Annotated in this window: 51 protein-coding genes, 4 tRNA genes and 1 pseudogene (2 of these 56 only partly in view); 17 read left to right on the top strand and 39 right to left on the bottom strand. The window is 36.1% G+C overall.

All coding sequences use genetic code 11. The annotated features are described in order from the left end of the window. The 5 genes from CHSO_RS07325 to CHSO_RS07305 all read right to left on the bottom strand — a co-directional run. On the bottom strand, nt 1–5 hold the 5' end (the start) of the coding sequence (locus CHSO_RS07325) for a M13 family metallopeptidase (protein WP_045494254.1). The gene continues 2,092 nt to the left of window position 1, outside the view; 5 of the gene's 2,097 nt are visible here — the first part of the coding sequence; its start codon is at nt 3–5; its stop codon lies beyond the left edge, outside the window. Nucleotides 6–346: 341 nt separating this feature from the next. Continuing rightward, a complete protein-coding gene (locus CHSO_RS07320) occupies nt 347–2,398 on the bottom strand; it encodes a M13 family metallopeptidase (RefSeq protein WP_045494252.1) in 2,052 nt (683 codons plus the stop codon). A 186-nt stretch (nt 2,399–2,584) separates the two neighbouring features. Further along, entirely contained in the window at nt 2,585–4,642 is a 2,058-nt protein-coding gene (locus CHSO_RS07315) for a M13 family metallopeptidase (protein WP_045494249.1), read from the bottom strand. A gap of 195 nt (nt 4,643–4,837) precedes the next feature. Continuing rightward, the gene (locus CHSO_RS07310) at nt 4,838–8,236 is read right to left on the bottom strand and encodes a polysaccharide deacetylase family protein (protein ID WP_045494247.1); all 3,399 of its coding nucleotides are present in this window, start codon (nt 8,234–8,236) and stop codon (nt 4,838–4,840) included. A gap of 87 nt (nt 8,237–8,323) precedes the next feature. After that, nucleotides 8,324–9,574: a CinA family nicotinamide mononucleotide deamidase-related protein gene (locus tag CHSO_RS07305; protein ID WP_045494245.1), complete on the bottom strand. Its 1,251-nt coding sequence runs from the start codon at nt 9,572–9,574 to the stop codon at nt 8,324–8,326. Nucleotides 9,575–9,678: 104 nt separating this feature from the next. Between CHSO_RS07305 and CHSO_RS07300 the strand changes: the two genes are divergently transcribed. Continuing rightward, complete coding sequence (locus CHSO_RS07300; protein WP_045494243.1) at nt 9,679–10,152, top strand: hypothetical protein; 474 nt, start codon at nt 9,679–9,681, stop codon at nt 10,150–10,152. A 59-nt stretch (nt 10,153–10,211) separates the two neighbouring features. Here CHSO_RS07300 and CHSO_RS07295 read toward each other — a convergent pair whose 3' ends face one another. From CHSO_RS07295 to CHSO_RS07270, 6 genes are all read right to left on the bottom strand, one after another. Continuing rightward, nucleotides 10,212–10,754 (bottom strand): lipocalin family protein, encoded by a 543-nt coding sequence (locus tag CHSO_RS07295; RefSeq protein WP_045494233.1) that lies wholly within the window; start codon nt 10,752–10,754, stop codon nt 10,212–10,214. Between the two features lie 73 nt (nt 10,755–10,827). Then, nucleotides 10,828–11,562, bottom strand: a complete 735-nt coding sequence (locus tag CHSO_RS07290) for a LytR/AlgR family response regulator transcription factor (protein WP_045494230.1) — start codon at nt 11,560–11,562, stop codon at nt 10,828–10,830. 85 nt (nt 11,563–11,647) lie between these two features. Further along, on the bottom strand, nt 11,648–12,016 hold the full coding sequence (locus CHSO_RS07285; protein ID WP_262483774.1) for a DUF6326 family protein: 369 nt from the start codon (nt 12,014–12,016) through the stop codon (nt 11,648–11,650). 54 nt (nt 12,017–12,070) lie between these two features. Further along, nucleotides 12,071–12,778, bottom strand: coding sequence for a DUF4386 domain-containing protein (locus tag CHSO_RS07280; RefSeq protein ID WP_045494224.1), 708 nt, complete (start codon nt 12,776–12,778; stop codon nt 12,071–12,073). A gap of 127 nt (nt 12,779–12,905) precedes the next feature. Beyond that, complete coding sequence (locus CHSO_RS24925) at nt 12,906–13,631, bottom strand: hypothetical protein (RefSeq protein WP_052480519.1); 726 nt, start codon at nt 13,629–13,631, stop codon at nt 12,906–12,908. Nucleotides 13,632–13,641: 10 nt separating this feature from the next. Beyond that, complete coding sequence (locus CHSO_RS07270) at nt 13,642–15,423, bottom strand: histidine kinase (RefSeq protein WP_232509161.1); 1,782 nt, start codon at nt 15,421–15,423, stop codon at nt 13,642–13,644. Between the two features lie 993 nt (nt 15,424–16,416). Between CHSO_RS07270 and CHSO_RS07265 the strand changes: the two genes are divergently transcribed. The 3 genes from CHSO_RS07265 (at nt 16,417) to CHSO_RS07255 (ending at nt 20,112) form a co-directional block, all read left to right on the top strand. Beyond that, nucleotides 16,417–17,091: an SIMPL domain-containing protein gene (locus CHSO_RS07265; protein WP_045494217.1), complete on the top strand. Its 675-nt coding sequence runs from the start codon at nt 16,417–16,419 to the stop codon at nt 17,089–17,091. Between the two features lie 216 nt (nt 17,092–17,307). Further along, nucleotides 17,308–18,906 (top strand): DUF4139 domain-containing protein, encoded by a 1,599-nt coding sequence (locus CHSO_RS24920; RefSeq protein ID WP_052480518.1) that lies wholly within the window; start codon nt 17,308–17,310, stop codon nt 18,904–18,906. An 18-nt stretch (nt 18,907–18,924) separates the two neighbouring features. Continuing rightward, nucleotides 18,925–20,112: a VWA domain-containing protein gene (locus CHSO_RS07255; protein ID WP_045494214.1), complete on the top strand. Its 1,188-nt coding sequence runs from the start codon at nt 18,925–18,927 to the stop codon at nt 20,110–20,112. Nucleotides 20,113–20,257: 145 nt separating this feature from the next. On the opposite strand, the gene CHSO_RS07250 is transcribed toward CHSO_RS07255, so the two are convergent. Then, a complete protein-coding gene (locus CHSO_RS07250; protein ID WP_045494211.1) occupies nt 20,258–21,463 on the bottom strand; it encodes an NAD(P)/FAD-dependent oxidoreductase in 1,206 nt (401 codons plus the stop codon). Nucleotides 21,464–21,578: 115 nt separating this feature from the next. Between CHSO_RS07250 and CHSO_RS07245 the strand changes: the two genes are divergently transcribed. Both CHSO_RS07245 and CHSO_RS07240 read left to right on the top strand, forming a co-directional pair. Next, complete coding sequence (locus tag CHSO_RS07245) at nt 21,579–21,959, top strand: STAS/SEC14 domain-containing protein (RefSeq protein WP_045502089.1); 381 nt, start codon at nt 21,579–21,581, stop codon at nt 21,957–21,959. A gap of 176 nt (nt 21,960–22,135) precedes the next feature. After that, on the top strand, nt 22,136–22,480 hold the full coding sequence (locus CHSO_RS07240) for a mannan-binding lectin (RefSeq protein WP_045494208.1): 345 nt from the start codon (nt 22,136–22,138) through the stop codon (nt 22,478–22,480). Between the two features lie 146 nt (nt 22,481–22,626). Here the strand turns inward: CHSO_RS07240 and CHSO_RS07235 are convergent, their stop codons facing one another. After that, complete coding sequence (locus tag CHSO_RS07235; protein WP_171817616.1) at nt 22,627–23,829, bottom strand: MFS transporter; 1,203 nt, start codon at nt 23,827–23,829, stop codon at nt 22,627–22,629. Between the two features lie 177 nt (nt 23,830–24,006). Here CHSO_RS07235 and CHSO_RS07230 point away from each other — a divergent pair, with 177 nt between their 5' ends. After that, on the top strand, nt 24,007–24,912 hold the full coding sequence (locus CHSO_RS07230) for an AraC family transcriptional regulator (protein ID WP_045494205.1): 906 nt from the start codon (nt 24,007–24,009) through the stop codon (nt 24,910–24,912). Nucleotides 24,913–25,172: 260 nt separating this feature from the next. On the opposite strand, the gene lipA is transcribed toward CHSO_RS07230, so the two are convergent. Then, on the bottom strand, nt 25,173–26,039 hold the full coding sequence (gene lipA / locus CHSO_RS07225) for a lipoyl synthase (RefSeq protein ID WP_045494196.1): 867 nt from the start codon (nt 26,037–26,039) through the stop codon (nt 25,173–25,175). A 107-nt stretch (nt 26,040–26,146) separates the two neighbouring features. On the opposite strand from lipA, the gene CHSO_RS07220 reads away from it, so the two are divergent. After that, nucleotides 26,147–26,776, top strand: a complete 630-nt coding sequence (locus CHSO_RS07220) for a hypothetical protein (protein ID WP_045494193.1) — start codon at nt 26,147–26,149, stop codon at nt 26,774–26,776. A gap of 253 nt (nt 26,777–27,029) precedes the next feature. Here the strand turns inward: CHSO_RS07220 and CHSO_RS07215 are convergent, their stop codons facing one another. Next, nucleotides 27,030–27,590, bottom strand: coding sequence for an RNA polymerase sigma factor (locus CHSO_RS07215; protein WP_045494190.1), 561 nt, complete (start codon nt 27,588–27,590; stop codon nt 27,030–27,032). A 210-nt stretch (nt 27,591–27,800) separates the two neighbouring features. On the opposite strand from CHSO_RS07215, the gene tyrS reads away from it, so the two are divergent. Next, nucleotides 27,801–29,096: a tyrosine--tRNA ligase gene (tyrS, locus tag CHSO_RS07210; protein ID WP_045494187.1), complete on the top strand. Its 1,296-nt coding sequence runs from the start codon at nt 27,801–27,803 to the stop codon at nt 29,094–29,096. 75 nt (nt 29,097–29,171) lie between these two features. Here the strand turns inward: tyrS and CHSO_RS07205 are convergent, their stop codons facing one another. After that, the gene (locus CHSO_RS07205) at nt 29,172–29,594 is read right to left on the bottom strand and encodes a hypothetical protein (protein WP_045494184.1); all 423 of its coding nucleotides are present in this window, start codon (nt 29,592–29,594) and stop codon (nt 29,172–29,174) included. A 203-nt stretch (nt 29,595–29,797) separates the two neighbouring features. On the opposite strand from CHSO_RS07205, the gene CHSO_RS07200 reads away from it, so the two are divergent. Both CHSO_RS07200 and CHSO_RS07195 read left to right on the top strand, forming a co-directional pair. Beyond that, nucleotides 29,798–31,771 (top strand): histidine kinase, encoded by a 1,974-nt coding sequence (locus tag CHSO_RS07200; protein ID WP_045494181.1) that lies wholly within the window; start codon nt 29,798–29,800, stop codon nt 31,769–31,771. Next, complete coding sequence (locus tag CHSO_RS07195) at nt 31,761–32,399, top strand: response regulator (protein WP_045494178.1); 639 nt, start codon at nt 31,761–31,763, stop codon at nt 32,397–32,399. The genes CHSO_RS07200 and CHSO_RS07195 overlap by 11 nt, the downstream gene beginning before the upstream one ends. 45 nt (nt 32,400–32,444) lie before the next feature. Here CHSO_RS07195 and CHSO_RS07190 read toward each other — a convergent pair whose 3' ends face one another. Continuing rightward, entirely contained in the window at nt 32,445–32,879 is a 435-nt protein-coding gene (locus CHSO_RS07190; RefSeq protein WP_045494175.1) for a hypothetical protein, read from the bottom strand. A gap of 340 nt (nt 32,880–33,219) precedes the next feature. Between CHSO_RS07190 and CHSO_RS07185 the strand changes: the two genes are divergently transcribed. From CHSO_RS07185 to CHSO_RS07175, 3 genes are all read left to right on the top strand, one after another. Then, entirely contained in the window at nt 33,220–33,858 is a 639-nt protein-coding gene (locus CHSO_RS07185) for an alpha/beta hydrolase (protein WP_045494172.1), read from the top strand. Between the two features lie 121 nt (nt 33,859–33,979). Further along, nucleotides 33,980–35,320: a retropepsin-like aspartic protease gene (locus CHSO_RS07180; RefSeq protein WP_045494169.1), complete on the top strand. Its 1,341-nt coding sequence runs from the start codon at nt 33,980–33,982 to the stop codon at nt 35,318–35,320. A gap of 5 nt (nt 35,321–35,325) precedes the next feature. Next, nucleotides 35,326–35,853 (top strand): hypothetical protein, encoded by a 528-nt coding sequence (locus CHSO_RS07175; protein WP_045494166.1) that lies wholly within the window; start codon nt 35,326–35,328, stop codon nt 35,851–35,853. Here CHSO_RS07175 and CHSO_RS07170 read toward each other — a convergent pair. From CHSO_RS07170 to CHSO_RS07160, 3 genes are all read right to left on the bottom strand, one after another. Beyond that, nucleotides 35,846–36,889, bottom strand: a complete 1,044-nt coding sequence (locus CHSO_RS07170) for a L,D-transpeptidase (protein ID WP_084220943.1) — start codon at nt 36,887–36,889, stop codon at nt 35,846–35,848. The genes CHSO_RS07175 and CHSO_RS07170 overlap by 8 nt on opposite strands. Before the next feature lie 112 nt (nt 36,890–37,001). After that, nucleotides 37,002–37,760 carry a response regulator transcription factor gene (locus CHSO_RS07165; RefSeq protein WP_045494163.1) on the bottom strand — a complete coding sequence of 253 codons (759 nt, stop codon included), beginning with the start codon at nt 37,758–37,760 and terminating at the stop codon, nt 37,002–37,004. A 520-nt stretch (nt 37,761–38,280) separates the two neighbouring features. Next, entirely contained in the window at nt 38,281–38,625 is a 345-nt protein-coding gene (locus CHSO_RS07160) for a hypothetical protein (protein WP_171817615.1), read from the bottom strand. A 230-nt stretch (nt 38,626–38,855) separates the two neighbouring features. Here CHSO_RS07160 and CHSO_RS24915 point away from each other — a divergent pair, with 230 nt between their 5' ends. The 3 genes from CHSO_RS24915 (at nt 38,856) to CHSO_RS07145 (ending at nt 44,089) form a co-directional block, all read left to right on the top strand. After that, nucleotides 38,856–39,905: a helix-turn-helix transcriptional regulator gene (locus CHSO_RS24915; protein ID WP_052480517.1), complete on the top strand. Its 1,050-nt coding sequence runs from the start codon at nt 38,856–38,858 to the stop codon at nt 39,903–39,905. A 136-nt stretch (nt 39,906–40,041) separates the two neighbouring features. Then, a complete protein-coding gene (locus tag CHSO_RS07150) occupies nt 40,042–42,888 on the top strand; it encodes a TonB-dependent receptor (RefSeq protein ID WP_045494151.1) in 2,847 nt (948 codons plus the stop codon). Nucleotides 42,889–42,907: 19 nt separating this feature from the next. Next, nucleotides 42,908–44,089 (top strand): phosphatidylinositol-specific phospholipase C domain-containing protein, encoded by a 1,182-nt coding sequence (locus tag CHSO_RS07145; protein WP_052480516.1) that lies wholly within the window; start codon nt 42,908–42,910, stop codon nt 44,087–44,089. Nucleotides 44,090–44,147: 58 nt separating this feature from the next. Here the strand turns inward: CHSO_RS07145 and CHSO_RS07140 are convergent. The 19 genes and pseudogenes from CHSO_RS07140 to CHSO_RS07050 form a co-directional block, all read right to left on the bottom strand. After that, nucleotides 44,148–44,221: transfer RNA gene (locus CHSO_RS07140), tRNA-Asp, on the bottom strand. A 33-nt stretch (nt 44,222–44,254) separates the two neighbouring features. Continuing rightward, nucleotides 44,255–44,328: transfer RNA gene (locus CHSO_RS07135), tRNA-Asp, on the bottom strand. 33 nt (nt 44,329–44,361) lie between these two features. Beyond that, nucleotides 44,362–44,435: transfer RNA gene (locus CHSO_RS07130), tRNA-Asp, on the bottom strand. A 33-nt stretch (nt 44,436–44,468) separates the two neighbouring features. Beyond that, nucleotides 44,469–44,542, bottom strand: a tRNA-Asp gene (locus CHSO_RS07125). 131 nt (nt 44,543–44,673) lie between these two features. After that, a complete protein-coding gene (gene trxA, locus CHSO_RS07120; protein WP_027374941.1) occupies nt 44,674–44,991 on the bottom strand; it encodes a thioredoxin in 318 nt (105 codons plus the stop codon). Between the two features lie 87 nt (nt 44,992–45,078). After that, entirely contained in the window at nt 45,079–46,254 is a 1,176-nt protein-coding gene (locus CHSO_RS07115; protein WP_045494142.1) for a cysteine desulfurase family protein, read from the bottom strand. Between the two features lie 2 nt (nt 46,255–46,256). Further along, the gene (locus tag CHSO_RS07110) at nt 46,257–46,730 is read right to left on the bottom strand and encodes a hypothetical protein (RefSeq protein WP_045494140.1); all 474 of its coding nucleotides are present in this window, start codon (nt 46,728–46,730) and stop codon (nt 46,257–46,259) included. A 24-nt stretch (nt 46,731–46,754) separates the two neighbouring features. Then, complete coding sequence (locus tag CHSO_RS07105) at nt 46,755–47,342, bottom strand: HAD-IB family hydrolase (RefSeq protein ID WP_045494137.1); 588 nt, start codon at nt 47,340–47,342, stop codon at nt 46,755–46,757. Between the two features lie 4 nt (nt 47,343–47,346). Continuing rightward, nucleotides 47,347–48,073, bottom strand: a pseudogene (locus tag CHSO_RS07100) (SDR family NAD(P)-dependent oxidoreductase). After that, complete coding sequence (locus tag CHSO_RS07095; protein ID WP_045494134.1) at nt 48,073–49,395, bottom strand: FAD-binding oxidoreductase; 1,323 nt, start codon at nt 49,393–49,395, stop codon at nt 48,073–48,075. The pseudogene CHSO_RS07100 and the gene CHSO_RS07095 overlap by 1 nt, the downstream one beginning before the upstream one ends. After that, nucleotides 49,392–50,279: a decaprenyl-phosphate phosphoribosyltransferase gene (locus CHSO_RS07090; protein WP_045494132.1), complete on the bottom strand. Its 888-nt coding sequence runs from the start codon at nt 50,277–50,279 to the stop codon at nt 49,392–49,394. Before CHSO_RS07090 ends, CHSO_RS07095 begins: the two co-directional genes overlap by 4 nt. A gap of 108 nt (nt 50,280–50,387) precedes the next feature. Then, the gene (locus CHSO_RS07085) at nt 50,388–51,077 is read right to left on the bottom strand and encodes an OmpA family protein (protein WP_045494130.1); all 690 of its coding nucleotides are present in this window, start codon (nt 51,075–51,077) and stop codon (nt 50,388–50,390) included. Nucleotides 51,078–51,103: 26 nt separating this feature from the next. Further along, nucleotides 51,104–51,595, bottom strand: coding sequence for a lipocalin family protein (locus CHSO_RS07080; RefSeq protein WP_045494128.1), 492 nt, complete (start codon nt 51,593–51,595; stop codon nt 51,104–51,106). A 226-nt stretch (nt 51,596–51,821) separates the two neighbouring features. Further along, the gene (locus CHSO_RS07075; RefSeq protein WP_045494125.1) at nt 51,822–53,495 is read right to left on the bottom strand and encodes a S8 family serine peptidase; all 1,674 of its coding nucleotides are present in this window, start codon (nt 53,493–53,495) and stop codon (nt 51,822–51,824) included. A gap of 80 nt (nt 53,496–53,575) precedes the next feature. After that, a complete protein-coding gene (locus CHSO_RS07070; RefSeq protein ID WP_410493395.1) occupies nt 53,576–54,193 on the bottom strand; it encodes a WbqC family protein in 618 nt (205 codons plus the stop codon). Between the two features lie 56 nt (nt 54,194–54,249). Then, complete coding sequence (lepB, locus tag CHSO_RS07065; RefSeq protein ID WP_045494122.1) at nt 54,250–55,899, bottom strand: signal peptidase I; 1,650 nt, start codon at nt 55,897–55,899, stop codon at nt 54,250–54,252. Between the two features lie 132 nt (nt 55,900–56,031). Then, the gene (gene dapB, locus CHSO_RS07060; RefSeq protein ID WP_045502073.1) at nt 56,032–56,733 is read right to left on the bottom strand and encodes a 4-hydroxy-tetrahydrodipicolinate reductase; all 702 of its coding nucleotides are present in this window, start codon (nt 56,731–56,733) and stop codon (nt 56,032–56,034) included. A gap of 60 nt (nt 56,734–56,793) precedes the next feature. Beyond that, nucleotides 56,794–57,432 carry a DUF5683 domain-containing protein gene (locus CHSO_RS07055; protein WP_045494119.1) on the bottom strand — a complete coding sequence of 213 codons (639 nt, stop codon included), beginning with the start codon at nt 57,430–57,432 and terminating at the stop codon, nt 56,794–56,796. After that, nucleotides 57,433–57,671: the final stretch of a ParB/RepB/Spo0J family partition protein gene (locus tag CHSO_RS07050; RefSeq protein WP_045494106.1), read on the bottom strand. It continues 652 nt past the right edge of the window; the window shows 239 of its 891 coding nt (coding positions 653–891); its start codon lies off the right edge, out of view; the stop codon is at nt 57,433–57,435.

Below are 57,671 nucleotides of genomic sequence, written 5' to 3'. Positions count from 1 at the left end.
TTCATTAAAGATAATTTTTGATTGTACACAAACTTATCAAATATACGAACTTTAATGATAAGTGATGAAGGATAATCGATAATTGATGAGAATAATAGGAAGTTTTGAGGTTTAAATTTTATGGTTCATGGTTAAATCTTATTGGGAGATAAACCACCCCGTCAAAAATTCAAAGAATTTTTGCCACCCCTCCAGCGGAGGGGAATGATGAAAGCCGTTCCTTATGGGTTTTGGTTAAAGTAATCCATCAATGCCGCCCCTATTACCTATTACCTATTACCTATTACCTATTACCTTATCTCTAAAAAAATCAAAAAACCGCCCATTGCTGAGCGGTTTGTCTATTTTACCAGATTTTGATTCTGTCTTCTGGAGCTTTGTATAATTGATCTCCTTTTTTCACATCAAATGCATCATAGAATGCCTCGATATTGATTAACGGGGCAAAACTTCTTAGATACCCAGGAGAATGCTTATCAATCTTGATTTGAAGAAGAAGATATTTTTCCGGAGCTTTTGTTTTCCATACCGTAGCCCAGCTCATAAAAAACCGCTGGCTTGGAGTAAATCCATTGATTCTTCCAGGATTTCCTTTATCTTTTAAATACATCTGAAGGGCATCATAAGCGATATTCACCCCTCCAAGATCCGCAATATTTTCTCCGTTAGTATGAATTCCGTTGATGAAAGATCCTTTTACAGGTTCATACTTGTCATATTGGGCAGCAAGAGCTTTTGTGGCTTTCTCAAAATTAGCTTTATCTTCAGGCATCCACCAGTCTACCAAATTTCCGTCACCATCAAACTGAGCTCCTGAATCATCAAATCCATGGCTCATTTCATGACCGATAACTCCACCTATTCCCCCGAAGTTTACCGCTGCATCAGCTTTAGGATTAAAGAATGGCGGCTGCAGAATAGCTGCCGGAAATACAATTTCGTTGTTTACAGCTCGGTAATAAGCATTTACAGTCTGCGGAGTCATTCCCCATTCTGTTTTATCTACCGGTTTTCCGATTTTCTCCAGTTTTTTATTATAATTCCATGCCGCAATATTCTGAAGATTGTTATATAAAGAACTTCCCGAAATAATTTCTAATGTTGAATAATCTTTCCATTGATCCGGATACCCTACTTTAACGCTAAACTTATTAAGCTTATCCATGGCTCTTTCTTTGGTGGCTGCAGACATCCATGTTAAGTTTTTGATATGAACTGCAAAACTTTTCTTTAGATAATCAATAAGCTCCACCATCTGAGCTTTGGACTCTGCAGGAAAATATTTTTCAACATAAAGTTTACCAAATGCTTCACCTATATTTCTGTTAATCACTTCAAGGCCTCTTTTATCCCAGGCTCTCTGTTCTTTCTGCCCGAATAAATATTTGCCATAGAAGTTGAAATTGATAGTATCAAGCTTTTCACTTAAATAAGTTGCATTTCCGTTGATCAGATGAAATTTCATGTAGTCTTTAATCACCGGGAGATTTTTCTCATTGAGTAATTGATCCAGACTTTTATAATAATTCAACTCTCCAATAATCACTTTATCTGTGTTGACTCCTGCTTTTTTAAGAAATGCAGGAAGATCTATTCCTTTTACCAAACCTGAAAGGTCAGCCATCGTATGAGGATTGTATTGAAGGGTGTTATCGCGGCTCTGTTCATTCGTCAGATAAGTCTTTGCTATACTTTTTTCATACTCTACAACTCCTTTTGCTGCGTCATCGGCATTCATATATCCTAATTCTTTCAGCATCAATACTACATACTTCTGGTATTCGGCAAGAGTTTCCGTATTCTTATCGTTAACTTTCTGATAGTAATCTCTTCCCCAAAGCCCTAAAGCCGGAACTCCCAAGTAAACAGCATTCATCTTAGAATTTTTACGATCTGCACTCACGGACCATCCATAGAAATTATTTTCTCCGTCTTTTGTTGCAGAAATCAGGTAATTCTGAAGATCAGTCAGATTTTTGATGGCATCAATTTTATTCAGTTTTTCCTGAATTGGTTTAATTCCATCTGCATTTCTCTTCTGCATATTCATGTAAGAAGCATAGAGATCCTGAATCTTTTTACCTTCACTTCCTACAGCAAACTTATCCGTCAGAAGAGAGTTCAGAATCGTCATAGAACTGTTATCCGTATCTTCTGCAAGCTTATCAAAGCTTCCCCAGGCCGGTTTATCCGAAGGGATTTGAGCTGTTCTCATCCAGCTTCCATTCACATAATTATAGAAATCATCCTGTGGGCGTATTGAAGTATCCATTGCAGCAAGGTCTAAGCCTTTGTCTATAGCATTTACTGCTGTTTTAATCGTTTTAGACTGTGCCTCCACCAAATTCTGAGTGCAAATCCCTGTAAGTAAGGTTAGGGAAAATATCAGTTTTCTCATAGTATTAACTTTATACTACTATATGTATCTTCTGATTTACAATTTGTTACAAATTTCCAAGATCAATACCGTGTATTTTCTTCCTTTTTTGAAATTTTGAAGATTTATTTTCAACTATTCTGCTAATTTTTACAACTTACTCTCTAACAACAAAAAAACCGTTCATTGCTGAACGGTTTATCTATTTTACCAGATTTTGATTCTGTCTTCCGGAGCTTTATATAATTTGTCTCCTTTTTTCACATCGAATGCTTTGTAGAATGCATCAACGTTGATTAGCGGACCAAAACTTCTGAAGTAACCCGGAGAGTGCGGATCTGTCTTCACCTGGTTGATCATGTATTTTTCACTTGATAAAGTTCTCCAAACGGTTGCCCAGCTTAGGAAGAATCTCTGATCCTGAGTAAATCCACTGATTTTCCCTGGATTTCCTTTATCTTTTAAGTACATTTGAAGAGCATCATAAGCGATATTCACCCCTCCTAAGTCAGCGATATTCTCACCGTTTGTGAAGGTACCGTTTACGAATGTTCCTTTTACAGGCTCATATTTGTCATATTGAGCAGCAAGTGCTTTAGTTGCTTTTTCGAAATTCGCTTTATCTTCCGGAGTCCACCAGTCTACCAGGTTACCATCTGCATCAAACTGAGCTCCTGAATCATCGAATCCGTGGCTTATTTCGTGGCCGATAACAGCACCAATTCCTCCAAAGTTTACTGCTGCATCAGCCTGAGGATTAAAGAATGGCGGCTGAAGGATGGCTGCAGGGAATACAATTTCATTGTATACTGGGTTGTAATAAGCGTTTACCGTCTGTGGAGTCATTCCCCATTCTGTTTTATCAACCGGTTTTCCGATTTTTGCTAAATCTTTATTATACTGCCACTCCCCGATATTCTGAAGGTTTTTGTATAACGTTCCTCCTTTCGCTTCAGATGTGATCTCCAGTTTTGAATAGTCTTTCCATTTGTCTGGATAAGCAACTTTCACAGTGAATTTATTCAATTTCTGCATTGCTTTTTCCTTAGTGGTAGAAGACATCCAAGTCAGGTTATTGATATGAAGTGCAAAACTCTTCTTTAAGTAATCAATCAATTCAACCATTTGAGCCTTAGCCTCAGCCGGGAAATATTTCTCAACATATAGTTTACCGAAAGCTTCTCCTAAGTTTCTATTGATCAATTCAAAACCTCTTTTGTTCAGAGCTCTCTGCTCCTGCTGACCTCTTAAATATTTACCGAAGAAAGCAAACTTCATATCTCCAAGTTTTTCACTTAGATAAGATGCACTTCCATTGATCATGTGGAATTTCAGATAATCTTTGATGATCGGAAGGTTCTGAGCATTCACCAATTGATCGAAGTTCTTATAATATCCTAGTTCTCCGATAATTACTTTATCGGTATTTACCCCTACTTTTTTAAGGTAAGCCGGGAGATCCACCCCTTTTACCAACGCAGAAAGCTCAGCCATCGTTTTAGGGTTATACTGAAGGGTATTATCACGACTTTGCTCGTTTGTTAAAAGCGTCTTTGCAATGCTTTTTTCATAATTAACGATATTTTTTGCTGCTTCGTCAGCATTTTTATACCCTAATTCCTTCAGCATAGAAGCTACGTATTTCTGATATTCAGCAATAGCTTCTGTATTTTTTTCATTTACTTTCTGATAATAATCTCTTCCTAAACCAAGAGAAGCATCACCTAAGTAAACAGCATTCATATTAGAATTCTTTAGGTCAGCATATACTCCCCATCCGTAGAAAATATTTTCACCTTCTTTTGTTACAGAAGCCAGATAATTCTGAAGGTCATCCATATTTTTGATCGCATCAATTTTATTCAGATGTTCCTGAATAGGCTTAATTCCATCAGCATTTCTCTTCTGCATATTCATGTAAGAAGCGTATAAATCCTGAATCTTTTTCCCTTCACTTCCGTCAGTAAATTTATCTTTCAAAAGTGAATTCAGGATGGTCATGGAATTGTTATCCGTATCCTCTCCTAATTTGTTGAAGCTTCCCCAACTTGGTTTATCAGCCGGAATTTTGGCTGTTTTCATCCAGGTTCCGCTCACATAATTATAAAAATCATCTTGTGGACGCACCGAAGTATCCATTAAACTAAGGTCTAAACCTTTATCTGTGTTATTTACTGCTACTTTAGCAGTTTTAGCTTGTGCACTCACTGTATTTTGAGAGCAGATCCCTGCTATTAGAAACAAAGAAAGCGTTAGTTTTTTCATTATGATAACAATTTATACAATATGTATGATTTATTTCCTATTTGTTACTTTTTTGTGAAACAAATTTAAACAAATACCATCTGTGTATGATAAGAATTTATAATTCAGCCAGATTTGAAGCTGGAGGATGGAAGCTGGAAGTTATGATATCACCTAAAATAACTTCCAGCCTCGCTCTTCCAGCTTCCAGCCTTCTTAAGATGTTGCTATCTCTTTTACGTTTCCTGTACGTTTCAGGAAGCCCCAGGACTGCATTTCGCCTTTCAATGCTTTTCTTAAACTTTTAAATAATACGATATACATCAGCCATCGGTACCCGAATCTTTGCGGAATAATATAAAACAGATTCGTTAATTTTTCCCGCTGCATGATAAATGCGATAAAAGCCAGAGATGCATCCACCAAAAGGAAAATCAGATAGTAGCTGAATATTTTACTTCCGTTTCCTGATAAAATTCCAAAGAACATGATCACATCTGCCAATGGTGAAAAGAATGGAATAATGTATTGAAACAATAAAATATTCGGCATAGCCCAAAGTCCCAGCCCTTTATATTTGGGGTTAAGGAAAGTTGGTCTCTGTTTCCAGAACATCTGCATGATTCCGTAAGTCCAGCGGAAACGTTGCTTTAAGAACTGTTTTACACTTTCTGGAGCTTCTGTTACGGCAACGGCTCTGTTTTCATTGGCAACAGTATAACCTGCTTTTAAGATTTTCACCGTAATATCGCAATCTTCAGCCAAGGTATCTGACGAATACCCTCCTGCTTCCAGAACCACAGATCTCTTAAATGCTCCAATAGCTCCCGGAATTACTGTAATTGCATTAATATTGGCATATGCTAACCGGTCAAAATTCTGACTTGTCGTATATTCTATGGCTTGCCATTTAGTCAGCCAGTTTACGGTATTTCCTACTTTAACATTTCCGGCTACCGCGGCTATTTTTTCTTCAGAACCTGCATTCAGGAATCTTGCAATCAAATATTTGACAGCGTCCTGCTGAAGCTTAGTATCTGCATCTATACAGACTACATATTCAGCATCTGTTAATGAAATCCCGTAGTTTAAGGCGGTTGCTTTTCCACCATTCCTTTTGGTGAATATTTCTAACTTCGGATGATTTGGAAATGCTTCTTTCGCTTTTTCATAGGTTGAATCTTTACTTCCGTCATCTACCATGATGATGTTAAAATTCGGATAAGTTTGCTTCAACAGATTATGCAATGAAGATACAATATTCACTTCTTCATTATAAGCAGGTACAATAATGGAAACCTTTGGATAAGATTCAAGCGTTGGAAATTCCCCCAGTTTTTTTTCTTTTTTTCTTTCTTTAAAAGCCCAATAAGCCATTAACAATAGTCTTATCAATCCTAATACAATGAAAATAGTAAACAGTGCCACCAAAAAGTGGCTTACTCCATAAATTACAGTGGCCAGCACTAAATTAAGCTGCATGATATAATAAGATCTAGTCTTAGGGACTTCAGGCATCAACTCATTTCTGTTCTTATGCAGAAGATTGGTCAGGTTAGTAAAATGATAGCCCTGTTTCTGAAGTGTTGGAATCAAAATCTTCAGAGCTTTTACTGTTTCTTCTCTTGTGTCTCCTCCCGCATCGTGAAGCAGTATGATATTTCCTCTCTCCTTTTTGATTCCTGCCATCACGCGTTTTACGATTTCATCGGCTTTTATTCCCGGCTGCCAGTCTTCAGGGTCGATATTTTCACCAATATCCAGATAATTCTGCTGTCTTGCCAACGCCACAGGAATAATCTCTTCTGAAGTGGTAGGCTCAGAGTCTGCGTTATAAGGGGCACGGAAAAGAATTGTACTGTGCCCTGTTACACACTCTATCAGGAGTCTGGTTAGTTTCAACTCAAGCAAAGCTCTTTCAGGGCTTACTTTAGCAACGTTTTCATGGGTAAAGGTGTGGTTTCCAATTTCATGACCTTCCCGATAGATTCTTTTAACCAGAGGAAGGTTCTTTTCAGCATTCAAGCCTACCAAAAAGAAAGCTGCCGGAACATGATATTTTGATAATACATCGAGGACTTGAGGAGTATAAGTCTCATCCGGCCCATCATCAAATGTTAACACCAATTCCTTCTGCGGCGCACTTCCGTATTTTTTTACTTCATAAGAACTTGGATAGGTAATATAATTTTCGTCTGTGATGATTTTCTCTTTCGGATCTATTTCCAGTGCAATTTTCCCATCGTGAGGTGTATTCAGAACATCCAACACTTCTCCATCTCCGATATAATCCACCATGGTCTGCCCTTTTACATTCTCCAGTGTTTTCAAATTCAACTTGGAAAGTCCGGCAAATGTAAGATCCTTGTCATAGAAATTCCAGATTCTACTGTCTTCACTTCCTAATCTCCATAATGCTGTTCCTGCCAATGGATATTCGGAAGAGAAACGCATGGTATTGAAAATAGAAGCCGCATCATTAAAGAATACGGTGTGGGTATTATTTTTAGAATCTGTATAGGAATAGTTCAGGTTGAAGGTATTGTCATTAAAATCAATTACAGCCTTACTGGCACTGGCTTTGGTAATGGCCTGCATATAGGTTACTGAAGTATTGTCATCCTTATTGGAACTCCAGTCATAGCCATAAGCTCCCAATCCCAGAATAATCTTATGAGGAGAAGTTTGCTTAATCATTTTTCCTGTCTGCTCCTCGATCCATTTCTGTGAAGAAACAGGTCCGGCATCGCTGCCGGCAGAATATTCATCATACGCCATCAATACAAAGTAATCAACATACGGATCCAGTCTTGGGATGTTGTAATCATCATTATCTGTCATAATATCCATTGTTACCAGCAGTTGATTCTGTTTGAACGTTTCTGAAAGCTCTTTCATAAAAGCGATCAGATTTTCATCAGAATTCAGGTTCATATCTTCAAAGTCGATATTGATTCCTTTAAAGTGATATTTCAAGCATTGTTGGGTAAGTTTTTGGATAAGAGCAGTTCTTTTTTTGGAATCACTCAATACTTTCCCCAGTCCTTCGGCATGAAATTCCTGATTAGAGTTGTTACTTAGGATCGGCATGGCTGCTACTCCTGTTCTTTTGATGATTTTGTATCCTTCCGGATCGATATTGGTTTTCAAATTTCCTGATTTAGGATCAAGGAAAAACCATTCCGGAAAAACCAGATTAACATGTCTGATATTTCGTTTCAGAGACATCAGAGACTGAGGATCCCATGCTACATAGAATGCTGAACGGATTCCACCGGGAAACTGGGCCCAGTTTCTGTTTTGATTTTTAAGTCTTTCGGCTCTTGCTTTTTCGATCTTAGCAAGATTGGTATGCATAGTTTTTTCAGAAATAAAGCTTCTGAATCCTTTATATTCTTTAGAAATTTTATTCTCCTGAAGATAGGGCTTGTTGGCTGTAATTACAGCTTTATAATCTTCTTTAAAAGGAATTTTAGGACTTCTGTCCACGGCCATCATCAGCCCTAAAGCCAAAAACAGGAGTACCGCCATAAAAATAAAGAAACGGCTTCCCCATTGTACACTTTTCCAGCGTTTTTTGCTATTGGTCTGAAAAATCTGTTTGGAATTTTCCACAATTTAAAATTTTAATGAATGGTTCTCAAAAAGTGTGAAAAAGTACCTGAAAATTCATTAAAAAAAAATTAAAAAGAGTTATTTCGTCTACAGACTTATCAAAAGCCCTACAAGATCTTGAATGACCTTTTGAGAAACGAAGTTCATAAAATCCAATCTTTCCAGATGAGGCATATATAATTTTGAGGTTACTTCCTGATCTTTAATTCGAATGGTGTAGAAAACTGTTCCCACCTCTTTCCCATCCTCTCCTTTTTCAGGACCTGCCACACCGGTAGTAGAAAGGGAAATATCGGTATCAAATAATTCCTGACATCCTTTGGCCATTTCCTGGGCTACCTGCTCACTGACTACCGTAAACTGATCTACCGTTTCTCCGGAAACATTTAAAATTTTGATTTTTTTCTCCGTGGCATAGGCTACCATTCCACCAAGAAAGTATTTTGAACTTCCGGAAACTGAAGTAATCATTTTTGCCAGCTCTCCACCAGTGCAGCTTTCTGCCGTGGAGATCGTCAGTTTTCTTTCAGTAAGAATTTCAGCCAGAATATTTTCGATTTTATCTTCAGAAATAGCAATCACATTATCCTTGATAAGAGGAAGTAATTTTTGAATCTCGTCTTCTGTCTGTTGTTGTAAAGCTTCTTCATTGTCTCCTGATGCTGTTATCCTCAATTTTACTCTGGTTCCTACCGGAAGATAAGACAATGAAATATTTTCAGGAAGGCCAAGTTCCCAGTCTTCAATAGTATCTGCAAGAATACTCTCCGGAATTCCCACTACCGAAACAATTCTTGAATGAATATAATTAAGGTTAAATTTTTCCTGTAAATAAGGAATAATCTGATCTTTTATCAATGGTTTTACTTCATAAGGAACACCCGGTAAACTGTAGCACAGTTTTCCATCCAACTCCATCATCATACAGGGTGCAGTACCGAAATGGTTTTGAAAAACAATAGATTTTGTAGGAACGAAAGCCTGTTCTTTATTTCTTTCCAGAATGTCTGCTCTTCCGCGTCTTTCCATGTATCCTTTAAGGTGATTAAACGTAACCTCATCCAAAGCAATTTCGTCATTGAAAAATTCTGCAAGTGCCTTTTTGGTTTTATCATCCCTTGTTGGGCCTAACCCGCCAGTCGTAATAATAAGATCACCCAGTTCAAAAGCGGTCCTTAATGTAGTTTTAATGATATCTATTTCGTCTGAAATGGTAAAGATCTGTACAACCCTTATCCCGATGTTCTTCAATTCAGAGGCAATAAAATTGGAATTGGTATCTACTGTATTCCCTGAAAGGATTTCGTCACCAATAGTGATTAGGACTGCTTTTTCCATATATGAGATTCTTGAAAAAAATTCTCCTGCAAATGACGGAAAAATATGCGGCAGTGGCAATATAAATTGATTTTTTCTATTTTTGACGAAAATTAATTAAAATTATGTCTAAATATGATGATGCGTCATGGCATTATGGTGGTGATTTTCCTGAGGAGCTTCCTCAGAAAAACGGAGCAACGCATACCGGGATGTTCCTGAACTGGTGTATCCATAACCATCTTATCTCCGATGAATTGAAAGAAGATAATGAAGAGGAAATTGAAAAATTAAAGAGAAGAGAAATTACAGGGGCTGAATTTATCATGGATTCATGTGACGGTAAATTCTCTGAATATGACCTTAGTGACCTTGGAAACAGCTTTGCAAAGGATTATTACGCAGATGACACCGATTTTGGAAACAGATACAGTTCTTTTGCTGATGATTATGTGAACCTTTTTGATGGTAAAGCTGAAGATAATGATTACGAATATGAAACCTTCTACCATATTGAAGATACCTACGAAAACTACGATCTAATGAAACAGGTCATTGATTATCGTTTTGAGGAATGGAAAGAATATATTAAAGGGTAAAAAATAAAAGGGTAAAAGGCAAATTTGCCATGTGGTGATTTTGCCTTCCCGCCTGATTATTATTGATGATGTCTCACCCAGATCAGCTCACCTGTTTTATAACCGATTTTTCGAGCTTTTTCAATGAAACGCTGTCGGATGCTTTCTGGAATCGTTGTAGTTCGGGAGAGAATCCAGAGGTATTTTAAACTGCTTCCAGCGACTAAAGCATATTGATAGTCTTCATCAATATCAATGACATTATAACCTGCCCATATGGGTTTGAAAAAGGATATTTTCAGCCTTGCTTCAGTAGCATCTTTAACAAATTTAGCTTCTCCAATGGACTCATTCCATACTTTTTTGATATAATCGTAGCCTTTATTTCTAACCTGAATACTGCCATTGGGATTTTCCAAATATTCTGCAGTAATGTTATCCATATTTTTCTCGAATTTATAATCAAAACGGGCTATTTCATACCATCTTCCGAGATATTTTTTAATATCAAAATTCTTTATTGCCACAGCTCCTCTCGGAATTCCTACAGAATAGGAATGAAAGGCCATATAGGCTAAAGCACCCAATGAAACAGGAAGGATTATTTTGTGAAAGGTCTTCATAACAGAAAATTTTGTGTGGTTCTGATGGAAACGTCAAAAATAGTGCCTTTGGGCTGTTAAAGAACAATAAATTCTAGGAAAAAACTTTCAGAAAATTATCTTTAAAGCTTCCTGAAACCTCAATTTCAGTATTATCAGCAAGCATTACAGTTCCACTTTTATGATAAGATTTCACAAAGGATGTATTGATGATATGGGAACGGTGAACTCTCACAAAAGGAGTTTCTAAAAGATCATCAAAATGCTTTAGAAATCTGCATACCATTTTCTTTGAGCCATCCGTAAGATACACCTGTGTAAAATTTCCGTCTGCCTGAAGCCTTACAATATCTTCTGTTTTCACCACATCAAACCCCTGTAAGGTGGGAAGAATAATCTGTTGTTTTTCAGGTTTTAATTTTAAGTTCTCCAGCAAAACTTTATTCCGGTTGAGTTCTTCCTTTTTCTCTATACTTTCAACAACTTTGTTTACAGCCAGAATGAGTTCCTTAATATCAATTGGTTTTAAGATATAATAACTTGCAGATTTATTTAAAGCCTGTAAAGAATATTGTGAAAATGCAGTAATGAAGATGGTTTCGTAGGAAAACTCTCTGGTAGCTTCCAATACGTCAAAGGCATTTCCGAAAGGCATTTCTACATCTAAAAACACCAATTGAGGTTGCTTTTCAGCAATCAAAGGAACGGCTTCTTTGATATTTTCAGCTTCACCTAAAATTTCTACCTGTGGGCAATATTTGGTGAGATAGCTTCTCAATACTTCTCTTGCAATCAGTTCATCATCTACAATTACAGCTTTGATCTTCATTGGGTTTACATATTAGGATACAAGTACTACATTACAGATGCAAATTAGGAATATTTGATCAACTCTGCAATCTTTCCGATATCCATCATATTCTTTTCCATTTCCAGGCGTACACTACGACCAATATGGTTATCATGCATTCTACAGTGGCAAGGAAAACGTAGAACAGATACCATTCCGAGAAGGATAAAATCCCTATAAGCAGCATCACTACAGTAAAAAAGACTCCGAAAACAATATTGAGAATTCTGTTGATCGTCGGTTTCAGGATCAAGGAAAGAAATACCATAACGGCGGGTATGGCCAAAACAACTGCGGCCATTAATAAATTCAGTGGAGTGTTCAATAAATTGTGCCCATCCACAAGCCCTTGTGCTTTTCCCGGAGTATACAGCTCAAAATAATCACCATATAAATAACACAATGTAACGGAAGTCCAAAATCCGGCAAGTATAATTTTGACATTTACCCGGATGTCTTCAAATTGAGTAGAATTGTTTATGGTATATTAGTTTTGATGAATATTATTGATGGATTTACTCTTCCCTCCTACAATCAGCAGCCACAGACATATTCCTATTTCTCCTATTGAAGCAGGTAATGTTATATAGCTTGATATTGCATAACTAGAAAATTCAGGAATCACAATCCTTCCAAAGACATTAAGAACATATCCCAAACAACCCAGCATCAAAAATATTCCCAAAATTTTGGGTAGAAAGCCAGACTTGTAAACCAGATAACCAAAAGGATAAAGCCAAAGTCCCCAAAAAATCTGAACAATTAAAATTCCATTGTTATAATTTTTCAACAGCATCATCACTTGTGCCTGTAGCTCTTCTGCTTTATAAATCTTTAGATAATCGGCGCCTTCTATAATCGTAAGCACAGAGAGTTTATTTTGAAGATTGATAAAAGAAATGGGCACGCTGATAAGTGCCAGAATCACCATCAGCTTAGCATAGGTTCCGTTGACATTTTTCAACAGTTTATACAAAGCCAATGGAAGCAATGTAAAAGCTATGTAGCAAAGAATACTACTCGCAATACTCAGACTGAATAAAGATTTTGAAACAGAAATAGTATTGAAAGTCAGCTCAGGGTTTTTCCATTCAATCAGCTTTGAGGGCACATACATCAAACTGAAAAACCCGGTTATTACAACGACAAGATAAATGAATCCTGCCCATCGTGCAATTGTAGTATTAGATTCCATCTGATTAGTTTTTATTTAATAAGACGTTTCTATATAAATTTCGTTACAAATATTACAATTAAATAACAAAAACTTAAAATACCAATAAAAAAGCTAATACTTTGACATCTAAATTCATTAAATAAACTTAGTGATAATAACCATTTTTAAACTTCAGTATTTTATACGTTGTTTTCGAAGTTTCCTTTCCTTCGCATTCTCCTTTTATTTCTTCATTGATTGTGGTTACTGAAATGGTTTTTATTTTAAGATCTGTAAAATTGTTGGTATTGGATGAATCCATGATGATATAAGAATGGGTATTCTCAAATTCTCCGTTACATCGGGTATCCCATTCACCACTTGTAGAATCCAATTCAAACTGATCGAGAACTTTTTTAAGCGTCTTTCCTTCCGGATAATACATTGAAATTGTACCTGAAGCATAAGGATTGGGCTTACTGCTTCCTACAAAATCTGTCTTTACTCCAAATGCACGGATGTTTGTACTGATATTGTATAAACCAGTATCAATGGTAAAACTTCTCAGGTTAACAGCATCGGAGTTAAGCTCTGTAGGGTCAAGATATTTATTCTTTATAATTCCGTTGCTGTCTGTAATGAGTATATAGTTCTGAACGGTAAAAACATAATCTTCTTCTTCCTGACTCAGAACAACCGGAATAACCACAATATAAGAATCTTCCGCATTAGGCATTTTCTTTTCCACACAAAGTTCCTCCCTTATCTTGGTTTTGTCAAGCTTTAGACCTTTAAGAATATGAGTAAGTCTGATACTGTCAATGTCCTGAGCAGATAAAAATCCTGAAAATAGACTCATCATCAGGGTTAACAGAAATATAAGCTTTTTCATGATATTGTTTTTATAGCAGATTAATTTGAATAGTGACCAAAACACCACTGTTATTCTCTTTATCCTTTACAGAGCAGGTAATATTCTTTTTGTACAGATCATTCAGCAGCTGAATTCTTTCCAGAGTATTTTTCATGCCTCTTCCCTCGCGGGTTTTCTGATGTTGGGTTTTCTGTTTTTTACTTTCTTCAATTCCTATTCCGTTGTCTTCAATAATGATCTTTAATTGTTGTTCATTTTTCTCGAAGCTTAATTTTAACAACCCTTTTTCTGTTCTGTAACGCAGTCCGTGCCAGATAGCATTTTCAAGAAAAGGTTGTACAAGCATTCCTGGAACCTGCAAATTTTGAAGATTTAAACTTTCATCTACATCAATTTCGTAATCAAATTTATCCGCAAAACGTGTTTTTTCCAGAGCAAGATAATTCTGTAACAGATCCAATTCCTGTTGGAAAGGAATAAAGTCATCAGTAGAGTTTTCCATTACCCCTCGCATCAGTTTTGAAAACTTCGTCAGGTATTGATTGGCTTCCAGTTCATTATTTGTAGCAATAAAGTGATTAACACTATTTAGGCTGTTAAAAATAAAGTGGGGATTCATCTCCCGTCTGAGAGACTGAAGAGCTATTTTTTTATTTTTGATCTGAACTTTCTTCAAGGTTCTGAAAATGAAAATAACCAGACTGGTCAGCAGAATCAAAGCTCCAATTAAACCATAATTAAAGACATTTTTCTTACGGATAAGCTCGTCCTTTAGCTCTTTTTCCTTCTCCAGCTGAGAAATTCTCTGTTCCGTATCTTCCAGAATCTTATTATCTATCAGACTTCTGTCTTTGGAAACCAGATTCGGAAGTTTTCCCAGAAAGTCTCTGTACAACTGAACTGAAGCATCAACATTTCCTGAGATGGCATACAAACTATCCAGTTTTTTCACACTCTTCTGAGCTTCCAACGTATGGCCTTTATCCAAAGCAATCCCGTACGCATTCTTCAATAAATCTACAGCTTCTTTCGGATCATTCTTTTTAATATAAATATCTGCCAACTCCTGAATCTGATTCACTTTTTCCTGTGAATTTTCCTTGACAAAATTTTCCTTTAAAACTTTCTTTTTGGCTTCAATGGCTTTATCAAAGTTTTTATTTTCCACATAAAGATTGGCCAGCTTCTGATTAATTTCCAGAGCTTGCTGAGGAGCTTCTTTTTTAGAAATTTTATAAGCTGCATTGAGGTTTTCTGCAGCTTTGGCAACATCTTTCTGCTGAATATTGATATCTGCCAATTGACTATATCCTGCTGCAACATCAGCCTGCTCATTTTCCTTTTTGCTTATATTAATATTATTCTGAATGGCTTCTGCCTTCACTTCAGGTGCAGGAGAAGAAAGCCTTGCAGCATCATTTGAATTAACGGCCCTGCTTTTTGTACTATAAGACATCTCTGCCGCCATGCTATAATTACTGATGGCAGGTGTTATTTTATTTTGTTTTTCCTGTGATTGGGCTAGTTTTCGGGTAACAGATTCCAGATTTTTTTTATCGTTAAGTTTTTGATACAGAGCTTTTGCTTTCACAAGATACTCTTCACTTTTGGCATAATTTCCCTGATTGTAATAATCGGTGGCCATTCCCACATACGTATCAGCAACTCCTTTATCATCATTTTTATCTACGGCTTTCTTCAATTTTGCAGCAGATTTAACTGCTTGGGAAACCTTCGTAGTATCCTGTGCTGAGAAGTAATTTCCCACCATCAATATTGAAATAAACAGTATTTTAAAAACTAATTTCACGGATTTCAAATCTTTAATGCAAAGTAAGTAAAACTTTATTGATCAACTTCTATCCTTCACCAAGTGAAAATATAATTTCACCAAGTTGGTCATCATTAATTTTTTGAGTTGATAATATTTTGAATTATTTAAGCGCTGAGCTTCGCAAGGACATTATATATAATATTTTCCGTTCGCAGAGGCGCTAACGCTCAGCAAATGAAAACTGATTATGTACATTGCTGAATGAAATGCCCTTGCGAACGGAATATTTAGCATAACTATCATCTACCCTTTGCGATTCTTAGCGTTATTAAATTATTTATAGCAAATAGGAATATGTACCGTTCTTCAATTGATGATTTAACGCAAGGGCTCGCAAGGACATTATATATAATATTTTCCGTTCGCAGAGGCGCTAGCACTCAGCAAATGAAAACTAACAATATACATAGCTGAATGAAATGCCCTTGCGAACGGAAATATCCAGCACAGCTTTCATCCACCCTTTGCGATTCTTAGCGTTATTAAATTATTTATAGCAAATAGGAATAAGTACCATTCTTCAATTGATGATTTAACGCAAGGGCTCGCAAGGACATTTATTAGATATAATATTTTTACGTTCGCAGAGGTGCTAACGCTCAGCAAATGAAAACTGATTATGTACATTGCTGAATGAAATGCCCTTGCGAACGGAATATTTCGCATAACTATCATCTACTCTTTGCGATTCTTAGCGTTATTAAATTATTTATAGCAAATAGGAATATGTACCGTTCTTCAATTGATGATTTAACACAAGGGCTCGCAAGGACATTTATTAGATATAATATTTTTAGCGTTATTAAATAATTTGGATCGAAAACTTAAAGTTAAAATATCATTGATTAAATAAAAGTTCCATTTTATCCCATCTCACCAAGTGAAAGTTCCATTTCACCAAGTCTCCCGATTTTCAGCATCAGATCGAACTAATTTTACATCAGAATTTAAAAGTAAAAACAAGAAATTATGAAATTGAAACATTTTTTAGTAATCGGAATTTTAACGCTGGGAAGTTTTGTAAACGCTCAGGAAGTAAAGAAAAACGCAATTGAAGTAACAGGGGTTGCAGAAATGGAAGTAGAACCGGATGAAGTAACCTTCAGCATCGGAATAAAAGGTGATAACAAAAATGATCTGGCAGACAATGAAAAGAAGATGTTTGATATCTTAAAGAATGCAGGAGTAAAGAACGAAGATATCAAGTTTAAATCTTCATACCAGAACATTTACGCCAAAAACGGAAAGTTTTCTAAGAACTATGTATTTAAAGCCAGTGCAAAATCAAACCTTAACAAAATCTTTGAAGACCTGAACCAGAAATGGGTAAGCAACCTGAGCATCTCCGAAGTAAAGAACACCAAGATTGCAGATTTCAGAAAAGCAGTAAAGATCAATGCTTTAAAAGCGGCGAAAGAAAAGGCCGATTATCTGTTGGAAAGCATGGGCAAAAAAGTAGGGAATGTTCTGGAAATTGTTGAGATTGAAGATTACACCAGCGACACCGTGATGCCAGTTGCCTACAAAGGTAGAATGAGCAATGCACAGCTTGAAATGGCAGATGCTCCGGTAGACATGTCTTTTGACAACATCGAAAACATCAAGTTAAAATATAGTATCAAAACGAGATACGAAATCCTTTAAAATAACAGATTTAAGAGAGGCTGCCCTATTTTTGGCAGCCTTTTTTGTTTTTGTTGGGCCCCGGATGCCTCCAGATTTACAAAAGGCATTCGTGTCAAAAAAGAATAGAAAATAGGTGGTTAGCCATTCACCAAGTGAAAATCTCTCTTCACCAAGTATCCCCAATTTCAGGTTTAAATACGGGTAATTTTACTTTATAATTTAAAATAATAGACGATGAAACGCTATCTTTTAATCACAATATTTTCAGTAGTTTTCTTCAAGGCACAGGAAATAAAGAAGGAAATTGAAGTAAAGCAGGCTACGGTATTTCTTCAGGGAGCAAAAGTGTTCGGAAATACTAATATTACTCTTCAGAAGGGACGTAATATGGTAAGAATTATCAATCTTCCCAATAATCTGGATGAAAATACCTACAAAATCAATCTTGAAAAAAATACCACACTCCTTTCCATCACTCCTCAAAGTAATTTTTTGAAGGAAGATCAGCTTTCTGACAGTGAAATGAAACTGGATAATGAAAGAAAAAAGCTTCAGAGACAGGTAAGTCTGTTAAACATTCAGATTAAAAACCTTAGCGGAGAACAGAATATCATCAATGATAATTTAAAAGTTTCCACCAATGATAAATCTACTCCACAGGAACAGCTGATTAAGCTTACTGAGTTTTACAGAAAAAGAATGCTGGAAATCGACAACCAGGTATTTGTACTGAATGAACAGAAAGCAACACTGGATGAAAGTATTGCTAAACTTAATAAACAATCCGGTGAGGAACAGACTCATAAAAATACCAACAGAAAAGAGTTACTGCTTGAAATTTTGGCAGATAATGATACAAACCTAAGTCTGGGAGTTAGCTATATTGTTTCTGATGCGGGATGGATTCCATCTTACGATCTTCGTGCCGAATCTGCAAAGAAGCCTCTTGAAATGATTTATAAAGGCAAGATCTACCAAAAAACAGGACAGGATTGGAAAAATATAAAATTGTTTGTATCTACTTACAGACCGTCATATAATCAGGACAGACCTATTCTTTCCCCATTGTATGTTGCAGAATACACTGTTCATAATCCAATATTGGAAGTTGCCGATTACAGGTCTAAAAAAGAATCTGCACTGATGAATGTCTACCAGATGAGACAGGACATCGCTGCAAAACCAAGCCAGATTCCAATTGCTTCGGTTTCTGATAACCAGATGAATGTACTTTATGAACTGAATTACAATCAGACAATTCTAAGTCAGGAAAAAGAACAATACGTTATTCTGGATAAAAAACAGATTGATGCCACCTACAAATACCATACAGTTCCAAAACTTAACAATCAGGTATTCCTGATGGCTTTTGTAAAAAACTGGCAGAACCTCAACCTGATTAATGGCGAAGCGAACATCTATTTTGAAGATAATTATATCGGAAAAACCAATATTGCCAGCAATTATGTGAAGGATGAGTTTCCGATTTCTCTTGGAGTGGATGAAAGAATTACGGTAAAAAGAATCAAACTGGAAGATAAGGCCTCTCAGAAATCTATGAGTTCCAATAAATGGGAAACTGAAGCTTATCAGATCAGCATCAGAAACAATACCAAAGAAAGTATTGAACTGGAAGTGCTGGATCAACTTCCGATCAGTGAAAACTCCAAAATTGCAGTGAAAGCTATAGAAACTGGTGGTGGCAACCTTGATGAAAAAACCGGAAGTATTCTTTGGAACAAAAACATAGGCTCCGGTGGTTCTGAAAAGATCAATTTCTCTTATGAAGTCAAATATCCGAAAGAGATGCAGATTCAATATTACAGCAGATAACCTATAAAAAATAATAATATGACAACTTTGAAAATCTTAGCCATTGCAGCAGCTCTTTTAAACTCTGGTACAGCTCCGGCCATCCGCTGCTCAAAAAGTGAAACTGGAAACCCAAACATAACGGTACAAAGAGCTTCCGTATCCCGTGTAAATACAACATCAAAGGACAATAAAATCCAGGTGGCTCTTTTGCTTGATACTTCCAACAGTATGGATGGATTAATTGACCAGGCAAAATCAAGACTCTGGAACATCGTGAATACATTAACCACATTAAAGTATAATGGCCAGGCTCCACAAGTTGAAATTGCCCTTTATGAATATGGAAACGATGGGATCCGGGATGAAAACTATATCCGTCAGGTGACCCCTCTTACTCAGGACCTTGACCTTGTTTCTGAAAAGCTATTCGCCTTAAGAACTAATGGCGGAAGTGAATATTGTGGTGCAGTCATTCGTGATGCTTCTGCCAATCTGAACTGGGACGGCAATGAGAAAAGTATGAAACTGATTTATATTGCGGGTAATGAGCCTTTCAACCAAGGAAAAATTGATTACAAAGAGGTCATCTCAAAAGCAAAGAGTAAAAATATTTATACCAATACCATTTACTGTGGAAGCCGGGAAGAAGGAATTCAGGATTTCTGGCAGAAAGGCGCAACAACAGGTGGTGGAAAATACTTTAATATCGACAGTGATAAAAAGGTGATTTATATTGAAACACCATATGATATCAGGATTTCCGAATATAACACTAAACTGAATGACACCTATATTTACTATGGAAATCACGGTTCTGAATATAAGATGAAACAAATTACTCAGGATAAAAATGCAGAGGTACAATCGGTTTCCAATCTTGTAGAAAGAACGGTTTCCAAGTCTAAAAAGAATGCTTATAAAAACGAACATTGGGATCTGATAGACAAAGCTGAAAAAGATGACAGCTTTATTGCCAACATGAAAGCAAGTGAGCTTCCTGAGGAACTGAAAGGAAAAAGCAAGGAAGAGATAAAAAAAGCAGTGTCTATAAAATCAGCAGAGCGTGAAAAAATTCAAAGAGAAATTGAAGAACTCTCTAAAAAGCGCCAGACCTACATTGATAATGAAATAAAAAAAAGAGGAACTGATGATTCTGATGATCTTGGAAAAGCCATTGAAAGCTCTATACAGGAACTGGCGAAGAAAAATGGATATAGTTTGTAAAAATCCCAATTACAACAAGGCTTACCCTTTAAATATTCTTAAGCAGTAAACCTTATGAAAATAAATTACACTTAAGTTTTGAAAACCTTTGTTTTCAGCTTAAGTGTAATTATTTATTTGTATTTGTTCATGATTAAAGAACCTTCTATCGTCCAAATTTAAAATATTGAGACAATGGATGTTTTTTCCCCTTCATAAACAAAGAAGCCATCTCCATCCCGGTTACTGAAAAAGTAATTCCGTTTCCTCCAAAGCCCAATACAAAGTAAGAGTTCTTGAATTTTTGATGTTCCCCGATATAAGGAAGTCCGTCTTTTGTTTCTCCAAAAGTTCCAGCCCACACAAAATCTGGATAGAAATGATAATCAGGCTTTATCTTCTTTAAACTCTTTATAATTTCTTTTTCTTTTTTGTTGAGAATCGCATCCCTTTTCTCAGCACCATAAAAATCTTCATCTCCACCACCAATCAATAATCTGCCATCATCTGTAGTCCGCATATAGAGGTAAGGATCATCGGTATTCCAGACTAAAGTACTGGTGATATTTTTAAATTTATCATGATCTACTTCAGAAACCACAGCATAGGTACTTTTCAGATTAACGAAATTCTCTTTCAGCAGAGTTTTGCTTTCATAGCCTATACAATAAATTATTTTCTTCGCCCTGATTTGAAAACCATTATCAACTTTAGCAATATTGAAGCCTTTATGATACTCTACTTCTGTCATTTCAGTTTTATCAAAGATTTTCAATCCTTTTCTTACATTGTGTTTACACAGTTCATGAGCAAACTGAAAGGCATCAATACTGGCTCCCTGTTTTGATACAATACCACCATAAGTATTTTCAAATCCAAATGTCTCCAAAACCTGATCTGCATTCAGCCATTGAACTTTAAATCCGGCATTTTTTCTGGCTTCATATTCTTTCTTCAACCATTCAGCATCTTTCTTTTTCGAAGCAAAATACAGTGATTTTTTACGTTTGAATCCCGCTTTGGGACGTATTTTTCTTACAAGTGTTTCTAGAATATCAATGGCATCTGAACAAGCTTTATAACTTGCAACAGCTCCTTTCTTTCCTATTTTTTCTATTAATTCATAAAGTGGAACATCTATTTCGTACTGCAGCATTGAAGTGGTTGCAGAGGTACTTCCATTACAAAGCTCACGCTTATCAATGAGGATTGTTTCATAGCCATCCTTTACCATTTGGTGGGCAATAAGACTTCCTGTAATTCCGCCGCCTATGATTAAGACATCACAGCTTTCCTCTGATTTTAAAGAAGGATAAGTAGCCATCAGTCCGTTTTTTAAAAGCCAAAAAGGTTCATTTGATTTGAGATCCATATTGATATTTTATATTAAAAATAACAATTTTTATACCTGTTTTAACAATTTTTGATGAATGTATGGTTTAATTATTGTTGCTTTATTAAAATCCAACCCTCATAAAATATTCACTATGATAACAATTATTCCAGAAGCTCCGGAGAATGTTGCGGCATTCAGTGCAACGGGGGAAGTAACGAAAGAAGATTTTGAAAAACTGGTAATTCCGCGTGTGAAAGAGAAAGTAGACGAATTTGGTGAGCTGAATTACTTACTGTATTTGGATACCGATCTGGATAAGTTTACCATGGGAGCATGGCTTGAAGATCTCCTGCTAGGATTAAAAAATCTTGCAAAATGGAATCGGACCGCTATTGTTACAGATAAAAAAGCAGTACAGAACTTTACGGATATTTTCAGTGTTCTGATGCCGGGAGAATTTAAATCTTTCCCAAAAGAAAATTTATACAATGCACTTTACTGGTGCAAAAATGGCAATGAGGTGGAAGTTTAATCAACCTCATAAAACAACGAAAGGCTGTCTTAAAAGGCAGTCTTTTTTTGTTTTCTAAATTAATAAATATTAAATAGATAGGTAAAAACACCTAATTATAAATTTGGCACATTCTACTGTAATTATTTCTCTTTATCGTGAGTACATTTGTAATGTTAACCCATAAAACTTACACCATGTCAACATTTAAAACAAACATTATTGCAGGACCACTTTGGAGCAACGATGAAGCACAAAAATTAGGACCACGTATTGCTGCGGCACACTTAGGAAAATTTACAGGACAATGGACTACCATTGTAGAAGGACAAATGAGCGTTATAGAAGTTGAATTAAACGCTCAGCCAACAGGCAGCACAGAATATACTTTAGACGTTTTAGCCGGCCCAATCTGGAGCAACGAAGACGCTAAAGAGATCTGCCCTTCTATCTGTGCATCTTATGGAGGTAGGTGGAACGGACAATGGACAACAGTTGTAGAAGGCAAAATGAGCGTTTGCGGCTGTGTATTTAAATTCTAATCAGAATCAATCAATGTATTAATTTAAAAAGCTGTCTCAAAAGTCTATTTTTGACTTTGGGACAGCCTTTTTTATGCTTACCTATTTGTATTCTCACAGATGACAATTCTCTGTAATCTATGCTTAATTTTTATAACTATACGTTTCTATTTATCACACGAAACACATTCTACAGCCGCTTCATCTTTATTTGCCGTTTGTGAACCATACAGATACATATATCTTACACTAATTACAAATCCGATAAAGGTCATCCCTACTCCTACTAGCGATGGATAGTTGAACGGCAAGCCATATTCTAAAGGAATTCCACCAAAAAAAGCCCCCATTGCATTCGCAATATTAAATCCTGCCTGCATAAAAGCTGCGGCCATCATTTCACTTTTCGGAGCTGCTTTCATCATCATAATATTAATAGGGGCAGCAATTGACATGGATAAGGCTCCACACATAAATGTCAATAGGAAAGCAATATTCTGATGTTCTGAAAGTAAAAATACCCCTACCAGTGAGATCATCATTAAAAAGATCAGAAGTGCACAGGTTTTCTCAGGCCCTAATTTATCTGAAATAATCCCTCCCGCAAGGTTACCTACCACCATTCCGGCTCCGGCAAGGACCATTACATATGCCATTTGGCTGCTATCAACTCCGGAAATTCCGGTCATTAAAGGGGTGATATAGCTCAACCATGTGAAAAGACCTCCAAATCCAATCGCTGTAATTCCTAATACCAGCCATGATTGTTTCTTTTTCAAGAATTGTAATTCATCCATAAAATGGGTATTTTGATTAGCCTCAATTGATGGGAGCCATAATTTTAAAAATAATAGAGCAAAAACACCAATCAAAGCGACAATAGCAAAATATAGTCTCCAATGGAAGACATGTCCAATATAAGTTACCAAAGGAACCATCACCAGATTGGCTACGGTTAGCCCTGTGAACATCATGGATATATAAAAGGCTTCCTTCCCTTTTCCTGCCATTTTAGCAGCCACTACTGTTCCTACTCCAAAGAAAGCTCCGTGAGGAAGCCCAGACATGAATCTGATGATCAGCATTGTTCCATAGTTGGGAGCTATGGCAGAAAGGGCATTAAATAAAGTAAACAGAATCATAAAAGCAATCAACACTTTTTTAGGAGGATACTTTACTGAATATCCAATCAAAAGCGGTGCTCCGATTACCACTCCCATTGCATAAGCAGAAATCAGATGCCCTGCTTGCGGAATTGTAATTTCCAATGTTTTTGCGATGTCCGGCAACAACCCCATAACGGTAAACTCGGTAGTTCCTATTCCCAATCCGCCAATCGCCAGCGGTATTATTCTTTTATCAATCTTCATTGTCTGTTCTTTTCTGAATTAATATCTTGAAATTAAAAATGGTGAGCCATCTTTATTTTTGAAAGTGCAAAATTCGAAAGAAAGATTGGATTTCACACCTCTTTGAATGATAAAAATTTGCTCCATATTAACCTTTTTGTTTAATTTTAACTCTACAAACAATCAAAACAGAACAAAATGAAGATTCAGAAAGAAACGATAGCGTTTGAAAAGGGGAAATCTTTCAAGATATTTGCTCCCAGTCTGAAAAATTGTTTTTTCTGGCATTATCACCCTGAAATAGAACTGGTATATGTAGAAGCATCCAACGGAATCCGACATGTTGGAAAAAATATTTCAGGATTTACAGACAGTGAATTACTGCTTATCGGTGCCAATGTTCCTCATCTTAATTTTGATTATGGGATACAGACGGAATGTAAACAACTCGTATTGCAAATACGGGAAAATTTTCTTCAGGATATCATTATTCCTGTTCCTGAATTTGAGAATATTAAAAATCTTTTGGAACATTCTTACCTTGGATTATCTTTCTCCGGAGAAACCAAAAATATTGTTGTTGAAAAACTTCAGCTTCTTAAGGAAAAAAACTCTTTTGAATCATTAATGGGATTAATTGAAATCTTGCAAATTATGGCCAGTTCTAAAGAAGTACAAGAGCTTAATAAAGAAGATACGAGAATCAAATGGTTCCTGAATGATAAGATCAGAATGGGAACGATTTACGATTACATTCATGAAAATCACGATAAAAAACCTAATGTGAATGAGATTGCCCAGATTGTCAGTTTAAGTACTCCTGCTTTCTGTCGTTATTTTAAAAAGCAAACTAATATGACATTCACCGATTTTGTTAATAATTACAGAATCAATCAGGCTAAAATTTATCTGTTAAAAGATTCTTCTGTAACGGAGGTTTGTTTTCAGGTGGGGTTTGAAAGTCTTTCCTATTTTAACAAACTCTTCAAACAACATACAGGGGAAACGCCTTCAGAATTCAAGAAAAAGCATTTCAAACCTATTGAAATTAATGGGCGAATCGGGGTAATTAACAGGGAATCTTCTTGTAATAAATCGTTTTAATTGTCTCGCTGATTTTATGGGCTTAAAAGTTTATTATTCCCACTGATAGCACAGATTTTCACAGATGATTCCTGGTAATTTTTATATTGGAGCGTAAACCACCCCGTCAAAAATTCTAAGAATTTTTGCCACCCTCCGGAAGAGGGGAATGATGGAAGCCATTCCTTATTGATTTTGGTTAAAACAGTTCCTAAGCACCACCCTATTACCTATTACCTATCCTAAAAAAAATAACCGCCCATTGCTAAGCGGTTTGTATTTTAATGAATATGTTTTTCTGCGTGGTAAGAACTTCTTACTAGAGGTGAACTTTCAACATGTCTGAAACCTAAGCTTCTTGCAAAGTCTCCCAGTTCATCAAATTCTTCCGGAGTAATGAATCTCTTTACAGGAAGATGTTTTTTGGTTGGCTGCAGGTATTGTCCAAGAGTGATAACATCTACATTGGCATTTCGGATGTCTTCAATTGTCTGGAAAACCTCATCTTTAGTTTCCCCTAAACCAAGCATCACCCCTGTTTTGGTTCTTCTTTGTCCCGCTTCTTTTAAATATCTTAAAACCTCAAGGCTTCTTTCATATTTGGCCTGAATTCTCACTTCTCTGGTCAAACGTTTTACAGTCTCCATGTTGTGAGAGATTACTTCCGGAGCAACATCTACCAATCTGTCAATATGTTTGGTGATTCCCTGGAAATCCGGAATTAGGGTTTCCATCGTTGTTCCCGGAGAGATTCTTCTTACAGCATTTACAGTTTCTGCCCAAAGGATAGATCCCATATCTTTAATATCATCACGGTCTACAGAAGTAAGAACTGCATGTTTGATCTTCATTAATTTGATCGAACGCGCCACTTTTTCAGGTTCATCCCAGTTGACATCAAGCGGTTTTCCTGTTTTTACTCCACAGAATCCACAGCTTCTTGTACAGATATTTCCTAAAATCATGAACGTTGCCGTACCTTCTCCCCAGCACTCCCCCATATTCGGGCAGCTTCCGCTTTGGCAAATGGTGTTTAATTTATATTTATCAACCAAAGTCCTCAATTCTCTGTAGTTCTTTCCGGTAGGAAGTTTTACACGAATCCATTTTGGTTTTTGAACGGTAGTATCTTGAACTAAATTCTCCATTTATTTCTCAAATTGAGGTTCAAAGTTAGTGATTTTTTTATCGAAACAATCAAACACAGATATTGATGAAACATATAATTTTGTAATTTCAAAACTCAAAATATTTTATGAAGACCATATTCTGCATCTTATCACTTATTTCCAGCACCTTTTGTTGGGCTCAAAAAGAATTTCAGCCAAAAGGTTCCACCATCCTGCAAACTGTGGATGGAGATCTTGATGGAGATCAAATTCCTGAAAAAGTAATCGTTTACAATACAAAAGACCCAGGTGAACTGGGTGATCTCCGTGAAATTCAGATCCTGAAAAAAGTGAATGGTCAATGGACGATCCTTGAAAGATCTATGAATGCCATTCTTGATAGTGAATCCGGAGGTATTATGGGTGATCCTTATTCTGGAACCAGCATAGAGAAAGGAATTCTGATTATTAACCATTTCGGTGGCAGCAGCTGGAAATGGGCCTATACTGATAAGTACAGATATCAAAACGGGCATTTTGAATTGATAGGACATACTTCAAGCTCGGGAAGACCGGGAGATTATATCAAAAATGTAGATTTTAATCTTTCTACCGGACAGATTAATTTCAAGAATGATGTTGATGATACTAAAGAATATGGGCCTTCTCAAAAAGAAACATACATTAAAAAGGGAGTCAAGATCAATCTTCAGAACAGAAATGATAAAAGTGTGAAAATCATACTTCCTAAAACCAAACAGGAAATTTTCCTGTAACCAGCTACTAATAAGTATTCTGCTAATTAAACATTTTATTATCACCTATGTGCCCTTTAGTTTAAAGGCCAGATATTAGATATCTTATTCGTGCATTAAATATTCTATTTTAAAATGATTTTGAGGTTTCTAATGTCATCTGCATGATCTGCTAAATCAGCGAGAAATAAATAGTATTCAATTTTATCGGAGATAAAATCTTTGAGTCTTAGATATAGTATATTTAGCATCTTTGCGTTTTCCAACCACATTCTTAGTTATCTTCAAACTCATTATTCTTAAGCAATTCAGCAAGAACCTTTTTAGCACGCATCACACGAACTTTTGTGTTAGCAACAGAAATACCTAATTCTTCTGCAATTTCCTTGATGCTTTTTTCTTCAAAAAACCTCAGCTTAATGATGTCCTGATAATTGGCATCCAGAGATTCAATGGTTTTAATGATTTTCTTTTGCTCTTCTTTAGAGATTAAAAGTTCTTCAGGGGATTTTGCATATTGATTTTTAACCTCATCAAGATTTTCAACGGCGTCTTCATTTTCACGACTCTTTTTTCTCCAAAAATCGATAACAGTATTCTGAGCAATGGTTAGAATCCATGTTTTAAACTGAAAATGCGGATCGAACATATCCAATTTCGATAATACTTTGGAAAAAACATTCACAGTGATCTCATCGGCATCATTTTCATCTTTCACTTTTTTCATTACAAAAGAGAAAACATCCACCCAAAAAACATTAATGAGTTTAGTCTGGGCCTTCTGATCTTTATCTTTGGCCTTTTGAATGAGGAGAAATAGCTGTTCGTCGTTCATTAATAACAAATATAGAATATTTGGGTTGAAAATGCAAAGCTGAATCAGCTATCAATCGTGAATTTTGCCTCGTAAGTGAATAGCCAATCAGAGAAAGTTATTCATTTTATTTATAATTTCAATCCTTTTCCTATTTCCCTTCTTCTCCTTTTCACTTTATACTTTTGAATTTATTATCTTTGCAACTTAAAATTTTAAAGAAAAAAATCAATGAATTCCTTTATAGAAGAACTGAAATGGCGTGGTCTGTTTGCTGATATGATGCCTGGAACCGATGAACAACTAAATAAAGAGGTAACTACTGCATATATTGGTTTTGATCCAACGGCCGATTCTTTACATATCGGAAGTCTTATTCAGATAAAAATTTTAGCACACTTTCAACAGCATGGTCACAAACCCATTGCTTTGGTGGGTGGAGCTACAGGAATGATTGGTGATCCATCCGGAAAATCGGCAGAAAGAAACCTTTTGGATGAGGAAACGCTTTTACACTATGTAGATTGCTTGAAAAATCAGCTTTCAAGATTCCTTGATTTTGCAGGAAATGAGCCTAATAAAGCAGAACTGGTCAATAATTACGACTGGATGAAGAATATTTCTTTCCTTGATTTTGCTAAAAATGTCGGGAAGAACATCACCGTTAACTATATGATGGCTAAAGATTCTGTTAAGAAAAGATTTTCGGGAGAATCTGGGGCAGATGGAATGAGTTTTACAGAATTTACATATCAGTTGATTCAGGGATATGATTTCCTTCACTTATATCAAAACAATAATGTAAAGCTTCAGATGGGAGGTTCCGACCAGTGGGGAAATATCACTACAGGAACAGAATTAATCCGTAGAAAAGCTCAGGGTGAAGCATTTGCCTTAACCGTTCCTTTGATTACAAAAGCGGATGGTTCTAAATTCGGAAAATCTGAAAGCGGAGAAAACTATTGGTTAGACAAAAAGAAAACTTCTCCATATAAATTCTACCAATTCTGGCTGAATGCTACTGATGAAGATGCTGAAAGATTTATTAAATTCTATACATTCCTTGGAAAAGAAGAAATTGAAGCTTTAATTGAAGAGCATAAAACAGCAGCCCACGAGAGAAAACTTCAGAAAAGATTAGCTGAAGAAGTAACCGTTTGGGTACACGGAAGAGAAGAATATGAAAAAGCGCTTAAAGCTTCTGAAATTCTTTTCGGACGTTCTACGGCTGAAGATTTGGTGAGCCTTGACGAAGAAACTTTCCTAGAAGTTTTTGATGGGGTTCCACAAAAAGAAGTAGCAAAAGCTGATGTATTAGGCATCAACATTGTGGATCTTCTTTCAGAGAAATCAGGATTCCTGAAATCGAAGAGTGAAGCACAGAGAGAAATCAAAGGAAATTCAATCTCTGTTAACAAACAAAAAGTAAATGATACTTTTACAGCTAATGAGACGGATCTTATTGACAGCAAATTCTTATTGCTTCAAAAGGGTAAGAAGAGTTATTTCATCGTAAAAGTTATTTAATTTTAATACCACATAAAAACCGGCGCCGAGATAAATCTCGGCGCCGGTTTTTTATATTGAAAGTATTATTAGTTTTTAAAATACATAGCTTGCAGAAGCTGATAAATACTGACCACTGGAAGTTCCTTCTTTTTTCAGCTCTCCATCTACCCAGATCTGAACCTTTAAGGTAGAAGATGCATTCGTTCCTACAGCACTTACCGCTACATTCGCATTATAGGCACCTTTTTCTGAAGTAACCTCAGGGCTTGACCACGTTGTTCCGCTAAGGCTGGAAGCAGTAGTTGGGTTACCATCAATTCCATACACTGCTACATCTATATCACTTCCCGCAGAAGCTATCGCTTTAAAAACTACTTTATGACTTTTCCCTGCTCCATTTACGTTAGGAGTATCATCATCATCTTTACTACAAGAGGCTACAAATCCCATTACCATCGTTGCAAGAAGCACTACAAATGTACCTTTCAACAGCTGGTTTATTCTCGCTTTTTTCATAATCTTTTTGTTTAAATTTTAGTTACTTTATTTGATATTCTATGATTAGTGATTCCGTACCTGCAAAGCTATTGGAGTCCTGAAACTTAATCAATCCTGAAAATTGTGTAATTTTTTCTACCTAAATTCAGGTATTTTTTATACTGAAATTTTTAATTAAATTGACCGTTTATAAAAAATATATTCTACAGAACTGATACCTGATGAAGAGATTACTGATCCTGTTAACCCTATTCCTATCCTTTGGTGTACAATCACAACAACTTATTCCGCTGGATGAAAAGCCCTATTTAGACAGCTTACAAAGCCTTCTTATAAGCAATAGAACTACAAAAGTGAAAGCCAATGCCACTTTTCTTTTGTCAAACTATTATAGAAATATTGATTCCCTTTTAAGTAAAAAGTATCTGGAAAGTGGGAAAGCATTCATTAAAGGAGACGCCTTTCTTGCAGCTAAGTATAATTTCTACGAAGCACAATATAACCTGGACCGAAATAAAGCAAAAGCAGCGGTAGCATATCAAAAAGCAATTGAAGCATTATCAAAGTTCAGAAATGAGGAATCTGATCTCCTTCAGGCAGCTGCCTGGTATAGCTACGGAGTAACCCAAAAAGACAAGGAAGGCTATCCTTTTTTGGTTAAAACTATTCTGGAAAAAAGTATCCCCCTAGCCAAAAAATATGAAAATAGCAGGAATCTGGGATTTTTGTATACTCAGTTTGCCGTTATCCTTACTTACAATGCCGAACTTAAAAAGTCTGAGGAATATAATGCTAAAGCGTTACAAATTCTTGAAAAATACTATCCGAATTCTCCTGAACTATTTTTCACCTATCTAAATTATTCAAACAATTTTTGCTATCAGGCCAAAGGAGATGAAGCTAAAAAGTTTTTGGATAAAGCTGAAATGCTTATCAGCCCTTATCCAAATTCCTCTATTAATGCTTTTTACTATTATAGCAAAACACTTTATTTTATTACAAGACAAAAGAATTCTGAAGCGTTACCCGTTATTGAAAAAGGGCTTTCTTATGCTAAAAGATTCAATCAGAATCTATTGGCCCAAATGTTCTATTTCAATAAATATGATATTTTAAGGAAATTAAAGAAGTATAACGAGGCTAAGGGTGCTTTGGAAGATATTTTAACAGAGAAATCCCTTGCTCTTGATCTTAACAACAGAAAAACTATTTATAAGCAGCTTTCCTCTTTAAATGAAGAAATGGGGAATACTAAAGAAGCTTTGGTTTGGGAACAGAAATATTCTAAACTTAATGATAGTCTAAACACCGAAAATGTAAAGCTTGAGATCAATAAAATTGAGTCCAAATTCAATGCTGCAGAAAAGGAAAGAAAAATAGCCACATTAAATGCGGAAAAGAATCAAAAAGAGCTGGAAGTGAATAAGAAAAACTCCTATTTATGGGGATTAAGTCTTATTTTACTATTAGTTGTAAGCCTTCTGATCTTCCTTTATATTATCTTTAGAAAAAATAAAAAAATCTCTGAACAGAAGATTAATGATATCAGACAAAAGGAAGAACTTTCTTTAACGAAAGCCATTCTTGAAGGAGAAGAAAGGGAAAGAGAACGTATTGCAAGAGATCTTCATGATGGCCTAGGCGGAATGCTGGCCGGAGTGAAAATCAATTTTTCAACATGGTCTGCCAGTCATTTGGATCCTCAGAAAGATCAGGAGTTTTATAAAATCCTGGGACAGCTGGATAATTCTGTAGGTGAACTTCGGCATGTAGCAAGAAACCTTATGCCTGAATCATTGCTTAATTTCGGTTTGGAAACTGCCCTAAATGATCTTTGCGAATTTTACAACAGAAAGGATATCGAAATTGATTTCCAGGCGATCAATATCGAAAAGAATCTGCCTTTAAACATCCAGCTTAACATTTACAGGATTGCACAGGAATTATTGGCCAATGCGATCAAGCATTCTGAAGCTACCAATATCTTACTACAATGCTCCCAATCTAAAAAAGATTTTCTCATCACTATTGAAGACAATGGAAAAGGATTCGAAAGCAGCAAAGAACCCAAAAACAAAAGCATGGGGCTCCGCAACTTAAAGAACAGAGTTGATTATCTGAAAGGAAACATGGAGATCAGTTCAGACAGTCAAGGTACAACGATTAATATAGAACTCAACATAAATGGAGAATGAAAAAATAAATATTGTTATCGTAGACGATCACCCTATCGTCATCGAAGGACTGAAAATGATGCTGAAAAGCCAGCCTTCTTTTAATATTCCCGAAACGTTTATTTCCGGTTCGGAGATTATTAACTTTATCAGCAATAACAAGGTTGATATTATTCTTTTAGACATCGCCCTGCCTGATGCCAATGGTGCAGAACTTTGCAGGGAAATTAAAAAGATCTCTCCCGAAACTTCGGTAATTATGTTCAGTAACCGCTCTGAAAGAAGTATCATCATGCAGTGTATTCAAAATGGAGCCAGTGGCTATCTTCTCAAAAATACATCTATTGAAGAATTAGTCATTAGTATCAAAGGAGCATTATCCGGAGACATTGTTTTTTGTGATGAAACCAAGCAGATCATCTGCAGACCTTCTCAAAATGATTTCCCCATTCCCCGACTCACCAAAAGGGAAAAACAGATTTTGCATCTTGTAGCACAGGGCAAAACAAGCAATATGATCGCAGAAGAGCTCTTTTTAAGCCCTCTTACTGTAGATACTCACCGTAAAAATCTTCTTCAGAAATTTCAGGCTAAAAACTCTACCGAACTCGTAAACCAAGCTATAGAGTATAATCTGATTGAAAAATAAAAAAACCGCCCAAGAGCGGTTTTAATTTTATAGAGTAAAGTTTATTTATGGTTCAAGGAAACTGTAGGCAAACTTTACAACTTTGTTATCACCTTTTCCTGTAACTTTAGCAGTTCTAACAACTTCTCCGTCTATCGTAAGAGTAATTGTAAGTTCAGAATTTTCTTGTGGTAACATAGCATTAGCCGCAAAATTAAGCTGTGCCTGGCTGGAATTAACCCACATATCTCCACTATTCCAACCTTCTTTTAACTCTGCAGTAGGAGTGCTAAATATCGTATTCTGGGCAGTTCCTACCTGAGTAACCACAGAAATAAGTTGTGATCCTGTTGTAGCTTTCGCTGAAAATTGAACCACATGATCCTTAAATTCATCGTCGTCATCTTTTTTACACGAATTGACAACAGTAATCACTGAAAATAACAAAACGAATAAAGAAGAAAGTCTAAGTAAACTTTTTAAATTGTAAAATTGCTTCATTTCTCCAAATAGATTTTTTAATGTTCCAAATATAAGTTTTTTATTAATATAAAAATATCTTTAATAAAAATTTTACAACATTTTTTTACAAAAAATATCAAATCAATAAAAATAAAATCAAACCTAAAAAACCTAATAATACAACGTAATCCCCTAATTATTAAACATAAAACATCTTTATATTTAGAATTATTTTAATACTGATAAAAACCAATAGGATTATAGTGTTTTGTTCAAAAATTAACCCTCACTTTTTATCTTTTAAAATGATTTTTAAACTCCTTTAAACGAATCATAAAAGTTGGGATTTACAATGTAATTTATTAATTATATTTGCTGTATGAATTTAGATTACTTAGTAAGAGAGCCGGAAAATATTACCTCTTCTACTCCTATACTTTTTATGCTTCACGGCTACGGCAGCAATGAACAGGACCTTTTCAGCTTTAGAGAAACCCTTCCACAAGATTGGATTATCATCAGTTTCAGAGCCCCGAGAGATACTCAGTTTGAAGGATATTCATGGTATGATATTAATTTTAATGATCCAGAAAATTTCATTGATGTTCCTCAGGCTAAGGAATCTTTAAATGCTGTATTGGAAAGTATATTAAAAATAGTAAATAATTACGGTCTTACAGAAAGCAAAGTCCATTTATGCGGATTCAGCCAGGGAGGAATTTTATGTTATGCGTTGGCTCTAAAATATCCTGAGTTATTTACAAATATTGCCTGTTTAAGTGCTTATGCAGAAGAGAAGATCCTAGACGGAATTGTAAAAGATAAAAAGAAACTGGAAAAGCTAAGATTTTTTGTATCCCACGGTACAGATGATGCAGTAATCCCAATTGATTGGGGGAGAAAGGCTGCAGAACTGCTTTATGATCTTAACTGTTATTTTACATTCAGAGAATACATGAGCGGACATGGCGTTAACCAGAAGAATTATATGGATTTAATGGATTTCTTCTCAAAATAAGCCGTTTTTAATTTTCAAACAAATTCAACAAAAACAACAACTTCATTGTAGTTCATATAAACATTCCTGCGTTTGGAATGTTTTTTTATTACAATAAAGATAAATTCAGTAAATTCAGTAAATGAAACTAAAGCTACTTTTACTGGGTTTATTATTGGGTATTTTTATCCATGCCCAGAACTCTTTCCGGCTCATCAATACACCAAAAGCAGTAATCCCTTTTCAACTTATCAACAATCTGATTTTCATTCCCATCAACATTAATGGTGCAGACCTGACTTTTATGGTGGATACCGGAGTTGCAGAAACCATTCTATTCAGCTTAGAAAATAAAGAGCTTAAACTGGATAATGTTGAAAAAATAAAGTTTTCAGGGCTTGGGGGAAACTTAAGTATTGATGGATTAAAATCGGAGCGTAATTTAGCTAGAATTGGAGATGTAATGATTAATAACTCTATGTCTCTTTATGTAATCCTTAGTGAAGAATTCAATATTTCATCCCACGTAGGAATTCCAGTAAATGGAGTTATCGGTTATCATTTTTTCAAAGATCATCCTATTGCTATTGATTATATTTCTAAAAAAATAACAGTCTACGAAAATATAGATGTATTAAAAAGAAAAGTGAGAAAGTTTGATGAATTTCCGATCAGTATTGAAAAAGATAAACCTTATCTTAACGCTGATGTAGAAATGACCCGTGAAAAGAAAGCATCAAAACTTCTGATTGATCTTGGAAACAGTGATGCAATATGGCTCTTTCCAACTCTTATCAAAGATTTTGTTTATAACAGACCTAATATTGATGATTTTCTTGGCCGTGGATTCAATGGAGATATTTACGGGAAAAGAAGCAGAATTCATAATTTTTATCTTGGTGATTTCAAATTTGAAAAACCTCTTACCGCAATGCCTGATGAATACTCTATTCAGCATGTGAATCTGGTAAAAGACAGAAAAGGCTCTGTAGGCGGTGAAATCATGAGACGGTTTTCTCTCATTTTCGATTATCCTAACAATAAGCTATATTTGAAGAAGAACAGAAACTTTGATGATCCTTTCCACTTTAATATGAGCGGACTGGATTTCAGACAAGATGGAATGGAATGGCAACAGGACAGGGTTAAAATTGAAACTCAAACCATGGGCAGTACTGTAAATGGTACAGTAGGTAACAAGAATGAGGTATATAGAGAGTCTTTTCAGTACAACTTTATCCTCAAACCCATATTTGCGATTGCAGGAGTGAGAAAGGATTCGCCGGCCTATGAAGCAGGTTTAAAAAAGGATGACAAAGTGATCAGCATCAATGGAGATAAGACATCAGACATGACTCTTGAAAAAATCCTTGAAATTATGAAATCCTCCGAAGGACGAACTATCACCATGATTATTCAGAGACAAGAAGAAAAATTAACTTTCCGTTTTAACTTGGAAGACCCGATTCCGTATCAAGAATAAATAATATGACAACTGAAGAAACCACCTTAGACAGAATAAGAACCCGGCCGAGATTTAAGATGTTTACGCACCTTACCAAAGAAGAGTATGCCGAAAATCTGAAAAAGTATCTTGCCGAGCATAAAAATGAATTCTCCGGTAATATCAATAAAGAAGTTGCCACCATCTGGGTGGAAACAGAAGATGACAATTACTGGAAACCACGCCTAGCTTTACGTATTGAAATGGAAGACGAAGAAACAGTAATACGAGGCGTTTTTGGCCCCAGTTCTGCTGTGTGGACATTCTTTATGTTTCTTTATTTTTCTTTTTCAATTTTTTGGATGACTTTCTTTACCATGTATTACGTGGAAAAACAAATAAAAAGCGCTGAATACCCTTGGGCACTGAGCGCTTCTTTTGTTATGTTATTTTTTATTCTTCTCACCTATCTCGCTGCCAGGTTCGGGCAACATAAAGGGAAAGAGGAAATGCTTAAGTTAAGACAGTTTGCTGAAGAATCTACTTTACAGTTTGAGAAGAAGATTATTTAGACAAGGTATCTGTAGTCCTTTCATTCTGAATTGGGGTTGTCATTGCCTTAGCGGTTTTAATAGAATCGGCCACTTTTTCTCTGTTGGCCTGTTCTTTCAGCATTTTAGGAACATCCGGTTCTAATAATTTCGTTAACTCTTCTACAGATATATTATTGGCATTAGGATCATCCAGAAGCTTTTTCCACGGTCTTCTCCCACCCCAGTTATAGTCACCAAATACCATTACTGCTGTACCTCTTGCTTTTGTAGTAGCACCACCTGGATTCAGAATCCAGGTATCGGCATAAGAATACAGCCATTGGGCGTCTTTTCTCAATAATCTTAAGCACGAATGTGATGCCGGATATCCGGGAAGCGTATACTCATGCCATCCGATACCGCCAATATTATGGATATTAAAGTTATAAGGAAGTTTCCATTCACTGCTTACCGTGGAAATAGACAATTTCTTTTTCCAATTGGCAAAAGTAAGTCCTCTTGTTGTTTGTGCTGTCTTTTTACCCATACTCGTTGGTCCCCATTTCACCAGGCCTCCGTTGGAATATACCGCATAGGCCTGAATAGGATATGAGAAGATCACAAATTTTTTCACCCCGCTTAATACATCAAGCTGCATAGGGAACGGTGAATATGCCATCAAAGTGGTATCTATTTTAGCCGGAACTACTAAGGTATCAGCATTCCATTTACTTTTAGAATCCAGCCTGTTTAACGCTAAAATAGCAGTACGTTCCTTCTCATCATACTTTTTACTGAATTCTGCATATACAGAATCCCGCATCTTTTTATCTTTTGGAAGGACAAACGCATTATAGAAACCATTCTCCTGCATCATAGGCGGAGCTGATTCTTTTTTCACCACAGGTACTGAATCTTTCTTTATAGAGTCATTTTCTGTTTCCGGGGTTTCGGAAGCAGAAACTGTATCTTTAAAAGTATCGCTGATCTTTTCTATTTCTTTCTTACAGGAAACAAGAAATAATGCGCATAAAAAGGCGTATAGAAATGATTTTTTCACAGATATGTTCTTCATAAATAAAATAGGTCATTTAGTTTGGCTACCCAGTACAAATATCAGACCTAAAATTGAATCCTAAAAGACATTCTGAAAAATACCGTAAAAAAACGGTAATTCAATTTTTTTTCTAAAGCAGTTTATTGATTTTTGCATAAGATAAAGCCTCTGCAATATTGCTGACTCCAATTTTTTCGAAAAGTTTTTTGCGGTGAAATTTTACGGTATCTGATGTAATAAAAAGTTTTTCAGCAATTTCACTGATAGTCAATCCACTGGCATACAGGCTCAGTATTTCGTGCTCTCTGGAAGATAACTTTATTCTTTCATCTTTTTCCCATTTATCTGCTGTAAGATCATATCTCCAGATCTCATCGGAGCCTTCTTTACTGAGCACCACATTTCCGGAAGAGGTATTATTGGATAATGAAACGGCACACAAAGCCTTCCATACCTGCCCATTTTCTGTAAGGAACATAGGAGCAAGCTTATGATTCACTAGGATCATATTCTTTTTACTATTGATAAGATAGAAATCATAGGAAATGGAATATAGCTTTCTATCTTCTATCGGAATTTTATCGTAAAATTTAAATCCTGCTTCATTAATTTTAATCAGCATTTCAATATCCTCCGGCTTCACATTCTGAAAATAGAATGCATATCCAAGATCTTTTACTTCAGCCGAGGTTTTTCCACACAAAAAAAGTGGGTTATCTGATACATATTCAAATCCTTTAGTTTGATAATTGATCACGTACAAACTCTGATAAGTAGTTCTGGCAAGTGCTTTTATAGCCTCAAGATAATCTCCACCCTGGCTTAAATCAATATCAGCATCTTTACTGACCTCATTTTTTTCGTTAAAAAATCTTTTAATCTGTTCCATAGTTTTTAAAAGCGTCATTCATCACTACACTAAAGTATAGTTTTTAGCTTTCATACCGCAAATCTACACAAAAGTGTAGCAATTCTCAAAATGCTGTGATATAGATTTGCAAATGATTTGCATGGTTGTTCCTTTTTTCAGAAATACCCTCATTAGGATGAGTCTGTAAGATGTAGCACACAAGCAAATTAGAACAACAATGTCATCAATAACCATGATATAGAAGTTGCCAAAGATTCGGTCCAAACAAAGTTGATTCGTCAAGTTTTTATCGTAAAATAACTCAGACAATGACACCTAATTCAGACTAAATATTAAATAATTGACCGAATTAAAAGCAACATCACCGATCAGCCCTTTTTAAACAGTATAAATCTCTGCTTACAAACTGATCACCCACCATATCACTGATTTTTACTATTACTGTCCTACCAGACAGTAATTTTTTTTAACCCTATCTTCATCAAATCATTCTTTAACTTCACAAAAAACAATCAGCTGCCGACTGAAGCCACTATTATTAGTTATCAATCTGTTTAAAGTAAAGCCTGTTAAATTTAGAATAATGAAATATCCAAAGGGCAAACCATGGAAAGTTCGCTATCAGAAAAAACAGAATATCTTCTCCACTTATTTTTTGCCCTTCCGTAATCATAAAGAAATAATAGATGATGAAAATAATCGGAAACAAGAACCAGCAAAGAGCTTTTTTTATTTTGCTCTGAAACGATTTTAAAAGTGAAAGCAAACTACTGAATGAAGCAATACCTAAAAACAAAATCCAAATAATTACAAGACCATAAGCCAAACCACTCATATCGCAATTTCTCGGATATTCTGCAACCTCCGGTTTTGTGAGGTTCATAAACACAATGAGGAGAATGGTTGAAATAACTGTTGAGAAAAACCAGGTCTTCAGTATGGATAATAATATGAACTTCCTTTTTGACATCATATTTCGCATTAATTGCTAAGGTAATAATAACTACTCGATTTTACAAAACACCTAATCATTCATTTTCTGGCTGATATTTAATGATTTGTTAAAGATACCCTACTCTTATTATCTATAATTTTGACAAAATATCAGTTATCATGTTATACATCATTATGGTAGTTGTACTACAGGCACTTATCACCCTCACCTTATTACTCTATCTCATCAAAAACAGGGAATCTGTTCTGAATATGCTGTTATTGTATATCGGAGTGGTTACATTGGATATGGGATATGAATATTTCATCATTCAAAGATTTGGTTATGAATCTATTCTGTATGAAATCCCGGGAAGCCTACGTGTTTTTAAAGGATTGATTTTTTTATATATTTCAGCCTATTTAATTCATGCAAAATGGGGAGACAAGCTTAAATACCTGATCTTTCCGCTTACATTAGTGGTTGTTCACCATGCCATTGCTCTTACAGCAAAAATCTTAGATCTATCTTGGGCAGATATGGCCATCAGATCTTATCAGGCTTATTTCACTTATTACAGTTCTTATTGGGTGGCATGTCTTGTTGCCTGCCTCTATTTTCTGACAAAATACCGTAAAAACATTACTCATCCTGTAGCCAGCAATTTTCGTTATCTGGTTTGTTATGTATTAGTAGGAGTGTTAGTATTTTGGGCCGTTTATCAATTGGGCTGGAATACTCTGATCTATCAGAAAATCTACAGTCTGCTATTCCTTTTCCAATTCGGATGGATTTTGTACGTTTATATTTTAACGTACCAGCACCGACTCCTGGAACAACAGAATATACCTCTGTTTTCAGTTCCTAAAGAAACTTATCAGTATAAAGATCTTTCAAAAATAGATTTTGATACTGTACAAAGCGCTATTGTCAATTTTTATCAGGAAAGCCTTATTTATCTGGATGAAGAATTTACCTTGGATCAACTTTCCAGCCATTTAAAAATAAGCAAAGCCGATCTCAGCATCACCTTTAATAAACATCTCAACACCAATTTCCACGAATATACTAACCGAAACCGTATTCAACATTTTAAACAGATTTTATCTGAGGATCCTTCTGCCAGTGTTATTGATCTTGCTTTTCAATGTGGTTTTAAGTCCAAATCTACTTTTTATAAATATTTTAAAAAAGAATTTGACTGTCTGCCATCTCAGCTTGTTCACTAAGTTACAATTATTTAACATTAGTAAAACATTGATTTACAACACAATTCACCGCAGACTCAACAGAAAAAGTAGTATAAAATTTAAATGAACTAAAACTTTTTGATAAGCTGACACCTTTGCATAAAATTTCACTAAGATGTCACGAGAAAGTCTTTTTCTAACAAAAGCAGCATTTTTTCTTTTGGGCCCTTTGGCCTTTGCACAGACTTCAGTTCACGGAACTGTAGTAGACAGCCAGGGAAACCTTCCCAATGCGATGGTTTATATTGAAAACAGTGGACAAAAGGTTACTTCCAATACTGATGGATCCTTTGTTCTCAATAATGTTTATGATGGGAGCTACAAACTTGTCATAGAATACAAGGGATATGATACTGTTTACATTCCCTTCAATGTAGCTGACAAAAAGGAGGTAGATCTTGGCTTGGTTAAGTTTGGTGTTAAGCTTAAAGAAAACACTATTCAGGAAGTAGTGGTTACCAGTGTGTACAAAGCCTCACAGGCAAGGGCCATTACGATGAAGAAAAACTCCAACACCATCACAGAAGTACTCTCTGCGGATGCTATTGGTAAACTTCCGGACCGCAACGCCGCAGATGCTGTACAACGAATGCAGGGAGTATCTATTGAACGTGATATGGGAGAAGGACGTTTTGTTGCGGTAAGAGGAACTCCCATACAATGGACAGCTTCTACTTTAAATGGCAACAGGATGCCCAGTGCAAGCGGAGATAATGCCAACCGTGGAGTTCAAATGGATATTTTTCCTTCAGAACTTATTCAGAATGTACGCTTATCTAAAGCCTTAACTCCTGATCTGGATGGAGATGCTATTGGTGGAAATGTAGATTTCATTACCAAAACTTCTCCCAATAAGGAAACCTTAGCCATTAGTATGTCTTCCGGATATGTTAATATGTCGAAATCCCCAACATACAACTCTTCCATTGTCTACGGAAACAAGATTACCGATAAACTGAAATTTATTTCTTCTGCGGTGATCTGGGAGCGTTCTACTGCTATAGATCAGATGAGAAATATTTTCAACTACGGACTGAAAGACAAAACAGCCTCCTACTCTATCAACCAACTACAGCTTCGTGATTATCTGGCCAACCGGAGAACGCTTGGATTTAATCTAGGCCTGGATTATGAGATCAACAGCAGGAATAAATTATATTTTAAAGGTTTATACAGCCAATATAAAGACGGGCAATCTGTAAGAGAAACCTATTTTAATTTCGACAATAAAAATGTAACACTTCAGGCCCGTCATGCAGACTATCTTACCGACCTGTATTCTATGCAGCTGGGTGGAAATCATCAGGTGGGACAGCGCCTGGAAGTAAACTGGTCTTTATCAAAAGCCCGCTCAGAGTTCAGATTCAATTCTCCTGAGAATCTAGACAAAAATGAAAGAGGTTACCCTATGGTCAATTTTGTACAGCCAATGACTTATGGGAATCTTTCTGCAGATGGAAGAAAATACATGGCAATGGATGCTCCGGATGGTATTGGAGATACCGGAAGTTATACTCAGCCTTATAACCAACAGGTGATAGCAGCGGATAAATTAAGATTAAACCAAATCATCCTCAGCCAAAACCACAACAGTGAAACGGATCTCAGAGGGCAAGTGGATTTAAAATATAAAGTATCTGATAATTTTGAACTTAAATTCGGAACAAAATATAATAATAAGAACAAAAACGTTGACAGTTCTTTACTAGTATGGATGCCTAAATCTTCTCTTGGAATTCCCGGAACTCCCATAACCTATCTGAGTCAACTTGAACGTGAAGCATTTCCATACAGAGGTGGTTTTATGAACCCTCTCGGAAACCCTTATAATTCGGCTATCATCGATCAGATTACCAATGGACAGATCGATCAGATGTACAGTCCCGCTACACAGAATAGCTTAGGACTGATGCAGGTAAGCAGTAAAGACAGCAGCTCCAATATCACCAGCTCTTATCGTGGAACCGAAAATGTATGGGCAGCTTATATGATGGGAACCTGGAAAGTGACCGACCAGATTCAGGTATTGGGAGGTTTCAGAAATGAATATAATGACATTATATTTTGGGGTAAAAAGGTAGTTTCAGACAAGGGAAACAAAACGGAAGACATTAAAGACAATAAAACTTATAATGTTGTACTTCCTATGGTCAATTTAAAATGGAATATCAGTAGTGACCGAATTTTAAGACTTGCTTATACCCGTTCTTTTGCAAGACCGGATTTCAATGATCTGAACCCGGGAACCATCGTCAACGATATTACCAACACCATCACTCAAGGAAATACTCAACTAGATCCAACATTTTCCAACAACTTTGATCTTATGTTTGAAAATTACTTTGGAAAACTGGATCTTATTACCGCCGGGGTATTTTACAAAGATATCACCAATCTTATTTATAAAGATCAGTCGGTGACAGATATTGGAGGCAGAACGTACACCTTCACTGCTCCTAAAAATCTGGAAGGGGCAAAACTGTTCGGTTTTGAATTTGGAATTTCCAAGCGTTTTGAAAACCTGCCGGGATTTTTGAAAAATTTAGGTTTTGAGGGAAATTATACCTATATCTCTTCCAAAATGAATATGCCGATCTATGAAAATGGGCAACAGACCGGAACCATGTCTACTACCATTCCTAATCAGGCCAAACATATATTCAACACCATATTATTTTATGAAACCAGCAAGCTGATGCTTCGTGTTGCCGGGAATTATAAAGGAAACTATGTAAGTGAGATCAGGGCTGCTACAGGCGCAGATCATTATCAATATTTTGATAAAAACTTCACGGTGGATCTTTCTACCTCATACAGCATTTCCAAGAAAGTCCGGCTGTTTCTGGAGCTTAACAATATTTTTAACGAACCCAACCGCTACTATATGGGAGCTAAGGACCGTGTAGAAAATATTTCCTACTCAGGAATGCGCGGACAAATGGGATTCACTTACAACTTCTAATAAAACATTTTATTCATCAATGAAAAAGTATATATACGGAGCTGCATTTTGTATGGCAGCATTAGTACAGGCACAAAACCAATGTCAGAATCCAAAGATCAATCAGCTGCAGATTGTAGGAACACATAATTCATACGCTCAGCCGGTAGATCCCAAAGTTCTGAATATGGTTACTCCAATCATTAAAGGAATGATGCAAAAGTATGACAGCATGATGTCTGAAGAGCAGAAAGCCAAATTCAAAGAATATCACCCCAATGGAATGGACTTAAAAGAGGGATTAAATTATAATCATCCCGATTTCACTGAACAGCTTAATGCCAATCTCCGCGGATTGGAAATAGACGTTTATTATGATCCTGAAGGCAATAGATTCAGCCATCCTGCCTCTTATGAAGTTTTAAAAGCAAAAGGGGTAACGGATTTAGCTCCTTTTAGCACGAAAGGGTTGGATCACCCCGGGTTTAAAGTATTGCATATGGCGGATATTGATTTCAGAACCCATTATCCTACTTTGAAAGATGCTCTTACAACTCTTAGGACCTGGTCCGATCAACATCCCGGACACACTCCTGTCTTTATGATGATTGAAGCAAAAGATTCAGGATTCCCGATTCTCGAAAACAGCACAAAGGTACTGGCATTCGATAAAAAGGCTTATGATGATCTGGATACCGAAATTGTAAAATATCTTGGAAAAGATAAGATCATTACCCCAAAAGAAGTTCAGGGAAAATACAACACATTAAAAGAAGCCGTTACCCATAACAATTGGCCAACACTAAATGACAGCAAAGGAAAATTCATCTTTATGTTACTCCCTGGAGGCGCAGGAACTTTATCTTCTAAAAACAATCCTTATCTTATTGATGGATCATTAAAAGAAAGAGTCATGTTTCTGAACAGTGAACCTGAAGACTCGTTTGCTGGATTTATATTAAGGGACAATGCCATTGTAAGACAAAAAGAAATCCAGGATCTGGTAAAGCAGGGCTATATAGTAAGAACAAGATCGGATATTGAAACCTATGAGGCCAAGATTAATGATTTCACCCGTTCCAAAGCTGCCTTCAGCAGCGGTGCTCAGGTTATCTCCACCGATTTTTTCCGCTCAGGAAATACCTATGGAACGCCTTACTTTGTGCAACCTCCTCAGGGAAAAGAGTATCTTAATAATCCTATCAATACTTCATGTAAGTAAATTAAACTCCCGGTTCTGGAAAAACAAAAAAAGTCTTCTATTTCTAGAAGACTTTTTGCGATCCGGACGGGACTCGAACCCGCGACCTCCGCCGTGACAGGGCGGCATTCTAACCAGCTGAACTACCGGATCAATTTTTTTAAAAAGAAATTGAGAAAACTTCTGCGATCCGGACGGGACTCGAACCCGCGACCTCCGCCGTGACAGGGCGGCATTCTAACCAGCTGAACTACCGGATCAATTTTTTTAAAAAGAAATTGAGAAAACTTCTGCGATCCGGACGGGACTCGAACCCGCGACCTCCGCCGTGACAGGGCGGCATTCTAACCAGCTGAACTACCGGATCAATCTTTTTAAAAAGAGATTGAGAAAACTTCTGCGATCCGGACGGGACTCGAACCCGCGACCTCCGCCGTGACAGGGCGGCATTCTAACCAGCTGAACTACCGGATCATGTTTTTGTTTGAAAGAACGTCGTTTCTTTTTCGTGGTTGCAAAATTACACCTTTTTTTATTACCTGCAAATTATTTCCAAAAAAAATACCTCCCAATGGTGGAAGGCATTCATTATCAAACTTATTTTTTTATAAGTGAGCACTTAGTTTTTCAGCGATTACTTCTTTTGGGGCTACACCTACTAATTTATCTACTACTTCTCCGTTCTTAAAAATAAGAACTGTAGGGATATTTCTAATACCATACTGCATTGAAATTTCTTGGTTGTTGTCTACATCCACTTTTCCTACTACTGCTTTTCCTTCGAAATCTGATGCAACTTCTTCGATGATTGGTCCCAATGTTCTGCAAGGTCCACACCATACTGCCCAGAAGTCTACTAATACCGGTTTATCTGATTTTAAAACCGTATCCTGAAATGAGCTGTCTGTAATTTCTAAAGCCATTTTGTCTCTTTTATTTTAATTAATATTATTTTCTTGTTTTCAATTCTTCTATTGAGTATTCAAAATTACGACTTTTACATCATAAGGCTATCTATGCTCAACATTAGTTTTTTCTATAGTATAGTCCTTTGAAATCTCTTTTAAAGCATTGACTAATGCATCTATATCAGCTTTTGTTGTTAAATGGCTAAAAGAGATACGTAATGGCGTACAATGATCCATTTCATCTTCAGAAAGAACCATCATCATAACCATTGATGGTTTAGATGCTCCGGAAGAACATGCACTTCCCTGAGAAATGGCAATACCTTTCATATCCAGCTGAAGACCAATTAATGGGTTTTTATAAGGCAGTAAAGCACTTAAAACAGTATAAAGACTGTTTTCCTTTTCAGCACTTCTTCCGTTGAATTTTATCCCAACAACTTCAGCAGATAATCTTTCAATTGCGTAATCTTTGATTTCCTGCATGTGCTGAGTGTATTCATTCATATGATTCAGAGAAAGCTCCAACGCTTTACCCAATCCTACGATACCACAAACATTCTCAGTTCCTGCTCTCAGACTTCTTTCCTGAGGTCCCCCGGTAATGATTCCTTTTAACCCTGTTGATTTTCTGATATAAGCAAAACCTGAACCTTTTGGTCCATGAAACTTATGAGCACTGCATGAAGCGAAATCTACAGGAATATCTGAGAAATCAAGATTCATGTGAGCCATCGTCTGCACAGTATCTGAATGGTAAAGAGCATTATTTGCTTTGCATAATGCAGCAATTTTTTTAATATCAACGATATTTCCTATTTCGTTATTAGCATGCATTAAGCTTACCAAAGTCTTTTTATCTGAAGCTTTTAATAGCTCTTCTAATTTATTAAGATCAATATCTCCTTTTTCATTAGGACGGATATAATTTACCTCTACCCCTTTTCTCGCTTTCATATCCAGGATACTTTCAGAAACACATTTATGTTCCAAAGGCGAGCTTATGATTCTTTCTACTCCTAGGTGTTCTACCGAGGATTTGATAATCATATTATTGGATTCTGTTCCACAGGAAGTAAAAATGATCTCAGCAGGAGTTACATGAAGATAGTCTGCAACCTGTCTTCTTACATTTTCAATAAGTATTTTGGCTTCCTGTCCAAAGCTATGAGTTGAAGACGGGTTTCCGAAATTCATCTTCATCGTACCAACCATTGCATCTATAACTTCTTCTGCAAGCGGAGTGGTTGCGGCATTATCTAAATATATTTTATCCATTATTATTTTGAATATTTTAATTCTACGGAAGTAAACTGATAATCTGCAGGAACAGCAAAAACGAACCAAGGATTGGAAAGCACCTGAATTTCCATTCCACCGGAGGGTTCTCCAGCTGGAACTTCTACATAAAGGATATTATTCTTTACCGATACTCCTTTAATCTCATTGATGTTATGACTGCCTGATCTGAAACTCCCCAGATTGTATACTACAACTTTTTTGTCTTTTGGAAATTTCGGATAATTGGATGCTGCATCTCGTCCTTCTTCTACAAGTTGAAAACCACCTTTTCCCAAAGCAAGGTATTCTTTTTCATCTTTAATGATCCTGAAACCTGGCTTTTCGCCACCTCCTTGAGAGTTAGTTACAAGAAGTTCTGCTTTCTGCTGCATATCAGACGATTTTTGTTGGGTTGTTGTTGTAGTTGCACAGCTCATCAGGATGGCTGCAAATGCAATTAACAGACTTTTCATTTTTTACACTTTTATCACCCAAAATTAGTGAAAAAATTGGTAATGTCCCTCATTTGCCCATTTCAACATTGGCTTATCCCCGGAAGTATCACCAAATGCAATAATTTTATCATACTTGGAATCGTTAATTTCTTCCTTTATTCGAACCAGTTTTTCCTTACCGTTACAATTTTTTCCAATGAAGTTTCCTGTGAAGACACCGTTCTTGAACTCTGCCCGCGTAGAAACAAGCTGCATTTTCAATACCTCGGCAAAAGGTTTCACCCAGATATCCAAAGAGGCAGTTACCAATAAACTCTGTGTATTATTCCTATCGATATTTTGAATAAAATCCAGCGCATTTTCTCTTACAATTTTAGGGTAATGCAACTCAAAGAACTGCTTGGATTTTAATTCTATTTTTTCCTGTGTCTGCCCTTTTAGGATAGATCCGATAAAACTTTTCTTTACTTTTTCGGTTTCTGCTAATTTAAGTTTCAGCAGAATAAAAAGCGGCACATGTCTTAAAAATTGTATTCTATATTTTGTAGAATCGTAGAATTTAAGATACATAAACATGGTATCTTTATACGTCAGGGTTCCGTCAAAATCAAAACAATACAACTTTTTCATTTTTTTAAAGCTTTAACTTTTTAAATATAAATTCAGGAATATTCCTGATAATCATCATAATAACACTCCAAATCGGCAAAACATAAGCCACATTCTTTTGTTTTTTGAACGCCTTATAAATACAAGCAGCTGCCTGCTTGGGAGTTGCGGTTAATTTAGGATTTAAAGGCAGACCTTCTGTCATTTTAGTTGCCATAAACCCAGGTTTTACCGTTAGTACATGTACTTTTTTTACTGAAAAGATAATTTCTGAGACCACTCAGATAAGCTGTAAAAGCTGCTTTTGCACTTCCGTAAATAAAATTACTCTGTCTTCCACGATCTCCTGCCACCGATGAAAGCCCGATAATTGTTCCGGATCTTCTGCTTTCAAATTTATGGGCAAAATAGTTCATTACCGGAATCAGTTTAGAGTAATTGATATTAATAATACGCTCTGTATTCTTATTATCATACAAGCCTTCTTCGGTTCCTTCTCCTAAATATCCTACGGCACAAAATAATACATTTGAATTGATATAATCAAATTTGTTGTAATCAATTTCTTTCATCAGGTCCAGCTCTATCACTTCGGACTGCTGCAGAAATTTCACATCAATATGTCTTGCAAATCTTTCTGTAGTTTCTTTATTTGAGGTAAAAAGATAGATTTTTTCAAACTTTTCTCCTTCCTGAAGTGCTTTTTCCACAAAGGCCTGTGCTACTTCAGATGTACTTCCCAGAACTATCATTATGAGTTGTTGTTATTTAAGATTCTTTTGTGCTGTAAAGACACAAATTTAGGACTTCGAATGTTTTTCAGATAATTGGTTAATGAGGATCTGCTCATACTGTCTTTGGTAAGATAAATTCTTCCTCCAAACTCCTGAACAATACTATCCAACTCCTCTACCAGTTTTTTAAGCTTTGAATTTACTTTAAAATCCAGTGCCAGTGTATATCCTTCTACAGGGAAAGAATTATAAGCTTCCGGGTTATTTTTCCCGAAAAGTTTCAACACGGCGAGGAATGAACCATTTCCACTGTTGGCGATTGTTTCAAGGATTCTTTTCATTCCTTCTTTTCCAGACTCTTTCGGAATCACCATCTGATATTGTATGAACCCGGATTTCCCGTAGATCTTATTCCATTCATTAATGGCATCTAAAGGATAAAAAAACGTCTCATAATCAATAAAGTTCTTAACTTCTTTTTTGGATTGTTTTTTATAATACAACCAGTTGAAAATTTTTACTGTCAAGGCATTCAATACAAATCCCGGAAAATAAAAAGGAATAGTAGGCTGTAACTTGTTCTTTAATCTTAAAGGAGTTTTTGCCATACTCTGGGGTAATTCGTGCTGGAAAGCATGCTCTCCTCTCATCAGAATACTTCTACCTATATTTTTTCCTTTCTGAAGACAATCAATCCATGCTACGGTATACGTCCAGCTTTCACTTTCGTCAAATAGTTTAAAGATCTCATCAAGGTTATCTGCTTTGATACTTTCCTGGCGGATATAAGCAGATTCTATATTTTTAAGCTTAAATTTTGCAGTCAGAATGATCCCTGTAAGTCCCATTCCACCAATAGTAGCCCAGAACTTTTCTGAATTTTCTTCTCGTGAACAGGTAATGATTTCCCCATTCTCAATCATCAGTTTAAATTCAATCACATATTCTGAAAAACAACCTTCTGCGTGGTGATTCTTTCCATGTACATCAGAAGCAATAGCTCCACCTACGGAAACAAATTTTGTTCCCGGAGTTACATACAGGAAGTATCCCTGCTGAACTGAAATTTCAAGCACCTCCGAGAGTAATACTCCGGACTCACACTCTATAATCCCGTTCAAACGGTCAAAGCTGATAAATTTATTTAATTTTTTGGTGGAAAATATGCTTTCACCCAACGAAGCATCTCCATAACATCTTCCGTTTCCTCTTGCAATAACTTCATTGTGGTTGAGTACGAATTCTTTTATGTTTTTGAAGCTGTCTTCAGATCTCATTTCTTTTTCTACTACCGGGTAATTACCCCAGTTTGTAACTTTCTGTGTGAAATTCGGCTTCATTTCTTAAAGTAAATTTGAATTAAAAATGTGGCCACCCAAAGTAATAAAGTAACCTGTATATAACGGTCTCTGTACACAATTTTTGTAGGAGATTCCGTTCTGTTGTACACCAGTGTCTGCTGCAGATATCTTAGAAGAGCAAATACAACGAAAACTACGGTATAAAATACTCTTTCATGGAATCTTGCCTGTACTTCCGGTGAAAGGGTAAACATCAGATAGCAAACAATTGCTAGTGTAATGGATATAGACAATGCAATGTCTGCAAACTGTACATTATAACCATCCAATGCTTTTCTTGTTTTTCCTGAAACCTGAGCATTGATAAGCTCTCCTCTTCTTTTCCCGATAGCTAATACTAATGCCAGAACAAAAGTCAATAAGATCGCCCATTGGGAAATACTGATCCCGGTAATGTAACCACCCGCCAGAACCCGCAGTACAAATCCTATGGCAATGATAAAAATATCAATGATTGGAACATGCTTTAATCTGAAAGTGTATGCAAGATTCATCACCACATAAAAAGCAATAATGATTGCGAATTTCCATAGCGGCTGCTGAAAATACAACTGGGCAAAACCTACAAAAGCGATATCTGCAATCACGAGCCCTATGAGGATTCCTATTGCAGTAGATTTTGAGATGGCACCACTTGCGAGTGGACGTCTTCTTTTTTCAGGATGTTTCCTGTCCGCTTCAATGTCATTATAATCATTAAGAATATAAACAACACTTGCAGCGAATGAAAAAATGATAAAAGCAAAGATACTTTTGGTAAGTAAATCAAGGTTGGTAATATTACCGGAGAAAAACAGAGGGACAAATACAAAAAGGTTTTTCACCCATTGCTCTACACGGAGCAGTTTTAAATATTTTTTCATTTATGTTATTTCAATTACAAAAATAATAAATTAAAAATTGATTGGCATAAAAATACAAAAAAAACCGCCGGGGCGGTCTTTTACGAAAATATTTATATGTTAAATTAATTACTGCCCTTGCTTGGCATCGTTAATCATTTTTTCATTTGCAGTAATAGCGAATTCAACTCTTCTGTTTTTAGCTCTACCTTCGTCTGTATCGTTGCTAGCAACCGGCATATTTTTACCTTCACCTTTAGTAAACATTCTGCTTCCCGCCAATCCTTTTCCTACTAAATAAGCTTTTACAGCATCTGCTCTTCTTTGAGAAAGTGCCATGTTGTATGCGTCTTTACCTACGCTGTCTGTATGACCATAGATATTGATATTGGTATCCGGGTTATCAACCAATACTTTAGCTAATTTATCTAAATTACTCTGCGCAACAGAAGTAAGATTTGAAGAATCGAAAGCAAAGTTTACAATACTTTCATTCATCGTAACTTTAATACCGTCTCCTACTCTTTCTACCTGAGCACCCGGTAAAGTTTCTTTAATATCTTTGGCCTGCTTATCCATTTTGTTACCGATAACGTTACCAGCAACACCACCAATAATACCCCCTAACACAGCACCAATAGCACCGTTTCCGCCTTTTCCTACATTGTTTCCAAGGATACCGCCCAATACAGCTCCTGAAGCCACTCCTACAGCAGTACCTCTTTGTTGGTGATTAGAATTCTGAACCGCTTCACAGCTTGTCAATAATAATGCTGATGACAAGAAAAGGGCTCCTACGTATGTTTTAGTAAATTTCATTTTTTTAATCTTTTATGTTATTTAAATTATTTCATTCCAGTTCTTTCGAAGTTGTAAACTACTTTTACACTTCCTCCTTCAAACGGAACGTCTTGCTGAAGAGAAAACTGATCTGTACTTTGATTGATTACCGATAAAGTATAACCTGCTACATTCTGTTTTGCTTTTGTACCTGCAAGAACTTTTTTAAACATAAATGTATCACCATTCTTAATTTCAAACTTGATAGGCTGTGTAATGGCCGGGCAGCTTCCTCCTCCATTCAGAGTGTAAGCCCCTGTCCAGTTGTTAGGAATTAATCTCCAGTGGCTTCCAACGAAACACTGCGCATCCGCCCCTTCGTCAAAAGGCTTAATTTTATACCCTTTATCGTAGTCTATGCTCACAATCTGCCAATCTCCTTTTAATTTAAGAAAATCTGCTCTTTGATTCTGAGAGGTAGCTGCGTTATTCACAGAGGAACAAGACACTGCAAAAAGTGATGTTCCTAACATCCCTGCAAGTAGTAACTTTTTCATTTTGTTGTTTATTATTTTGTTACATTAAAGTTACAAAAAACCGTGCCAAAATTGTAATTAAAAAATAAAAAAGTCCGAAAAATTTCGGACTTTTTTATTAGATATTTAAAAATGAATATTTTAACTTTTTTTTAAAAGAAAGCAAAACAGCATTGTATCGCGGTTCTTCCTTTATATCTCTAAGTTTTCCGTTCATAAAACAGATACTCCAATCATTTATAAATAATTATTTTTTAACGGCTTTGGTTGCTTTTTTAACAACAGGGGCTTTGCTTCCGTTATAGAAGTTATTATAAGCGTATTCGGCTGCTTTTTTCACATCTATAACTCCTCCTGCTGCAGAAAAATCAGCGAACCCATTAGCTGCGCTCAGATTGCTCGATTTTTTTAATGACTCAATAATTTGGTCAGGTTTAAGGTTCGGCATATAAGCCAACAGAACTGCTGCCGCTCCGGATACTACCGGAGAAGCCATGGATGTTCCGTCTAAATATTCATACTTGCTTCCTTTAACGGTTGAGTAAATTCTTTCCCCTGGAGCAAAAACATCTACCATTTTCTTATTGAAGTTAGAGAAGCTTGCTCTAAGTGCATTATTATCATTGGTACTTGCCCCAACTACAACCACGTTATTAACAAATGGTTTTTCATCATTAACATTTTTATAGTTGGTAGGATATGCTAAATGTTCTGCCACATCTTCATTTTCATTCCCTGCAGCTTTTACTAAAAGCACCCCTTTATCTTCAGCATATTTGAAAGCATCCCAAACTACATTTTTACCTGGAGAAACAGGTTTACCGAAACTCATGTTCAGGATTTTAGCACCATTATCTACAGCATATCTGATGGCATTGGCAACATCTTTATCTCTTTCGTCTCCATTAGGTACAGCTCTTACCGTCATAATTTTAGCGACTTTTGAGGCAATACCGTGCTGGATTTCTTTCCCTTGAGGAAGTCCTGCAATAATTCCGGCAACGTGTGTTCCGTGTTCTGCATCAGGTCCTTCGTAATGATTGTTTCCGTAATTCTTTTCAGAATAATCATCGTAGTTATCTCCTACAATTTCTTTTCTTGGATCATATGAAAGGTCATATTGTTTTGCTGCAGGAGCAAAATGATCGATGGCATCCTTCATATCCTTTCTCATTCTCTCTTCAAATTCTGCAGAGGATTTCCCTTTAAAATCAGGGCTTTGAGAAACCTGGCTTAACACTTCCAGAGCAACGGCATCTTTTTGATCCGCAGGTTTATTAATGGCTGCAATATTTTCTGCAGTTACCGGTTTTCCAGCCAACAGCTTCACCATATTTGGGATCAGCTCATTAATCATAGAATACGTTCTGAAGTTTTGCTGAGACTCAACACTTTTCTTTGTGAAAAGATCTTTGGCTTTCATATACATATCAAAGTCTTCCGGCATTTTAGCCTGATTGGCTTTGTTTTTTGCAGAGTCATCTCCTTCAAACAGAGGTTTGTATTTGGCAACAACTCGTGTTACTTCCATATTGTCGATATCAATATCACCATTTTTCCCTCCTATGAAGTTCCATCCGTGAATATCATCGATATATCCGTTTCCGTCATCATCTTTACCATTTCCAGGTACTTCATTAGGATTGCTCCACATATTTTTCACCAATCCCGGATGATCTACTTGTACTCCACTATCCAAAACGCCCACGATTACCGTTTTAGGCCTCAACCCTTTTGATTCCAGATATTTATATGCATTTTCTGTATTAACACCATACACTTTTGAAGTGGCAAAATCTTTGTGATACCACATCATTAGATTTTTATCTTCTTTTGGATCAGTACTTTTAGTTTTTGACTCCTGTGCAAAGGAGAATCCTAAACCTGTCAAAAAAACTGCAGCTAATAATACCTTTTTCATATATTGATATTTGTTTTAAAGTCATATACAGCCGTCATCCGTTTTATTCGCAATGAAATTCCGATAGTGACGACTTTCTATTAATGTTTTATATTTTTTATGTAAATAAGTGATTCTGGGCCTTTGTTACAGATAAGATCCAGAACCGATAAATCTTCTAAAAATCCGAATTTGTCTGAGAAAGTCTGATAATAGCTTTCCATTTGAAATTCTGAAGGCTGTTTTGCAGAAAATTTCTCTCTGAAACTCATCCCTTCCGGATTTTTGATATATTCTTCATTCAAAGAGTGTGCCTTTTCTGTTTTCAATATCTGTTGGATGACTTCTAACCCTTTAAGGTTAAAATCCAAAAGAAACTTTTCTTTCAGGTCGAATATTTTTCTGAACTTGTCTTCATAATATTCGAAGTAAGGAGAACTCTGATATGCTGTCTGAATTGATTTCCAGTGAAGTGTTCTCCAATCTTCTCTGTAAGAAATCTCGATATCTTTAAATTCTCTTTTCCCGTTGTGATTGATAGGAATAATCAAAGATAATTTCCCGTTAGCCCCATAGATATTAGCTCTGTTTCTATAGGTTTGCTTTGGAAAGTTCTCAAACTGTTCCAATACTACTTCATTTTCAGCATCTAAAAACACTGAAAACCATGAAACCGGCGGCATATAAAATACCGGTAATAAAACATTCTTCATATTCATAATGCAAAAATGAAGTATTTTTTCAAATACTTCATTCTATTTTAAGTTTAATTTCTTTATAGCTCGTCTTCTGTCTTTTTCTTTTTGAATAATTTCACAAAATACTCCCAACCGAAGAACAGTATTAAAATCATTGCTGCAATCCACCAGTATGAAGTTTTATTAGCTTCGCCAGTGTTTGTTGCTTTAAACATTCTGTCCCAACGGATTTTGAATGGTGCCTGATAGGAAGAACTGCTGTCTGCAAAAGCTCCCTGAAGGCTCATCCATGTAAACATTGGTTTTCCAACGATATTTTCTTCCGGAACGAAACCAAAGAATCTTGCATCTAATGATGCATCTCTGTTATCCCCTACCATCATATAATAATCTTGTTGAATAGTATATTGATTGGCTTCTTTTCCGTTGATAAAGATTTTTCCGTTCTTCTTTTCTAAGCTATTATGCTCGTATTCGGAAATAATCCATTGGAACATTGGAAGGGTTTCATTATTAATGGTGACTACGTCTCCTTTTTTAGGAATTCTTACTGGTCCGTACCAATCCTGATTCCATGGTTTATTTACAGGGAATATAGATTGCGTTGTATCTATTTTTGTTCTGGCTTCGTCTCTATAAGCTATTGCAGCTTCCCCTTTCACCGAAACATCTTCTTTCATATCTACTACATGCGGAAGTCCCTTAATGTCTTTAGCAATCTTATCTGTTAAACCTTGAAAGGCATAAATAAATCCACCATTATTTTGCTGTTGTTCCACTACCGGTAAAAAACCATAGGCTTTGTATAATGTAGGGATGTCCAGTTGACTATCAGTAATTACAATATATCTGTGCTGTACTTCCTGATCACCTAAAACAACTTCCGGTTTTCCGTTCACGAAAAGTCTTCCGGCTCTCATTTCAAAAGTATCTCCAGCTGTGGCCACACATCTTTTTACATAAGGATCTTTTCTATCAATGGCTGTATGAACTGAATCCTGAGGGTAGTTAAAAACAACTACATCATTTTTCTGGGGCTTACTGAACTGTAAAATTCTTGTATATGGTAGTTTCACTCCGTCTACATAAGATTTTGGATCATCTTTTGGATTTCCTTTCTCTCCAGTATCCATGATCGTTCCCTGAAGGAATGGTATGGCTAAAGGACGCATTGGTAGCCTGTATCCATAGCTCCATTTGTTTACGAAAAGGAAGTCTCCCACCAGTAAGGTTCTCTCCATAGATCCTGTAGGAATCCCGAACGGCTGGGTTACAAAAACGTGAATAATGGTTGCAAATACTACCGCGAAAGTAATAGATCCCAGAAATGTATCTTTCTTTTTGGCCTCTTTTTCTTCATCGGTAAGATACAGCTCATTGGCACTTTCATCCTCCAACTCTACATCTTTAGAATAGTTGATGGTTGCCATATAAATAAAAGGAAGAATCACGGTAAGAATCTGATCCTTGAAAAGTGTTTTTCCAAACTTCTTCACTAAATAAAGATGAAACACAGACATCATGATTGGCCCTACAATCGGGAGATATGAAAGGACCGCCCACCATTTCGGATGTTTTGTTTCTTTCAGGATAATAAAATAGTTGTAGAAAGGTATAAATGCAAATAAAGGGCTGTACCCCATTTTCTTAAACAACTTCCATGTTGAAATCCCCATTAATACGGATAAAATGAGGACATACACTGTATACGTTAAAAAATAATTCATAATTTTTTTGTGCCTGTTCTTATGATATAAATGATAAATGATGAGTAATAAATGATAACAGCTTTTCCGCTATTGACAATTCACTATTCATCATTTTCATAATTGGTCTGCAATTTACAGAATTTGTTACAATTAAAGCCCTAAAACGTCCTTCATTCCGAAGTTTCCTTTTTTGTCTTTGATCCATTCGGCAGCTACTACGGCTCCTAATGCAAAGCCATTTCTGTTGAATGCGGTATGCTTAATCTCAATTTCATCTACTTCACTTCTGTAGAAAACACTATGAGTTCCAGGAACTTCATCTTCACGAACAGCGAAAATTCCCAGTTGTTTACCTTCTGTTTCTTCCAGTTTCCAAGCATCAAATTTCGGATTATTATTGATGATCCCTTCTGCTATAGAGATGGCGGTTCCGCTTGGGGCATCTTTTTTATGGATATGATGAATTTCTTCCAGCTGACAAGAATATTCATTCACATTCTTCATTAGGTCAGCCAGTTTTTCGTTGAGAGCGAAGAATAAATTAACACCTAAACTAAAGTTTGAACCATATAAAAATGCGGTATCATTATCTACAGCAAGTTTTTCTATTTCAGCTTTTTGATCCAGCCATCCTGTTGTTCCGCAGATTACCGGAATTTTATTTTCTAGACAGGCTTTGATATTGTCATATGCAACTTCCGGTAAGGAAAATTCAATAACAACATCCGGATTATTAAGATTTTCAGCAGTTGGGGTTTCCTTCAGGCGAGCCACTACTTCGTGACCTCTTTTCTGTGCAATCTCATCAATGATCTTACCCATTTTACCGTAACCAACTAATGCTATTTTCATGTAATCTTTTTTATGTTTATTGTTACATTCCACCTTTCGGTTTTATGTATGTATTGTCTGTTAAAATCTATAACTTAAAGCAAATCCTGTTTTAGGTGTATCAAATCCATATTGATCCTGGATCAGTGATGGTTTAAATGTCAAATCAGGGTCATGGCGACTTTCATAAAGGTGTGCGTCCACTACAGCATCTACAATATTCAATATATAGATAAGCCCTGTAATGGCAATTGCATAATCTCTTTGCCTTTTTGCTCTGTCCTGAGCATTTCCTAACGCTCTTTTGTCTAACCAAGGGCGGGCATCCACGAATTCGTTGGGTGTACCGTTTAGCTTGGCAATATAATACTCGCGGTATTTCTTGTATTGGTTATCATTCCATATGGCAATACCTACTCCAGCTCCTACAGCTCCCCACACGATTGGGATTTTCCAGTATTTTTTATTGTAAAACTGTCCTAAACCTGGTAATACTGCAGAATACAACCCAGCTCTGGTTGGGTTAAGCTTTACCGTTACTTTGGTTGGTCCGTTTGCTTTCTCAAGATCTTCGATGATTTTTGCTTCCGTTTTGGTTGGTTTTATCAAACGAAGTTCCTCTTTCGGAGGTGTCTGTACCCGAACTGTATCTATAGGTGCAACTTGTGAATAAGCCCATGCAGCGATACACAAGAAAAATGTGAAAAATATTTTCTTCATTTATTTAATATGGGATAAAATATATTCCAGCTCTTCTTCATTCTTGAAGTCCAGAACAATTTTACCTTTTTTACCATTTCCAGAAGCCTTGATTTCCACTTTTACATCCAGGATATCAGCGATAGTCTTCTGGGCTCTTTTATAGTTATTGGAAAGTTCTGCATTTACTTTTTTAGCTACTGCAGACTTTGGATTTTTTAATGCTGCCGCAGCTTGTTCAGCCTGACGAACATTTAATT

Source organism: Chryseobacterium sp. StRB126 (genome assembly GCF_000829375.1).
GTDB lineage: Bacteria > Bacteroidota > Bacteroidia > Flavobacteriales > Weeksellaceae > Chryseobacterium.
The sequence above is the reverse complement of the archived record's forward strand: the minus strand, read 5'-3'. Positions and strand labels throughout refer to the sequence as shown.

Coding starts and splice junctions, on each gene's coding strand:
- CHSO_RS07080 (WP_045494128.1), bottom strand. CDS start 51,595: ATGAAAAAGTTACTACTTGCAGGGATGTTAGGAACATCACTTTTTGCA.
- CHSO_RS07195 (WP_045494178.1), top strand. CDS start 31,761: ATGGAGAATGAAAAAATAAATATTGTTATCGTAGACGATCACCCTATC.
- CHSO_RS07265 (WP_045494217.1), top strand. CDS start 16,417: ATGAAATTGAAACATTTTTTAGTAATCGGAATTTTAACGCTGGGAAGT.
- CHSO_RS07150 (WP_045494151.1), top strand. CDS start 40,042: ATGTCACGAGAAAGTCTTTTTCTAACAAAAGCAGCATTTTTTCTTTTG.
- CHSO_RS07300 (WP_045494243.1), top strand. CDS start 9,679: ATGTCTAAATATGATGATGCGTCATGGCATTATGGTGGTGATTTTCCT.
- CHSO_RS07240 (WP_045494208.1), top strand. CDS start 22,136: ATGTCAACATTTAAAACAAACATTATTGCAGGACCACTTTGGAGCAAC.
- CHSO_RS07235 (WP_171817616.1), bottom strand. CDS start 23,829: ATGAAGATTGATAAAAGAATAATACCGCTGGCGATTGGCGGATTGGGA.
- CHSO_RS07215 (WP_045494190.1), bottom strand. CDS start 27,590: ATGAACGACGAACAGCTATTTCTCCTCATTCAAAAGGCCAAAGATAAA.
- CHSO_RS07165 (WP_045494163.1), bottom strand. CDS start 37,760: ATGGAACAGATTAAAAGATTTTTTAACGAAAAAAATGAGGTCAGTAAA.
- CHSO_RS07245 (WP_045502089.1), top strand. CDS start 21,579: ATGATAACAATTATTCCAGAAGCTCCGGAGAATGTTGCGGCATTCAGT.
- CHSO_RS07305 (WP_045494245.1), bottom strand. CDS start 9,574: ATGGAAAAAGCAGTCCTAATCACTATTGGTGACGAAATCCTTTCAGGG.
- CHSO_RS07185 (WP_045494172.1), top strand. CDS start 33,220: ATGAATTTAGATTACTTAGTAAGAGAGCCGGAAAATATTACCTCTTCT.
- CHSO_RS07290 (WP_045494230.1), bottom strand. CDS start 11,562: ATGAAGATCAAAGCTGTAATTGTAGATGATGAACTGATTGCAAGAGAA.
- dapB (WP_045502073.1), bottom strand. CDS start 56,733: ATGAAAATAGCATTAGTTGGTTACGGTAAAATGGGTAAGATCATTGAT.
- CHSO_RS07280 (WP_045494224.1), bottom strand. CDS start 12,778: ATGGAATCTAATACTACAATTGCACGATGGGCAGGATTCATTTATCTT.
- CHSO_RS07180 (WP_045494169.1), top strand. CDS start 33,980: ATGAAACTAAAGCTACTTTTACTGGGTTTATTATTGGGTATTTTTATC.
- CHSO_RS07110 (WP_045494140.1), bottom strand. CDS start 46,730: ATGAAAAGTCTGTTAATTGCATTTGCAGCCATCCTGATGAGCTGTGCA.
- CHSO_RS07255 (WP_045494214.1), top strand. CDS start 18,925: ATGACAACTTTGAAAATCTTAGCCATTGCAGCAGCTCTTTTAAACTCT.
- CHSO_RS07070 (WP_410493395.1), bottom strand. CDS start 54,193: ATGAATATGAAGAATGTTTTATTACCGGTATTTTATATGCCGCCGGTT.
- CHSO_RS07230 (WP_045494205.1), top strand. CDS start 24,007: ATGAAGATTCAGAAAGAAACGATAGCGTTTGAAAAGGGGAAATCTTTC.
- CHSO_RS07295 (WP_045494233.1), bottom strand. CDS start 10,754: ATGAAGACCTTTCACAAAATAATCCTTCCTGTTTCATTGGGTGCTTTA.
- CHSO_RS07055 (WP_045494119.1), bottom strand. CDS start 57,432: ATGAAGAAAATATTTTTCACATTTTTCTTGTGTATCGCTGCATGGGCT.
- CHSO_RS07085 (WP_045494130.1), bottom strand. CDS start 51,077: ATGAAATTTACTAAAACATACGTAGGAGCCCTTTTCTTGTCATCAGCA.
- CHSO_RS24925 (WP_052480519.1), bottom strand. CDS start 13,631: ATGAAAAAGCTTATATTTCTGTTAACCCTGATGATGAGTCTATTTTCA.
- CHSO_RS07170 (WP_084220943.1), bottom strand. CDS start 36,889: ATGAAGAACATATCTGTGAAAAAATCATTTCTATACGCCTTTTTATGC.
- CHSO_RS07200 (WP_045494181.1), top strand. CDS start 29,798: ATGAAGAGATTACTGATCCTGTTAACCCTATTCCTATCCTTTGGTGTA.
- CHSO_RS07145 (WP_052480516.1), top strand. CDS start 42,908: ATGAAAAAGTATATATACGGAGCTGCATTTTGTATGGCAGCATTAGTA.
- CHSO_RS07205 (WP_045494184.1), bottom strand. CDS start 29,594: ATGAAAAAAGCGAGAATAAACCAGCTGTTGAAAGGTACATTTGTAGTG.
- CHSO_RS07190 (WP_045494175.1), bottom strand. CDS start 32,879: ATGAAGCAATTTTACAATTTAAAAAGTTTACTTAGACTTTCTTCTTTA.
- CHSO_RS07105 (WP_045494137.1), bottom strand. CDS start 47,342: ATGAAAAAGTTGTATTGTTTTGATTTTGACGGAACCCTGACGTATAAA.
- CHSO_RS07095 (WP_045494134.1), bottom strand. CDS start 49,395: ATGAAGCCGAATTTCACACAGAAAGTTACAAACTGGGGTAATTACCCG.
- CHSO_RS07250 (WP_045494211.1), bottom strand. CDS start 21,463: ATGGATCTCAAATCAAATGAACCTTTTTGGCTTTTAAAAAACGGACTG.
- CHSO_RS07220 (WP_045494193.1), top strand. CDS start 26,147: ATGAAGACCATATTCTGCATCTTATCACTTATTTCCAGCACCTTTTGT.
- trxA (WP_027374941.1), bottom strand. CDS start 44,991: ATGGCTTTAGAAATTACAGACAGCTCATTTCAGGATACGGTTTTAAAA.
- CHSO_RS07115 (WP_045494142.1), bottom strand. CDS start 46,254: ATGGATAAAATATATTTAGATAATGCCGCAACCACTCCGCTTGCAGAA.
- lepB (WP_045494122.1), bottom strand. CDS start 55,899: ATGAATTATTTTTTAACGTATACAGTGTATGTCCTCATTTTATCCGTA.
- CHSO_RS07075 (WP_045494125.1), bottom strand. CDS start 53,495: ATGAAAAAGGTATTATTAGCTGCAGTTTTTTTGACAGGTTTAGGATTC.
- tyrS (WP_045494187.1), top strand. CDS start 27,801: ATGAATTCCTTTATAGAAGAACTGAAATGGCGTGGTCTGTTTGCTGAT.
- lipA (WP_045494196.1), bottom strand. CDS start 26,039: ATGGAGAATTTAGTTCAAGATACTACCGTTCAAAAACCAAAATGGATT.
- CHSO_RS07175 (WP_045494166.1), top strand. CDS start 35,326: ATGACAACTGAAGAAACCACCTTAGACAGAATAAGAACCCGGCCGAGA.
- CHSO_RS07315 (WP_045494249.1), bottom strand. CDS start 4,642: ATGAAAAAACTAACGCTTTCTTTGTTTCTAATAGCAGGGATCTGCTCT.
- CHSO_RS07320 (WP_045494252.1), bottom strand. CDS start 2,398: ATGAGAAAACTGATATTTTCCCTAACCTTACTTACAGGGATTTGCACT.
- CHSO_RS07090 (WP_045494132.1), bottom strand. CDS start 50,279: ATGAAAAAATATTTAAAACTGCTCCGTGTAGAGCAATGGGTGAAAAAC.
- CHSO_RS07160 (WP_171817615.1), bottom strand. CDS start 38,625: ATGAACCTCACAAAACCGGAGGTTGCAGAATATCCGAGAAATTGCGAT.
- CHSO_RS24920 (WP_052480518.1), top strand. CDS start 17,308: ATGAAACGCTATCTTTTAATCACAATATTTTCAGTAGTTTTCTTCAAG.
- CHSO_RS24915 (WP_052480517.1), top strand. CDS start 38,856: ATGTTATACATCATTATGGTAGTTGTACTACAGGCACTTATCACCCTC.